This window comes from Winogradskyella pulchriflava (genome assembly GCF_042434315.1).
Lineage (GTDB): Bacteria > Bacteroidota > Bacteroidia > Flavobacteriales > Flavobacteriaceae > Winogradskyella > Winogradskyella pulchriflava.
In genome coordinates this window covers 460,613-518,283 of record NZ_JBHLTQ010000001.1, presented here as the reverse complement: position 1 = coordinate 518,283, position 57,671 = coordinate 460,613, and the positions used below count along the sequence as shown (strand labels likewise).

The 57,671-nt window shown below is 34.4% G+C and carries 46 protein-coding genes (2 of these 46 running past the window's edge); 21 read left to right on the top strand and 25 right to left on the bottom strand.

Annotated features, from left to right (window positions below; translation table 11 throughout):
- A protein-coding gene (locus tag ACFFGA_RS02285; RefSeq protein ID WP_386059058.1) for a lysophospholipid acyltransferase family protein crosses the window boundary here: on the top strand, positions 1–39 show its final stretch. Its footprint begins 714 nt before the window's first position; 39 of the gene's 753 nt are visible here — the last part of the coding sequence; its start codon lies beyond the left edge, outside the window; the stop codon is at positions 37–39.
- Between the two features lie 74 nt (positions 40–113).
- Here ACFFGA_RS02285 and ACFFGA_RS02280 read toward each other — a convergent pair whose 3' ends face one another.
- The 4 genes from ACFFGA_RS02280 to recA all read right to left on the bottom strand — a co-directional run bounded on the left by ACFFGA_RS02280 (position 114) and on the right by recA (position 3,796).
- Positions 114–1,670 (bottom strand): hypothetical protein, encoded by a 1,557-nt coding sequence (locus tag ACFFGA_RS02280; protein WP_386059056.1) that lies wholly within the window; start codon positions 1,668–1,670, stop codon positions 114–116.
- Positions 1,671–1,672: 2 nt separating this feature from the next.
- Complete coding sequence (locus ACFFGA_RS02275) at positions 1,673–2,218, bottom strand: RNA polymerase sigma factor (protein WP_386059054.1); 546 nt, start codon at positions 2,216–2,218, stop codon at positions 1,673–1,675.
- Between the two features lie 24 nt (positions 2,219–2,242).
- Positions 2,243–2,692: a hypothetical protein gene (locus ACFFGA_RS02270; RefSeq protein ID WP_386059051.1), complete on the bottom strand. Its 450-nt coding sequence runs from the start codon at positions 2,690–2,692 to the stop codon at positions 2,243–2,245.
- Between the two features lie 99 nt (positions 2,693–2,791).
- A complete protein-coding gene (recA, locus tag ACFFGA_RS02265) occupies positions 2,792–3,796 on the bottom strand; it encodes a recombinase RecA (RefSeq protein ID WP_386059048.1) in 1,005 nt (334 codons plus the stop codon).
- Between the two features lie 338 nt (positions 3,797–4,134).
- Here recA and trhO point away from each other — a divergent pair, with 338 nt between their 5' ends.
- Entirely contained in the window at positions 4,135–5,205 is a 1,071-nt protein-coding gene (trhO, locus tag ACFFGA_RS02260) for an oxygen-dependent tRNA uridine(34) hydroxylase TrhO (RefSeq protein WP_386059045.1), read from the top strand.
- A gap of 89 nt (positions 5,206–5,294) precedes the next feature.
- Here trhO and ACFFGA_RS02255 read toward each other — a convergent pair whose 3' ends face one another.
- Complete coding sequence (locus ACFFGA_RS02255; RefSeq protein ID WP_386059042.1) at positions 5,295–6,692, bottom strand: peptidoglycan DD-metalloendopeptidase family protein; 1,398 nt, start codon at positions 6,690–6,692, stop codon at positions 5,295–5,297.
- A 205-nt stretch (positions 6,693–6,897) separates the two neighbouring features.
- On the opposite strand from ACFFGA_RS02255, the gene ACFFGA_RS02250 reads away from it, so the two are divergent.
- From ACFFGA_RS02250 to ACFFGA_RS02230, 5 genes are all read left to right on the top strand, one after another.
- Positions 6,898–8,082, top strand: coding sequence for a PSP1 domain-containing protein (locus tag ACFFGA_RS02250; RefSeq protein ID WP_386059039.1), 1,185 nt, complete (start codon positions 6,898–6,900; stop codon positions 8,080–8,082).
- On the top strand, positions 8,066–8,569 hold the full coding sequence (locus ACFFGA_RS02245) for a gliding motility lipoprotein GldH (protein WP_386059036.1): 504 nt from the start codon (positions 8,066–8,068) through the stop codon (positions 8,567–8,569). The genes ACFFGA_RS02250 and ACFFGA_RS02245 overlap by 17 nt, the downstream gene beginning before the upstream one ends.
- Positions 8,570–8,574: 5 nt before the next feature.
- The gene (locus ACFFGA_RS02240) at positions 8,575–10,935 is read left to right on the top strand and encodes a penicillin-binding protein 1A (RefSeq protein ID WP_386059033.1); all 2,361 of its coding nucleotides are present in this window, start codon (positions 8,575–8,577) and stop codon (positions 10,933–10,935) included.
- Between the two features lie 94 nt (positions 10,936–11,029).
- The gene (locus tag ACFFGA_RS02235) at positions 11,030–11,731 is read left to right on the top strand and encodes a CoA transferase subunit A (protein ID WP_386059030.1); all 702 of its coding nucleotides are present in this window, start codon (positions 11,030–11,032) and stop codon (positions 11,729–11,731) included.
- Between the two features lie 62 nt (positions 11,732–11,793).
- Positions 11,794–12,447, top strand: a complete 654-nt coding sequence (locus tag ACFFGA_RS02230; protein ID WP_386059027.1) for a CoA transferase subunit B — start codon at positions 11,794–11,796, stop codon at positions 12,445–12,447.
- Between the two features lie 359 nt (positions 12,448–12,806).
- Here the strand turns inward: ACFFGA_RS02230 and ACFFGA_RS02225 are convergent, their stop codons facing one another.
- Complete coding sequence (locus ACFFGA_RS02225) at positions 12,807–14,498, bottom strand: ABC transporter ATP-binding protein (protein WP_386059024.1); 1,692 nt, start codon at positions 14,496–14,498, stop codon at positions 12,807–12,809.
- A gap of 227 nt (positions 14,499–14,725) precedes the next feature.
- Between ACFFGA_RS02225 and ACFFGA_RS02220 the strand changes: the two genes are divergently transcribed.
- From ACFFGA_RS02220 to ACFFGA_RS02210, 3 genes are all read left to right on the top strand, one after another.
- The gene (locus ACFFGA_RS02220; RefSeq protein ID WP_386059021.1) at positions 14,726–16,450 is read left to right on the top strand and encodes a M14 family zinc carboxypeptidase; all 1,725 of its coding nucleotides are present in this window, start codon (positions 14,726–14,728) and stop codon (positions 16,448–16,450) included.
- Positions 16,451–16,624: 174 nt separating this feature from the next.
- Positions 16,625–21,415 (top strand): immunoglobulin-like domain-containing protein, encoded by a 4,791-nt coding sequence (locus tag ACFFGA_RS02215; RefSeq protein ID WP_386059018.1) that lies wholly within the window; start codon positions 16,625–16,627, stop codon positions 21,413–21,415.
- 289 nt (positions 21,416–21,704) lie between these two features.
- Positions 21,705–25,739, top strand: a complete 4,035-nt coding sequence (locus tag ACFFGA_RS02210) for an immunoglobulin-like domain-containing protein (protein WP_386059015.1) — start codon at positions 21,705–21,707, stop codon at positions 25,737–25,739.
- Between the two features lie 49 nt (positions 25,740–25,788).
- Here the strand turns inward: ACFFGA_RS02210 and ACFFGA_RS02205 are convergent, their stop codons facing one another.
- The 10 genes from ACFFGA_RS02205 to hemA form a co-directional block, all read right to left on the bottom strand.
- Positions 25,789–26,502 (bottom strand): 3'-5' exonuclease, encoded by a 714-nt coding sequence (locus ACFFGA_RS02205; protein ID WP_386059012.1) that lies wholly within the window; start codon positions 26,500–26,502, stop codon positions 25,789–25,791.
- Between the two features lie 41 nt (positions 26,503–26,543).
- Entirely contained in the window at positions 26,544–27,017 is a 474-nt protein-coding gene (locus ACFFGA_RS02200) for a methylated-DNA--[protein]-cysteine S-methyltransferase (RefSeq protein ID WP_386059007.1), read from the bottom strand.
- On the bottom strand, positions 27,017–28,135 hold the full coding sequence (locus ACFFGA_RS02195) for a CNNM domain-containing protein (RefSeq protein WP_386059004.1): 1,119 nt from the start codon (positions 28,133–28,135) through the stop codon (positions 27,017–27,019). Before ACFFGA_RS02195 ends, ACFFGA_RS02200 begins: the two co-directional genes overlap by 1 nt.
- Positions 28,136–28,164: 29 nt before the next feature.
- Complete coding sequence (gene hemB, locus ACFFGA_RS02190) at positions 28,165–29,154, bottom strand: porphobilinogen synthase (protein WP_386059001.1); 990 nt, start codon at positions 29,152–29,154, stop codon at positions 28,165–28,167.
- Positions 29,155–29,215: 61 nt separating this feature from the next.
- The gene (hemF, locus tag ACFFGA_RS02185) at positions 29,216–30,118 is read right to left on the bottom strand and encodes an oxygen-dependent coproporphyrinogen oxidase (protein WP_386058998.1); all 903 of its coding nucleotides are present in this window, start codon (positions 30,116–30,118) and stop codon (positions 29,216–29,218) included.
- A 3-nt stretch (positions 30,119–30,121) separates the two neighbouring features.
- Positions 30,122–30,658 (bottom strand): GNAT family N-acetyltransferase, encoded by a 537-nt coding sequence (locus ACFFGA_RS02180; RefSeq protein WP_386058995.1) that lies wholly within the window; start codon positions 30,656–30,658, stop codon positions 30,122–30,124.
- Positions 30,659–30,660: 2 nt separating this feature from the next.
- Positions 30,661–31,452: an EI24 domain-containing protein gene (locus tag ACFFGA_RS02175; RefSeq protein ID WP_386058992.1), complete on the bottom strand. Its 792-nt coding sequence runs from the start codon at positions 31,450–31,452 to the stop codon at positions 30,661–30,663.
- A gap of 153 nt (positions 31,453–31,605) precedes the next feature.
- The gene (gene hemE / locus ACFFGA_RS02170; RefSeq protein WP_386058990.1) at positions 31,606–32,637 is read right to left on the bottom strand and encodes a uroporphyrinogen decarboxylase; all 1,032 of its coding nucleotides are present in this window, start codon (positions 32,635–32,637) and stop codon (positions 31,606–31,608) included.
- Positions 32,638–32,693: 56 nt separating this feature from the next.
- Complete coding sequence (gene hemC / locus ACFFGA_RS02165) at positions 32,694–34,274, bottom strand: hydroxymethylbilane synthase (protein WP_386058987.1); 1,581 nt, start codon at positions 34,272–34,274, stop codon at positions 32,694–32,696.
- Positions 34,267–35,517, bottom strand: a complete 1,251-nt coding sequence (gene hemA, locus ACFFGA_RS02160; RefSeq protein WP_386060601.1) for a glutamyl-tRNA reductase — start codon at positions 35,515–35,517, stop codon at positions 34,267–34,269. The genes hemC and hemA overlap by 8 nt, the downstream gene beginning before the upstream one ends.
- A gap of 230 nt (positions 35,518–35,747) precedes the next feature.
- Between hemA and ACFFGA_RS02155 the strand changes: the two genes are divergently transcribed.
- Positions 35,748–36,647: an AraC family transcriptional regulator gene (locus tag ACFFGA_RS02155; protein ID WP_386058984.1), complete on the top strand. Its 900-nt coding sequence runs from the start codon at positions 35,748–35,750 to the stop codon at positions 36,645–36,647.
- A 301-nt stretch (positions 36,648–36,948) separates the two neighbouring features.
- Here the strand turns inward: ACFFGA_RS02155 and ACFFGA_RS02150 are convergent, their stop codons facing one another.
- Complete coding sequence (locus ACFFGA_RS02150) at positions 36,949–40,470, bottom strand: TraB/GumN family protein (protein WP_386058981.1); 3,522 nt, start codon at positions 40,468–40,470, stop codon at positions 36,949–36,951.
- 220 nt (positions 40,471–40,690) lie between these two features.
- Here ACFFGA_RS02150 and hemH point away from each other — a divergent pair, with 220 nt between their 5' ends.
- From hemH to ACFFGA_RS02115, 7 genes are all read left to right on the top strand, one after another.
- Positions 40,691–41,728 carry a ferrochelatase gene (gene hemH / locus ACFFGA_RS02145; protein ID WP_386058978.1) on the top strand — a complete coding sequence of 346 codons (1,038 nt, stop codon included), beginning with the start codon at positions 40,691–40,693 and terminating at the stop codon, positions 41,726–41,728.
- Positions 41,728–43,083 (top strand): MATE family efflux transporter, encoded by a 1,356-nt coding sequence (locus ACFFGA_RS02140; RefSeq protein WP_386058975.1) that lies wholly within the window; start codon positions 41,728–41,730, stop codon positions 43,081–43,083. Before hemH ends, ACFFGA_RS02140 begins: the two co-directional genes overlap by 1 nt.
- A 53-nt stretch (positions 43,084–43,136) precedes the next feature.
- Positions 43,137–43,685 carry a CopD family protein gene (locus ACFFGA_RS02135; RefSeq protein ID WP_386058972.1) on the top strand — a complete coding sequence of 183 codons (549 nt, stop codon included), beginning with the start codon at positions 43,137–43,139 and terminating at the stop codon, positions 43,683–43,685.
- 29 nt (positions 43,686–43,714) lie between these two features.
- Positions 43,715–45,169, top strand: coding sequence for a sensor histidine kinase (locus ACFFGA_RS02130; protein ID WP_386058969.1), 1,455 nt, complete (start codon positions 43,715–43,717; stop codon positions 45,167–45,169).
- An 85-nt stretch (positions 45,170–45,254) separates the two neighbouring features.
- Complete coding sequence (locus ACFFGA_RS02125; protein ID WP_386058966.1) at positions 45,255–46,037, top strand: enoyl-CoA hydratase/isomerase family protein; 783 nt, start codon at positions 45,255–45,257, stop codon at positions 46,035–46,037.
- A gap of 22 nt (positions 46,038–46,059) precedes the next feature.
- On the top strand, positions 46,060–46,692 hold the full coding sequence (locus tag ACFFGA_RS02120; RefSeq protein ID WP_386058963.1) for a hypothetical protein: 633 nt from the start codon (positions 46,060–46,062) through the stop codon (positions 46,690–46,692).
- A gap of 118 nt (positions 46,693–46,810) precedes the next feature.
- Positions 46,811–47,884 (top strand): PA0069 family radical SAM protein, encoded by a 1,074-nt coding sequence (locus tag ACFFGA_RS02115; RefSeq protein ID WP_386058960.1) that lies wholly within the window; start codon positions 46,811–46,813, stop codon positions 47,882–47,884.
- A gap of 66 nt (positions 47,885–47,950) precedes the next feature.
- Here ACFFGA_RS02115 and ACFFGA_RS02110 read toward each other — a convergent pair whose 3' ends face one another.
- The gene (locus tag ACFFGA_RS02110; protein ID WP_386058957.1) at positions 47,951–48,511 is read right to left on the bottom strand and encodes a T9SS type A sorting domain-containing protein; all 561 of its coding nucleotides are present in this window, start codon (positions 48,509–48,511) and stop codon (positions 47,951–47,953) included.
- 211 nt (positions 48,512–48,722) lie between these two features.
- On the opposite strand from ACFFGA_RS02110, the gene ACFFGA_RS02105 reads away from it, so the two are divergent.
- Positions 48,723–49,595 carry an AraC family transcriptional regulator gene (locus ACFFGA_RS02105; protein WP_386058954.1) on the top strand — a complete coding sequence of 291 codons (873 nt, stop codon included), beginning with the start codon at positions 48,723–48,725 and terminating at the stop codon, positions 49,593–49,595.
- Between the two features lie 4 nt (positions 49,596–49,599).
- Here ACFFGA_RS02105 and ACFFGA_RS02100 read toward each other — a convergent pair whose 3' ends face one another.
- The 5 genes from ACFFGA_RS02100 to ACFFGA_RS02080 all read right to left on the bottom strand — a co-directional run bounded on the left by ACFFGA_RS02100 (position 49,600) and on the right by ACFFGA_RS02080 (position 53,008).
- Positions 49,600–50,259, bottom strand: a complete 660-nt coding sequence (locus ACFFGA_RS02100) for an HD domain-containing protein (RefSeq protein ID WP_386058951.1) — start codon at positions 50,257–50,259, stop codon at positions 49,600–49,602.
- A 9-nt stretch (positions 50,260–50,268) separates the two neighbouring features.
- Positions 50,269–51,249 carry an acyl-ACP desaturase gene (locus tag ACFFGA_RS02095; RefSeq protein WP_386058948.1) on the bottom strand — a complete coding sequence of 327 codons (981 nt, stop codon included), beginning with the start codon at positions 51,247–51,249 and terminating at the stop codon, positions 50,269–50,271.
- Positions 51,250–51,266: 17 nt separating this feature from the next.
- A complete protein-coding gene (locus ACFFGA_RS02090) occupies positions 51,267–52,004 on the bottom strand; it encodes a lysophospholipid acyltransferase family protein (protein ID WP_386058946.1) in 738 nt (245 codons plus the stop codon).
- Between the two features lie 62 nt (positions 52,005–52,066).
- On the bottom strand, positions 52,067–52,477 hold the full coding sequence (locus tag ACFFGA_RS02085) for a BrxA/BrxB family bacilliredoxin (protein WP_386058943.1): 411 nt from the start codon (positions 52,475–52,477) through the stop codon (positions 52,067–52,069).
- A 126-nt stretch (positions 52,478–52,603) separates the two neighbouring features.
- Positions 52,604–53,008: a hypothetical protein gene (locus tag ACFFGA_RS02080; protein ID WP_386058941.1), complete on the bottom strand. Its 405-nt coding sequence runs from the start codon at positions 53,006–53,008 to the stop codon at positions 52,604–52,606.
- A gap of 125 nt (positions 53,009–53,133) precedes the next feature.
- Here ACFFGA_RS02080 and ACFFGA_RS02075 point away from each other — a divergent pair, with 125 nt between their 5' ends.
- Positions 53,134–53,922, top strand: a complete 789-nt coding sequence (locus ACFFGA_RS02075; protein ID WP_386058938.1) for a TerB family tellurite resistance protein — start codon at positions 53,134–53,136, stop codon at positions 53,920–53,922.
- Positions 53,922–54,095, top strand: a complete 174-nt coding sequence (locus ACFFGA_RS02070; protein ID WP_386058935.1) for a hypothetical protein — start codon at positions 53,922–53,924, stop codon at positions 54,093–54,095. The genes ACFFGA_RS02075 and ACFFGA_RS02070 overlap by 1 nt, the downstream gene beginning before the upstream one ends.
- Before the next feature lie 27 nt (positions 54,096–54,122).
- Here the strand turns inward: ACFFGA_RS02070 and ACFFGA_RS02065 are convergent, their stop codons facing one another.
- Together ACFFGA_RS02065 and ACFFGA_RS02060 are read right to left on the bottom strand one after the other, a co-directional pair.
- The gene (locus ACFFGA_RS02065) at positions 54,123–56,639 is read right to left on the bottom strand and encodes a chondroitinase-B domain-containing protein (RefSeq protein ID WP_386058933.1); all 2,517 of its coding nucleotides are present in this window, start codon (positions 56,637–56,639) and stop codon (positions 54,123–54,125) included.
- Positions 56,640–56,763: 124 nt separating this feature from the next.
- Positions 56,764–57,671, bottom strand: the 3' portion of a protein-coding gene (locus ACFFGA_RS02060) for a metal ABC transporter permease (protein ID WP_386058930.1). 253 nt of this gene lie beyond the right edge of the window; only the last 908 of its 1,161 coding nucleotides appear in the window; its start codon lies off the right edge, out of view; the stop codon is at positions 56,764–56,766.

The window sequence follows — 57,671 nt, the reverse complement described above, 5'->3', positions numbered from 1 at the left end:
GAATTAAGCAATGCTATAGAATCAAAAAAGCTACCCTAACCAAGAGTAGCTTTTTTTATCATTGCATTCATCATTGCTTAATTTGAGCTGCAATAACCTGACTTAAATTTAACCTAAAACTTAAAACTTAATCCTGTATATACTCCAATAAAGAAAGGTCTATAATCACCTGATGTGTTATTGAAAGTATTTATTTGATACTTGAACTGTGGCTCAAGATTTATATTCCATTGTTTTGATAAACTGTAATCCAAGCCTAATCCAAAATTGGCGCTAAAGCTTGTTGAATTTATATTGCTAGCCTCACCTATTAAAGTTGAAGACCCATCAATATCTGCATATATTTCGTTTTTATTTAAGAAAAATGTACTAAATCCACCAATCACATTTACCCCAAACTTTTTGTCTAATAAGCGGTACTCTAATTCTAAAGGCACCTCAATAAAACCAAAACGTTGATCAATATCTCCGGCGATTTTAGTGTTGAATATTTCAGGAGCATTTCCATCAAAAATATTAGTACTCATTAGGGCTACATTGTTATAACCGCTTTTAACATTAATATTACTCATTTGGCTTACCGCACCTCTCGACGCTAGTTCATTACCAGTAAAAGTAAGCACATCATTAGTGGTTTGGCTGAGGTTTACACGGTTAACACCTGCACGTATTCTTATTTTTTTCGAAAGAGCGTAAGTGCCAGTAATACCGTAACTCATATTAATGTCGCCACTTTTAGAATTCTTATTAAACTGATTACCTATTGAAGACCCTTGACCCAATGAACTAAAATAAACAGGCGCAACATTAGGAGCAATGCTCCACCTGTTTTGTTCATCTTCTTTTTCTTTTTCATCAATATTTTCTTGAGCCGCAATAGCGTTTTCAATAGATTCTTTCTTAGGATCTTCAGTTATGGCATTTGCCTTTTCATTAGCTTCGTTAGTGGTAGCATCTGTGTTTTCTGTATTAGAGTTTTCTGATGCTTCACTTTGTGGGTTTTCTGTAACTGCAGTTTCCTGATTTTTTATAGTCTTTTTAATTACAGATTTAACTTCATTGTCATCAACAACAGTTGTTTTGTTATTGTTTTCAGAATTTTTAGTGTTTGTGGCAGCTACTTTAGTAGTTTTATCCTTGTCTATAACTGTAGTTAAATTATTAGAATTCTTAGAAGAAGGCTTGTTTTCTTTCTGGTTAGAATTATTTACAACTGCATTTGACTTAGAATCGCTAGAGGAAGTAGATGTTAACTTGTCTTTCTTTTGAAGTGTTTTGTGTTCTTTGTCCTTTAAAATAGTTTCATCATTATTATCAGAATCTACTAATTCAAGATTTTGAGATTTAACATCGTTCTTAAGCTCATTTTGCTTATTAATAGGCAATGACTTTTTCTCTTCACTATTATTTTCTTTCTCTTCAGTATTAACAATAGTTGGCTCATTAGGAGTGTCTCCGTTAGAATTAAAGATTGAAGTACCAACCGTTAAGAGTAATGCAATTACTGCCGCAACACCTCCCACTTGCCACCAAAGTGCAATAACTCTACGTTTTTTCTTTTTCTTAGGCAGATTTTCGCTTATACGATTCCAAACTGCATCATTTGGTGCAATTTCAAAATCCTTAAACTTTTCTTGAAAAAGTCTATCTATGTTCTTTTTATCATTCATTATTATAATGATTGCGAATTTAAATTCGCTTTGTAATCTTCAATTTTTTCTTTTAAAATCAATCTTGCTCGCGCTAGATTAGATTTTGAGGTCCCTGTTGAAATGTTTATTAATTCACTTATCTCAACATGCGAATAGCCATCTAACACATAGAGATTGAATACCAACCTGTAACGGTCTGGTAATTCCTGAATGATTTTTAGCAAAAAATCAATACTCAAGTCTTCATCATTGATATCTACCGAGACATCTTCTATATTACCTTCATTTACAATGTCGTAAACACCAACATTGTCTCTATAGCGTTGCAATGATGTATTAATTGCAATTCGTTTTAACCAACCTTCAAAAGAACCTTTATTGTTATACTGATCTATTTTACTAAATACAGTTATAAATGCATCGTGAAGGTTATCCTCCGCTTCTGCATAGTTTTTAGAATACTTAAGACAAAGCGAAAATAATTTACTTGCATATTGCTTGTATAATTGGCTTTGAGCTTCAGCATCTTTATTAATACAATTTTTTATGAGTCTATCTAAACTCACATTGGTTTTGGAATTAATTAATAATTAGTTTTTTGAGCCAGCAGGCGCACTTCTGCCATCCACAACAGGGATTTCTATAATATAATATTGATCTGTGCCTGTCTCATCTTCGCCTTGGAAAAACTTAAATATATAAGTATCGGTTCCGGTAACTGTAAAATCAAAGGACACTGTATTTAAGACAGGTTCTCCAACACAATTTGCACTTGAACCAGTATAAACAGTGTTGACAACAGCTATGGTTCTCTCGTGACCATCAATATCATAAGCAAAATTATTAAATTGATAACACGAGTTAGGCTTAATATAGCTAACACCAATAGAATATGTTTCTCCATGCACAAATTCTTCAGGCATTATTATATCCTCAACTGGCATAAACTCTAAATAGAAGTCATTATTAGGGTCATCTTCAAGAGAACAAGACACTAATAAGGTGAAGACCAGTAATACCAAATAGGCACACTTTTTCATATTAATATATAATTAATTCATTCTGTAGATGCAAAAAAGGTAAAAGGGTTGCGTCTAAAAACAAAAAAAATCCTGATTTTTCAGGATTTTTGTCATAACTTATTGATTATCATTTATTAACGCTCTTACTTTTTCTTCAAGTTCATCCATTAAATCTGGATTATCCTTTACTAAGGATTTAACAGCATCGCGTCCTTGACCAAGTTTTGTGTCTTCGTAACTAAACCAAGAGCCACTCTTTTTTACAATATCGTGTTCTACAGCAAGATCCAAGACTTCACCTACTTTTGAGATGCCCTCACCATACATAATGTCAAACTCAGCAGTTCTAAAAGGAGGTGCAACTTTGTTTTTAACGACCTTAACTCTAGTTTTATTACCCATTACGGCACTATTACTATCTTTAATTTGGGTTGAACGTCTAATGTCTAATCGTACAGAAGCATAAAATTTTAGGGCATTACCACCAGTTGTAGTTTCTGGGTTGCCAAACATTACACCAATTTTTTCACGTAATTGGTTGATGAAAATCATAGTACAATTGGTCTTGCTAATTGATGCCGTAAGTTTTCTTAAAGCCTGAGACATTAAACGTGCATGTAAGCCCATTTTTGAATCTCCCATTTCACCTTCAATTTCACTTTTAGGTGTTAATGCTGCTACAGAATCTATAACTACAATATCAATAGCGCCAGAGCGCACTAAGTTATCTGCTATTTCTAAAGCTTGTTCTCCATTATCGGGTTGAGAAATAATTAAGTTCTCTAAATCAACACCTAGTTTTTCGGCATAGAAACGATCAAATGCATGTTCTGCATCAATAAAAGCGGCGATACCTCCAGCCTTTTGAGCTTCAGCAATGGCATGAAGTGTTAAAGTCGTTTTACCAGAAGATTCTGGACCATATATTTCTATAACCCTTCCTCTTGGATAACCACCTACACCTAAAGCAATATCCAAACCTAACGAACCAGATGAGATGGCATCAACATCTACAATTGCCTGGTCGCTCATTTTCATTACAGTACCTTTACCATAGGCTTTGTCTAATTTATCTAATGTTAACTTTAAAGCCTTTAACTTTGCGTCTTTTTCACTACTCATCTCTTCTAAATATCTTAATTGTTATAGCTTCAAAAATACCACTTATTTTAATTATTTCAATTTTATGACGCAACCATTTTACACTTTTTGCATCTACTAAATGAAAAAGGAAAAAATTGCTATGATTACTTATTGCATTTAGCAAAAACATTTAAAATTACGGCTATTGGTTTTCAGTAGCCGTTTGATTAGGTGAAATTGTTTCTTACGTTTAAGTTTTAAGTTAGTTGGTTAGTAAAAAAAGCACCTTAAATATTTTTTAAGGTGCTTTTTTAATGGTAGTTAACCAAAAATAATACCTTTGCACTATATTCTTTAACCTTAAAAATTAGTATAGCATGCAACTGTACAACAACTTAAGTGCTAAAGAAAGAGCAGAACTTATTGAACAAGCGGGAAAAGAACGCTTAACAATCTCTTTCTACAAGTACGCCAAAATTGGCAATACCGAAATCTTTAGAAACCACATGTTTTTAGCTTGGGATGAACTAGAAGTCCTTGGTAGAATTTATGTAGCTAAGGAAGGCATAAATGCCCAACTTTCTGTCCCTGCAGAAAATTTTGAAGCTTTTAAAAAGCATCTGGACACCATTTCATTTTTAGAAAATGTAAGATTGAATATTGCTATTGAACACGACAATTTTGCCTTTTTAAAACTAAAAGTAAAAGTGAGAGATAAAATTGTAGCAGATGGATTGAATGATGACACCTTTGATGTCACCAATAAAGGTGTACATGTCAATGCAGAAAAATTCAATGAACTAATTGAAGATCCAAATACTGTTTTGGTAGATATGCGAAACCACTACGAAAGCGAAATAGGTCACTTTAAAAATGCCATTACACCAGATGTAGATACCTTTAGAGAATCTTTAGACTTAATTGAAGAAGATTTACGCGAGCACAAGGAAGACAAAAAGTTAGTAATGTATTGCACAGGAGGGATTAGATGTGAAAAAGCAAGTGCTTACTATAAACATAAAGGCTTTAAAAACGTTTTTCAATTAGAAGGAGGCATCATAAATTACGTTAGGCAAGTTGAAGCGGAAGGCTTAGAAAATAAATTTCTTGGCAAAAATTTTGTGTTTGATCAAAGACGTTCAGAGCGAATTTCTGATGATGTAATAGCTAACTGCCATCAATGTGGTAAGCCAGCCGATATGCACACCAATTGCGCAAACGAAGCCTGTCACTTATTATTTATACAGTGTGATGAATGCAAGGAGAAAATGGAGAATTGCTGTTCCACAAACTGTATGGAAATAAACAGACTACCATACGAAGAACAAAAAGCTTTAAGAAAAGGACAAGGTAATAGTAATGATATCTTCAAAAAAGGAAGAGCAGATCATTTACCTTATAAAAAAGATTTGAGAAATATTTTTGAAACATTAAATACTTCAAAATAAATCCATGTAAGATTAAGCACAGTCGAATACCATTCCATTTAAATGTAGTTAATAAATATTTCGACTGTGCTTAAATAAACATTTAAAATTTACTGTTTAACTAGTTTAACAGTTTTTTGCTGACCTAATTCCCCTTCTAGAATTATAAAATACATACCGTTAGAAAGTTCTGATAAGTTCAGCTTCTTTAAACCTTCGGTTGAATGTTCTTCAAATTTCACAATCATTTTGCCCGAAACATCAACAATGCTTGCGTTCTTTATTTTAGCACTAGATTTAATATTTACAATGTCATTAAAAGGGTTAGGGTATATAGTAGCAGATTTTAGAGTTTCTTCTTTTACGCTTAATTGGTCCGTAACATTAAAACCATGTGATTCTGTCTGACCTTGATAAGTTACTTCCCATGTCCAAGCACCAACAGCATCTACAGGGAAAAACCAGTAATAATACCATGAAGAAGCTGTAGTGGTAGTATTAAGAGACCATTCATATAAATAACTTCCATTTGGTCTTATAACTTTTAATGATAAAGGAGTATTAGCAATTTGGTCTCTTAAAAATACTGATAAGTAAATATCTTCAGAAATATCAAAATCATTGCTTTCATACGTGGTTTCTGTCGTTGGGCAAGTAGGAAAAACGTCTGGAGCCTGACTATGCGTCATTACTGCATTAATATTTGGGTTACTATATGGTATTTGATTTGCCCACCAAGAGTCTGTATTCATACCATTACAGGTTCCAGAGAAAGGATCTACTAATTGCGTAAAAGATGCATCGGTATAAACTTCAAAATGCAAATGTGGTCCTGTTGAATTTCCAGAACTTCCTACAATACCCAAATATTCACCTTGTGCTACTGTATCACCAACATTTTTAGAGGTCACAGATCCATTTTTCATGTGTCCATACCAAGCCACACTTCCATCTCCATGTTGCACATATACGGCATTCCAAATATTATTATTAAAGTTGCAACTTCGATCAAATTCGCCATCATGTTTTGCAATGATTTGACCGTCAGCAGCAGCAATAATTTCTACGCTGTCATCATCCATAAGTTTCCAGGTAAATGGCCAATTGTAGATATCAACACCTTGGTGATTGTAACCACCAGCAGTATCATAGGTTATGGTGCCACAATTGTAATCTGTAAGTTGATTGGGAAAATTTGCATTATGATCTACATATCCAGAAATAGCCCATACATCGTTAAAAGTAACATTGCTGGCTTTTTGTATTGGCCAAGCAAATAAAGGATGTCCACCTCTTTTAGCTTCAGAGAAAACAAGCTTATTTTTAGATTTCAATTCTGTTATTCCCTTAATAACAGTTTGTTTAACGGCTTTGCGTTGTTCTGGTGTTAGACAAGGTTGATCATTTTTGTTAAAAACAAATTCGCCACCTCTGGCTTCCATAGGCGCTTTCTGTGCATTCAAAATTGAAACAAAAAGAAAAAGAACAAATGTAATTTTTGGATTCATGATTATAAAGTATTGGTTTATACTATAATCGAAGTCATTCAAAAATGTGAGCACTTATAGAATGAAAAAAATGTAAATTTTTAAGTTAAACTATACACCACAGAGTTTTAGTTAACTAAAGAAATAATCTTATCTTTACTCATTAATAAATTATGAATCCTTTATCTAGGTTATTAAACATCTAGATTAAATATATATAACTTTTATGGCTTGTAACAGTTGCTCAACTGGTAAAGACGGCCAACCAAAAGGATGTAAAAACAATGGTACTTGCGGCACAGACAGCTGCAATAAACTTACTGTTTTTGACTGGTTGGCAAATATGTCACTTCCTAACGGACAAGAACCCTTTATAGGTGTTGAGGTTCGTTATAAGAACGGAAGAAAACAATATTACAAAAACACCGAAAATCTTACTTTAGGCATAGGCGATATTGTCGCTACGCAAGCAAAATCCGGGCACGACGTTGGTATGGTAACCTTAACGGGTGAATTAGTTCGTGTACAGATGAAACGCAAAAAAATTGACATTGACGATTCTGAAAATGTTCTAAAGATATATCGTAAAGCATCTCAAAGAGATATAGATATCTGGTCTCAATCACGAGATAAGGAAGAACCGATGAAGGTGAAAGCGCGCCAGTTTGCTATAGATCTTAATCTAAAAATGAAAATCTCGGATATTGAATTCCAAGGTGATGGTAGCAAAGCAACCTTTTACTACACTGCAGAAGAACGTGTTGATTTTAGAGAGCTAATAAAAGTCTTTGCCCGAGAGTTTAAAACACGTATTGAAATGCGTCAAGTTGGTTTTAGACAAGAAGCGGCTAGACTAGGAGGTATTGGTTCTTGTGGTAGAGAATTATGCTGTTCTACTTGGCTTACAGACTTTAGATCTGTAAGTACTTCTGCAGCAAGATATCAGCAACTGTCACTCAATCCTTTAAAATTAGCAGGTCAATGCGGAAAATTAAAGTGTTGCTTAAATTATGAGTTAGATGCTTACTTAGATGCATTAAAAGCTTTCCCAAAAAACGATACTAAATTATTTACAGAAAAGGGTACTGCTGTTTGTCAAAAGACGGATATTTTTAAAGGTTTAATGTGGTATGCTTATGAAGGTGAATGGATGAATTGGCACGTTATTACTACAGAACAAGCTAATGAAATTATTGCCAAAAACAAGAAAAAGGAAAAAGTTGCCAGCCTAGAGGAATATGCTGCAGAGCATATCCAAGACACTAAAACCGAATTTGAAAACGTTGTAGGACAAGATAGTTTAACACGTTTTGATAATCCAAAATCCAAAAAGAAACGTAAAAACAATAGGAACAGAAATAAAAACAATAACAGAAAACGTAATCAAAAGCAAAATGCCAAGAAAAACTAAATGTTTCCTATTAGCTATTGTCTGTGTGCTTTTAGTTGCGAGTTGTGATTCTAAAGCGGTTTATGATGTTTATAAATCAGTTCCTAATGCTTGGCACAAAGATTCTATAACAAGTTTTAATTTTAAAGCACCAGATACTATAAAGAATTATAATCTTTATGTTAACCTTAGAAATAACAACGAATACAAGTTCAGTAATTTATTTCTTATTGTAGAGTTGAATTACCCTAATGGTAAGGCTGTAAAGGATACTTTAGAATATAAAATGGCTGCGCCTAATGGTGAGCTTTTGGGTACTGGATTTTCTGATGTAAAGGAAAATAAGCTATGGTTTAGAGGTTATAAAAAACCATTTAAGTTTAATGAAGAAGGAGAGTATAAAGTAAGCATACAACATGCAATGCGAAATAATGGAGAGGTTAGAGGTGTAGAAAATTTAGAAGGTATAACAGATGTTGGTTTTAGGGTAGAACAGGCTCAAAAGTAATAATTATGGCAAAGAAGAAAACAACAAAAGCTAAATCAGAAATAGAGGATTTTTCAAAATATATACGTTGGTTTTGGAGGCTTTTTGCTAGTGGAGTCCTAGTTATTGTACTGTTGTTTCTATTTGCTTCTTGGGGATTTTTAGGCGAAATGCCAGATCATACAAGATTGGAAAATCCTGAAACTAATTTGGCTACTGAAATTATTTCTTCGGACGGAAAAACTTTAGGAAAGTTTTATTTTGATGACAATAGAACTCCTGTTGGTTATGAGGATTTGCCTAAACATTTGGTTGATGCTTTGGTTGCCACAGAAGACATTCGTTTTTATGACCATTCAGGGATTGATGGTAGAGGTACTCTTCGTGCAATTTTTAAACTCGGCAGCGGAGGAGGTGCAAGTACTATTTCTCAACAATTAGCAAAACAACTCTTTACAGACCAGGTTTCTAAGAACAGAATAGAACGCGCTCTTCAAAAAGTAAGAGAATGGATTATTGCTATTCGATTAGAGCGTCAATATACCAAGGAAGAAATCATCACACAGTATTTTAATATTTACGATTTTAATAACCATGCTGATGGAATTCGTTCTGCAGCAAGAATATATTTTGGCAAGGAGCCTAAAGATTTAGATATTAAAGAATCCGCAATGTTGGTTGGAATGTTTAAAAATTCCTCATTATATAATCCAAGACCTCATAAAAATCCGGTTGGCACTAAAAACAGAAGAAATGTTGTTCTGTCGCAAATGCATAAATATGATTATATATCTGAAGAGGTCAAAGATTCATTACAGCAAACAGAATTAGATTTAAATTACTCACCAGAATCGCATCGCGAAGGTATCGCTACTTATTTTAGAGAGTATCTTAGAGGTTTTATGAAAGAGTGGGCAAATGATAAGAACAACAGAAAACCAGATGGCAGTAAATACGATTTATATAGCGATGGACTTAAAGTGTTTACAACAATCGATTCTCGTATGCAACAATATGCAGAAGAGGCTATTGCGCAACACATGCCAAGATTACAAGCTGAGTTTGACCACCAAAATACTCCAGATAGAAACAAAACAGCACCCTTTTTAGAGCTAGACCAGTCAGAAATTAATAAATTAATGAAAGACGGAATGCGAAGAGGCGAACGATGGAGAATCTTAAAAAATCAAGGGAAATCAGATAAAGAGATTGAAGCTTCTTTTTATGAGCCGGTTGAAATGACAGTTTTTAAATGGGTAGATGGCAAAGCAAGTGAGGTTGATACCGTTTTGAAACCTATTGATTCTATGCGCTACTATAAATCCTTTTTACGTCCAGGTATGATGTCTATGGACCCATTGACAGGTCATGTAAAAGCTTGGGTAGGTGGTATGAATTATAAGCACTTTCAGTACGATATGGTAAAGCAAGGAAAGCGCCAAGTAGGTTCAACGTTTAAGCCTTTTGTTTATGCTACCGCTATAGATCAACTGCAAGTTTCACCTTGCGATTCTTTTCCAAGAACACCTATCACAATTGAAGCAAATAAATTTGGAAATCCAGAGCCTTGGACAACAAAAAATTCTGATGGTAATTATTCAGGCATTCAAACATTAAAGGACGCACTAGCAAGTTCAACCAATACGATTACTGCACGTTTAATGAACGAAATAGGGCCACAACCTGTTGTTGAAATGGCTAAGAAGTTGGGTGTAGAAGAGGATATTTTACCAGTGCCTGCAATTGCTCTAGGTACTGCAGATATTAGTGTTTATGAAATGGTTGCAGCCTATTCTACTTTTGTAAACAAAGGAGTTTATAACAAACCTGTAATGGTAACACGTATCGAAGACAAAAACGGAACTGTACTTTACCAAGTTGCACCAGAAAGCAAAGATGTGTTAAGTGAAGAAGTAGCCTATGTTACGGTTAATCTAATGGAAGGAGTGACTCAAGCTGGGTCAGGAAGAAGACTAAGGCATAAAGGTTTTGATAAATGGAATGCCGTTTACAGAGAAATTATAACTGGCTATCCTTATGAACTTAAAAATCCTATAGCTGGTAAAACAGGAACAACACAAAATCAAAGTGATGGATGGTTTATGGGTATGGTACCAAACTTAGTCACAGGTGTTTGGGTAGGAGCAGAGGACAGAGCTGCACATTTTAAAAGTATAGCTTACGGTCAAGGTGCCTCAATGGCTCTGCCAATTTGGGGATTATATATGAAAGCTTGTTATGCCGACGAGACGTTAGATGTTTCAAAAGGCAACTTCGAAAAGCCTTCAAACTTATCTATTAATGTAGATTGTACTGCTGTAGACGAAGGTGATTTAGGTGATATTTCCAATAAAGATGATGATGTTCAAATAGATGTAGATTTTTAGAACATTTCCAAATTATTCATTTTTATTTAAGGCTAATTTTAATATGAATTTTGCTGAGTGTTTTGTATTTTTCAGCTTATAAATTTCTTTATTTATGATTAATAAGAAAGTAGCAAATGTTACTGATGCTTTAGAGGGCGTAAAAGATAATATGACATTTATGTTTGGTGGATTTGGCCTGTCTGGAATCCCTGAAAATGCCATTGCAAAACTCGTAAAACTCAATATAAAAGGATTAACCTGTATTTCTAATAACGCTGGTGTTGATGATTTTGGCTTAGGCCTATTATTGCAACAAAAGCAAATTAAAAAGATGATTTCTTCTTATGTAGGCGAAAATGATGAGTTTGAACGCCAGATGCTCTCAGGAGAATTGGACGTTGAGTTAATTCCTCAAGGAACGTTAGCAGAACGTTGTAGAGCAGCCCAAGCAGGTTTTCCTGCAGTATATACACCAGCAGGTTTTGGAACCGAAGTAGCAGAAGGAAAAGAAACAAGAGAATTCGATGGTAAAATGTACGTTTTAGAACATGCATTTAAGGCAGATTTTGCTTTTGTAAAAGCTTGGAAAGGAGATGAAGCAGGGAATTTAATCTTTAAAGGTACAGCACGCAATTTTAATCCTAATATGTGTGGTGCTGCAAAAATTACAGTTGCTGAGGTTGAAGAATTAGTACCTGTGGGCGAATTGGACCCTAATCAAATTCATATACCAGGAATTTTTGTACAGCGAATTTTTCAAGGTGAAAAATATGAAAAGCGAATTGAACAAAGAACTGTAAGACAGAGAAGTTAAAAAGTTTTAAGTACCTAAAGTACCTAAAGTTTAAGCTTCTTTATAATTTTTAACTTAAAGAAATGTTAGACAAAAACGGAATAGCAAGACGAATAGCAAAGGAAGTACAAGATGGATATTATGTAAACCTTGGAATTGGTATACCTACTTTGGTAGCTAATTATGTTAGAGATGATATAGAAGTAGAATTTCAGAGTGAAAACGGTGTTTTGGGTATGGGACCATTTCCTTTTGAAGGAGAAGAAGATGCAGACATTATCAATGCAGGAAAACAAACCATAACCACATTGCCAGGTGCATCTTTTTTTGATTCGGCTATGAGTTTTTCAATGATTAGAGGTCAACACGTTGATTTAACGATACTTGGAGCTATGGAAGTATCAGAAAATGGCGACATTGCTAACTGGAAAATCCCAGGAAAAATGGTAAAAGGTATGGGTGGTGCAATGGATTTAGTAGCTAGTGCAGAAAATATAATTGTGGCTATGATGCATACCAACAGAGCCGGAGCTTCTAAGTTATTGAAAACATGTTCGTTACCACTTACGGGAGTTGCTTGCGTTAAGAAAATAGTAACTAATATGGCGGTTATCGAGGTTACTGATAAAGGCTTTAAGTTATTAGAGCGTGCTCCAGGTGTTTCTATAGAAGCGATTGAAAATGCAACTGAAGGTCATTTAATTATTGATGGAGATATTCCGGAAATGGAATTATAATTAACTTAAGTACTAATTTATTTCTGCTAAAATCCTATTCTAATCTTTTTGTAAGTAAAATCTTCACATTGATCTTGAAATGTTAAATAAAAATGCATTTCATCGAATTTTAGTGTATTTAAACTGATTAAATAAAAAATAATCACATATTAGCAGTCCCAAATTATAAACTAAATTAACCAAATTTACCATAAACTTAATTTATAGTTTTGCCCCAAATCTAACATAAATTTCTGCTTATGAAGACCAAATCAAATCTACCAGAACCTACTTTGAACGAAAACGTTTTGTTTTCAAACTTAAAAAATACAATGAGAGTAATCTCAGGTGTTTTAAAGTTAACCAAAAAAATATTCATGCTATAACCCCTTGGGAATAGCATGAATTAATTTTTTGGTATAATCTTTTTCGGGTGATTCATAAATTTTGTCTGCATCACCAATTTCTTCAATTTTTCCTTTATTCATCACTAATAACTGGTCGGCCATATATTTTACAACAGCCAAATCGTGCGAAATAAAAATATAGGTAAATCCAAATTTTGTTTTTAAATCATTTAATAGATTCAAAACTTGTGCCTGTACAGAAATATCGAGTGCAGATACAGATTCATCACAAACTATAAGTTGAGGTTCTACCGCAATAGTCCTAGCGATACCAATACGTTGTCGTTGTCCACCAGAAAACTCATGAGGATATCTATAAAATGCAGAAGCATCTAATCCAACATTTTCTAAAATATGTAATGTTTTGGCTTTCCTATCTGCATCCGAACTTCCAATATTATGAACTTTCATAGGTTCCATAATAGCATTACCAACAGTTAATCTTGGGTTAAGTGAAGCAAACGGATCCTGAAATATAATTTGAATGTCTTTACGTAAGCGACGTAATTCTTGCTTATCAACATGTGTTATATCTTTCCCTTTGTATTTAATAATGCCAGATGTGGCTTTGTCTAACTGTAGTATAGCATTACCTAATGTAGATTTTCCACAACCAGATTCACCAACCAATCCTACAGTTTCTCCAGGATATATTTTAAGGCTCACACCATCAACAGCTTTAAAAGGGATAGCTTTTGAAAATAAGCCAGTTTTTGAGAGGTAAGTTTTTTCAATATCAATAATTTCCAATAAAGGTTGCTGCGCATATAGCGCTTTGTGATGCCGTTTTCGGTCTTCTTTTGAGATTATTGTTTTATCAATTTCACCACTCAAAAAATCTGAAATTGTTGGTAATTGTTTTAATCGTATTTCTGTTGAAGGTCTTGCCGCTATCAATGCCTTTGTATAATTATGCTTAGGATGATTAAAAATGGCATCTGTATTACCTTGTTCTACAATTTCACCTTTGTACATTACCAAAACTCGGTCTGCTAATTCAGAAACTAAAGAAAGGTCATGGGAAATGAACAGCACACTCATTTTAGTTTCTTTTTGAATGGATTTTAGCAACTCTAAAATTTCTTTTTGCACGGTAACATCTAATGCAGTTGTGGGTTCGTCTGCAATTAGTAGTTTTGGCTTGCAAGCAATTGCCATAGCAATCATAACGCGTTGTTTCTGACCTCCAGAAATTTCATGAGGATAGGATTTAAAGATGCGTTCGGGATTAGGTAGTTTTACTTTGTTAAAAAGATTTATAACCTCCGCCTTAATTTCAGATTGAGGCAAAACAGCATGCTGTATTAAGATTTCTTCCACCTGTTTTCCGCATCGCATTGAAGGATTTAAAGAACTCATAGGTTCTTGAAAAATCATGGCGATTTTATTTCCTCTAATGTTTTGAAAATCTCTATTGGAATAATTAACAAAATCGTCGCCTTGAAAAAGTATTGAACCAGCTGTAATTTTTGAAATGCCTTTTGGGAGCAAACCCATTAATGCTAAAGAGGAAATAGATTTACCCGAACCAGACTCTCCAACAACCGCTACAATTTCGTTCGGCTTTATTTCAAATGAAATTGATTTAATAATTTGTTTCTCAATGTTTTCATTAAAAAATGAAATTGAGAGCTCATTAACTTTGAGAAGGCTTTTTTCAGGCATATGTAAAAATAGCTAAATTCCATAAAGAAAACGAGAGCACAATCATCATTCTTACTTTTAGTTAGTTTAAAACCAACATTTTATAAGGTACTGAAAACCAATACTATAATGTTTTGTAAATAAAACCAATAATGTAGTTCATCGATTTTATATGTATTTCGTCTGTATTTCGTAAAATTTTATGATATATTAGAACACTAAACAACATTCATTTTAAGCCCCAAGAAATGAAAAAAGTTATTTTAGCTTTAGCGGCTATCATTTTATTTATATGCAGTATAAATGCTCAGGATTTAGAAAAGCAAAAAGCTGAGAATTATTTGTCTCAGCAAGGAGAACTAATTTTTACTTTTAAAATTGAAGACCCAAGTCAGCTAGAAAGCTTCACACAAAACATATCTCTTGTAAATTTCGACCGAGACACCAAAACGGTAAAAGCTTGGGCTAATGAAACCCAGTTTAGACACTTTGAAACTTTTAATATTCCTTACAAAGTTCCTATAAGTGAAAATGAGGTTGATGAAAGGGCCTTGTATGATGTAAGGCCATTAGCAAATAGGACTGCCACTTCTACCTTAACTTTTCCATTGAGCAGTTATCCTACATACGCAGAATATGCACAGCAGATGCAGGATTTTGAAGATGATTATCCAGCTTTAGTTGAAAAAGTTAGTATAGGTACTACCACAGAAGGAGATAAAGAATTGTTATTTGTTAAAATATCTGATAACGTTTCAATTGATGAAGCGGAACCAAAATTAATGTTTACTTCATCAATGCATGGAGACGAGATTGCTGGCTATCCAATGATGCTAACATTAATTGATTATATATTAAAGGTATATAGTGATACAAATCATGCTGACCACGCCAGAGTTAAAAACTTGGTTGAAAATGCAGAAATTTGGATTAACCCAAGTGCCAATCCAGATGGGACATATTATAATAGTCCTTCAAACACATCGGTAGCAAAAGCAAGAAGAGGTAATGCCAATAATATTGACTTAAATAGAAATTACCCAGACAATGTAATGGGAGATCATCCTGATGGGGAATTTTACCAAAAAGAAACTATCGCATTTATGAATTTTGCTAACGCTCATAATTTTGTAATATCGGCTAATTTTCATGGTGGTTCTGAACTTGTAAATTATCCATTCGATAATGCCTATGCGTCATCGCAATATACACATGCCGATACAGATTGGTTTGAACTAATAGGTGTTGAATATGCTACGCATTGTCAAAAAGCTGCAAATGCTGGGACAACTTCTACACCAACATACAACAATAAAATAGCTTATATGACTGATGATAATGATTGGGATGAAAATGTTGGAGATAGTGTATGGCACAATAATTACCAACAAAGCCCAGGAGTTACTCATGGTGCTGAATGGTATAGAGTTTACGGAGGAAGACAAGACTATATGAACTTTTACCAACAATGCAGAGAAGTAACTATTGAATTGTCTGACACTAAACTTTTGCAAGAAAGCCTTTTGGTTGATTATTGGTATTACAATAAAGATGCTTTACTAGCTTATTTAACCCAAGGAACTTATGGATTTAGGGGTATTGTAAAAGATGCTATTACTAACAATCCTATTGAAGATGTAAAAGTAACGGTTATTAACCATGACGCGTATGGTTCTGAGGTTTACACAGATAATCATGGGGCATTTTATAGACCAATTAAAGATGGTACTTATAGTTTATTGTTTGAAGCTTCATATTACCAACCTGTAGTTGTCTCTAGTCAATCTATTAGTGATGGAAGTACTGTTGTATTACCTGATGTGTTACTAATGCCAATTTCGCCATCCGTGTCAAGTAATTTGAGTACATCTTCAATTACTACAACACCAGCAACGATAAACCAAACATCTACAGACGCTGCTTTTGATATAAATTATAGTGAAACTGGTGTCACTCCTTGGACTGATTTTTAATTTATTTGCATTTAAACGATTAAGTAAATGTATTCTTACTTTTTGTTACGGTTTTTCCGCACATTTTTAGTTTTGAGACCTATTACCCAAAGAGACTAAGTTTTTCCGCTAAAAAAATTATTACTTTCAGAGGAGAAAGCTGTTAATTAATCTATTTAAATAACCCTCAACATTATGAAAATTAAATTATTGTTGCTCATCGTAACGATGGCAAGTACTTTTGCATGGTCTCAAAGTAAGGTATTATGGCAAAAACAAACTGTAAATTCTAGTACTGTTTTAAAAAGCAATCATCAATCACTAAAAGAATTTCATTCTTTTAATTTAAATACAGAATCTTTAAGACAATCACTTAATGGAGTTGCACAACGAAACAACTTTACAACTCAATCAACTACAATCTTACTTTTTCCAAATTATGAAGGAAAATTAGAACGTTTTTCAATTAAGGAAGCTTCGGTTATGCATCCAGATTTGCAGGCTAGATATCCAGATATACGATCTTATGTTGGCCAAGGAATCGATAATCCTTCTTCTGTATTGAGGTTTAGTTTATCGCCAAACGGATTAAATGCAATGATTCTATCTAGTAGCGGAGCTAGTACATTTATTGAGCCAGTAAGTAATGGCTCAAACTTGCATATAGTTTTTAATAGAAAGAATAGGTTAAGTTACAATGACGACTTTGAATGTGAAGTAACTGAAAACATTAGAAGGTCTTTGAGCTCTGGAGTAGTGCAAAAAAACGCAGATGATGGAGTTTTAAGAACATACAGAATAGCAGTATCTGCTACAGGAGAATATACCCAATACCATGGAGGTACTAAAGCTTTGGCTCTTGATGCTATTAACACAACAATGACAAGAGTTAATGGTATATATGAGTCGGATTTTAATGTAACACTTCAGCTTATTGCTAATACGGATGATGTTATTTATACCAGCACATCTTCAGATCCATACGGAAATTCAACAAGTGGGTATAATTCGCAACTGCAAAGCACATTAACATCGCAAATAGGTGAGTCTAATTATGATGTTGGTCACTTATTTGCCAACCTTCAAAATAATGGAAATGCTGGTTGTATAGGATGTGTATGTGTTAACAATCAAAAAGGAAGTGGTTGGACCTCACACACAACACCAGAGGGTGATCCTTTTGATGTAGATTATGTTGCACACGAACTAGGGCATCAGTTTGGGGCAAACCATACATGGACTTTTGGAGGTAATGAAGGTACAAACGTACAATTTGAACCAGGAAGCGGATCTACTATAATGGGATATGCTGGAATTACTGGCTCAACAGATGTACAACAAAATAGCGATCCGTATTTTCACGCAGCTTCTATAGAGCAAGTTACAGATTACATTAAATCTACAAGTTGCCAAACAAATGTAAATACAGGTAATGCTACACCTTCAGTAAACGCTGGCTCAAATTATACGATTCCTAGAGGCACTCCTTTTATTTTAGAAGGTTCTGCAACAGATTCTGATGCGGGAGATGTATTAAGTTATTGTTGGGAACAAATGGATGAAAACAATGCGTCATCTACCAACCCAAGTACTACGGCTACATCAGGAGTTGCATTTAGATCTTTTAATCCTACAACAAATCCTGATCGTTATTTTCCTAGACTACAAACTGTTAAAACTGGAGCAACGTCTTGGCAGTGGGAAGCAGTTCCTAATGTTGGTAGAACCTTAAATTTTAGACTCACAGTAAGGGATAATGTTGCTGGCGGAGGAACAAATAATAGTGATGATATGGTGGTTACCGTAAATGGTTCAGCAGGTCCTTTTGTTCTAAACTCGCCAAATACCAATGTAACATGGAATGCTGGTACCACACAATCTGTAACATGGAATGTTGCTGGCACTACAGGTAATGGAATAAATGCTGCCAATGTTGATATTTTCTTGTCTGTAGACGGAGGTGATACATATCCTATTTCTTTAGCATCTGGAGTTCCTAATGATGGATCGCATGATATTGTTGTGCCTAATAACCAAGGCAACCAAAATAGAATAATGGTTAGAGGCTCTAATAATATTTTCTTCGATATTTCTAATACTAATTTTACAATTGCAGGACAAGTGGTGTGTAATGCCGATGTACCAACAGGCTTAGTGGCTTCTAATGTTGCTACAACGACTGCCACTTTAAGTTGGGATGCTGTACCTGGTGCAACCTACGACTTAAGATACCGAGAAGTCGGTACTTCTACATGGACAACTAATACCGTAACGGGAGTTTCTACTAATTTATCAGGCTTAACAGCTTTAACGCAATACGAAGCACAGGTGAGAAGCAAATGTGCAGGTGGTTCTAATTCAGCATATAGTGGTTTAGTAAATTTTACAACAACAGATGTTCAATTAGACTATTGTAATTCTGCAAGCACAAATGTTAACGATGAATATATAAGTAGAGTACAATTAAATACAATAGACAATGCTTCTGGAGCACAATTTTATTCTGACTTTACAAATATTTCTACGACACTAACTAAAGATTCTCAATATACTATAACAGTTACGCCAACATGGACAGGAACAGTTTATAATGAAGCCTATAGTGTTTGGATAGACTATAATAGAGATGGTGATTTTTCTGATGCAGGAGAACAAGTATGGACTCAAGGAAATACACAAGCAACTTCTGTTAGTGGTACTTTTACGATACCTTCTAGTGCTGTAGAAAACGCAACACGTATGCGTGTTTCAATGAAGTATAATGGAATTCCTTCAGAATGTGAAACTTTTACCTATGGAGAAGTAGAGGATTATACGGTTATTATTGAAGGTAATGGACCAGATACAGAAGCGCCTATTATTACATTAAACGGAGCTTCGATTATAGATTTAATTGTTGGAGATACCTACACGGAGTTAGGTGCAACTGCAACTGATAATGTTGATGGAGATTTAACCTCTAGTATCGTTATAGGAGGAGACTCAGTTAATACTTCTGTTGCAGGTGTTTATAATGTTACTTACAATGTTAGTGATGCTGCTGGAAATGCAGCTACAGAAGTTATAAGAACTGTCAATGTAACGGCAGATACAACTGCTCCAGTAATAACATTAATTGGAGCTTCTGTAATTAATTTAGAGCAAGGAGATGCTTACACAGATCAAGGTGCAACTGCAACTGACGATATTGATGGTGATTTAACATCGAGTATAGTTGTAGGTGGAGATTCAGTAGATACAAATGTTGTTGGGTCTTATGTAATAACTTATAACGTTAGTGATGCAGCTGGAAATGCAGCAGTTGAGGTTACTAGAACAGTCAACGTTAATCAAGACACTACAAAACCTGTAATTACGCTAATAGGTTCGGCAACTATTAACTTAAATATCGGTGACAATTACGTAGAACAAGGAGCCACTGCAACTGATAATTTTGATGGAGATATTACAGCAAACATTATTATCTCAGGAACGGTTAATACTTCTGTTGCGGGAACTTATTTTGTAAATTATGATGTAAGTGATGCTGCAGGAAATGCTGCTGATACAGTTACTAGGACTGTTGTTGTTGCTGAAGATACAACTCCTCCGGTAATTAACCTTATTGGATCATCGACCGTAAATTTATTTGTAGGAGATGCTTATACGGAACAAGGAGCAACAGCTACAGATAATATAGATGGAGATATATCGTCAAGTATTGTAATTACAGGAAATGTCGATACCTCTATAGCTGGAACCTATACAGTTGAATACAATGTAAGCGATAGTGCTGGAAATGCGGCGGCCGAAGTCGTAAGAACCGTAATCGTATCTGAGCAACCAACAGGTTGTACTGATAACGAAGTGACTATTACAATCACTTTTGATAATTATCCAGAAGAAACATCATGGAGTTTGGTTACGGATTCTGGTCAGACTGTAGCTTCAGGTGGTACCTATGGAAATCAGCCTGATGGTTCTACATATACAGAAACTTTATGTCTGCCAGACGATTGCTATACATTCACAATTAATGATACTTATGGTGATGGTATTTGCTGTTCTTATGGTAATGGTTCATATTCGGTAACGGGTCTTTCAGGCACATTAGCTTCAGGTGGTTCTTTTACAAATTCTCAAGCAACCAATTTCTGTTTAGGAAGTCAACCAGAACCAACTTGTGATGACGGTATTCAAAATGGAGATGAAACAGGTATTGACTGTGGAGGAACGTTTTGTGAGCCATGTTCTGCAACTGATGTTGTATTACACGAAGGTTACTTTGAATCTGGATGGGATAATTGGATTGATGGTGGAAGTGATTGTGCAAGAGTGTCATCATCTAATTCTTATGAAGGGAATTATTCTATAAGAATTAGAGACAATTCCGGAACAGCATCAGCAATGACTTTAAATAATATAGATGTTTCTCCATTTGCTCAGGTTGAAGTAGATTTCTATTTCTATGTGTTGAGCATGGAAAATGGAGAAGATTTCTGGTTGCGTTATTTTGATGGTTCTAGCTGGAATACCGTACAGACATGGACTAGAGGTGTAAACATTAACAATAATACGTTCTATAACGCTACTGTGACGTTAACATCTGCTCAGTATAATTTAGTTGGAAACTCTGGATTTAGATTCCAAAATGACGCCTCAGGAAACAATGATCAGATTTTCATTGACCAAGTTACAATAACAGGTATCTCTGGTGGGTCTAAAGGGAAAGCAGATCGCTTAGAGATTGTAGGTTATGGTGATTCGCCTGAGCTTTCAGAGTTTGACATAAGATTATACCCTAACCCAGTAAATGGTAATATCTTAAATGTTGAAATACCTAGCCTTGAAACTTTTAATTATAAAATAGTTAATATTCTTGGGAAAACTGTTTTAAGTGGTACTTCCGAAGGAAAAATCAATGTTTCAAAGTTAGAAGGAGGTATGTACTTTATCGAAGTTAATGATGGTGATGAAATAATAACTAAAAAATTCATTAAGAACTAGTTAGTAATAGTCCCTTAATTTTTTAAAAGGAGGTTTTATGAAACCTCCTTTTTTTATAAAGTAATTTTATGTGTGTTTTGTTTTTATATGGTAGCTCATCACAATAAGATGGTAAGAGATTTTGATTAAATGTAGCCGTTTTCTTCAAAAGTGTTATTGAAAAACCACAATAATAATTCTGTTAAATGTATTTCAACGAAAACGTTTTCGTAAAATTTTTGTTTTAACAAAATTTTAATACTTTCAATCGATTTTTGAAAATAACTAACTTAAAATTTTATCAATTCGTATGAAAAAAAACTATTTTAAAACTATTATCGTAATTGTGTTAATGTCGTCGGTTCTAACGGCGTTTTCGCAAACCAAATCTGAAAAAGAACAAATCACAAGTCGTTATGATAAACAAGCGATACAAGAATTCAGTTTAAAGCTTAACCAACAAGCAAAGGCAGAAAAAGAAAAAGCTATACAATTAGCACGTATTAATGGTTGGCCAATAATTATTCAAAAAAACGGCGTGTATTCTGAAATACAAAAGGTAACAGAAGAGGGCACACCAGTTTACTATACAACGTTTAATGTTGATGCCGCTAAATCTACACGTACAGACCATTTAAATTCTGGTGGTTCTTTAGGTCTAAATTTAATGGGTCAGAATATGACAGCACACGTATGGGATGGTGGAATTGCTACAATAGCACATCAGGAGTTTGATGGCGTTGGTGGTACTAATAGGTTTTCTGTAGGTGATGGTACTTCATCTCAAAATTTCCACGCAGTACATGTTACAGGAACCATAATCGCTTCAGGTTTACAGCCTAATGCACAAGGTATGGCACCTCATGCAGATGCAGTAGGTTACGATTGGAATAATGATACTTCAGAAGCCTCTACAGCTTCAGGAAACGGTATGCTACTATCTAACCATTCTTATGGCTATGCTGCAAGAAATGCTCAAGGACAACCTCAATTACCAGCATATTATTTTGGAGGGTATATAACTGATTCTAGAGATTGGGATCAGATTATGTTTAATGCTCCTAATTACTTAATGGTAGTAGCAGCAGGTAACGATGGTGATGACAATTCAGCTAATTCTTCTCCGCTAGGAGGTAACTCGTCTTATGATAAGCTATCTGGACACGCTACAGCTAAAAACAGCTTGGTAGTTGCCAATGCTGATGATGCCAATATAGATGCAAATGGAAATTTAATATCTGTAACAATTAATAGTTCTAGTAGTGAAGGTCCTACTGACGATTATCGAATAAAACCAGATATTACAGGTAATGGGACGAACCTATATTCTTCATTTAATTTTGCTAGTTACGACCAAACTTATGGGACTAATTATGCAGATGGAAATATAAATGATGACTATGCAAGTATAACAGGTACATCAATGGCATCTCCAAATGTTATGGGTAGCTTAATGCTATTGCAGCAACATCATAACAACCTTAATGGTAGTTATATGAAAGCCGCAACCTTAAAAGGATTGGCATTGCATACTGCGGATGATGCTGGCCCAAATGGTCCCGATGCTGTATATGGCTGGGGACTTTTAAATAGTAAAAGAGCAGCTGAAGCAATTACCAATAACGGTAACGAAACTAAAATTGAAGAGTTAACATTGATGAATGGTCAATCGTACCAAATAACTGTTGACTCTGATGGAATTAACGATTTATATGCGTCTATTTCTTGGACAGATAGAGCAGGAACAGCTACAACATCTACCAATTCTACTAGTGCAGTATTAGTTAATGATTTAGATATAAGAGTAACCAAAGGCGGAACAACATATACTCCATGGAGATTGACAGGTGTTACAACGAATGGTCAGGGTGATAATATTAAAGATCCTTATGAGAGAGTTGATGTTGCCAATGCATTAGGTACATATACTATTACAATTACACATAAAGGTTCTTTAACTGGAGGAAGTCAAAATTACTCATTAATTGTAACAGGTCTATCGGGAACTCCTGTAGTTTGTAACGCAACTACACCAACTAACTTATCTGTAGATGGTTACGGTTCTTCAACGGCAACCTTATCATGGGACGCTGTTTCAGGTGCTTCTTATGATGTAAGATACCGCGAAACAGGAACTTCAACTTGGACAACAACTTCAGTTTCTAGTAATTCTGTTTCTTTAAGTGGATTATCTCCTGAAACATCATATCAAGTACAAGTAAGAAGTGAGTGTCCAGATAATTCTACATCGTCTTATTCTGGTACAGTTAGTTTTACAACTACTGAAGTTCAACTTAACTATTGTGCTTCAACAAGTTCAAATGTTAATGATGAATATATAAGTCGTGTGCAATTAGGATCAATTGACAATTCATCTGGAGCACAGTTTTATTCAGATTTCACAAATGTTTCAACAACCTTAACCCAAGGGGACAACTACACGATTACTATAACTCCAACATGGACAGGTACTGTGTATTCAGAAGGTTATGCTGTTTGGATAGATTATAACCATGATGGTGATTTTTCAGATTCAGGAGAGCAAGTATTTTCTCAAGCCGCAACACAAAATGCGTCTGTAAATGGAAGCTTTACAATTCCTTCAGGAACTTATGTAGGGAATACTAGAATGCGAGTTTCCATGAAGTATAATGCGACTCCAACAGCTTGCGAAAGCTTTACTTATGGTGAAGTAGAGGACTATACAGTTAATTTAAGTGCCGGAACACCAGATACGGTAGCACCAGTTATAACTCTAAACGGATCTTCTACAATGAATTTAGAAGTTGGTGATACTTATAACGAACCTGGAGCAACGGCAACGGATAACGTGGATGGAGATTTAACCTCTAGCATCGTAATCACCGGAACTGTAAACACGAATTCAGCAGGTACTTATACTAGATTTTATAATGTAAGTGATGCTGCAGGTAATGCTGCAACGCAGGTTACTAGAACGGTAATTGTTACGGAACCAGCTGATACTGTAGCGCCAGTAATTACATTAAACGGAGCTTCTACAATGAATTTGGAAGTTGGTGACACCTACAACGAACCTGGAGCAACAGCAACAGATAATGTGGATGGGAATTTAACTTCTAGTATCGTAATTACTGGAACAGTAAATACCAATTCAGCAGGTACTTACACTAGATATTACAATGTAAGTGATGCAGCAGGTAATGCGGCTACGGAGCGTACCAGAACAATTATTGTTACTGAGCCATCAACAGGAAGTTGTACAGGAGGCATCACAAGTTTCCCATATACTGAAAGTTTTGAAAATACATTTGGAGCATGGTCTCAAAGTACAAGTGATGATTTTAATTGGGCGACTAGAAGTGGTACAACACCATCAAGTAATACTGGTCCATCAAGTGCAGATTCTGGTTCTTATTATATTTATATGGAATCTTCTTCTCCTAATTACTCTACTAAAAGAGCAATTTTAAATTCACCTTGTTATGATTTAGGTTCAGCTACAAATGCAACTTTTGAATTTAAATATCATATGTATGGTGCGACTTCTATGGGAAGTTTAGCATTAGAAATTAGTGATAATAATGGCTCTTCTTGGACAAGTATCTGGAGCAGATCTGGTAACCAAGGAAATTCTTGGCAAACAGCTAGTGTTGATTTAGCTAGTTATGTTGGAAGTTCAGTTCAGTTACGTTTTAATGGTGTTACTGGTACAACTTGGCAAGGTGATATGGCAGTTGATGCTGTTAATTTAGTTGCAGGTTCTGGAAGCTCATGCACTAACGTATCTTTATCAATTACATTTGATAACTACCCAGAAGAAACAGCTTGGAGTGTAAGAGATGCATCAGGTACAACGGTTGCTTCGGGTGGAACTTATGGTTCTCAAGCAGATGGTTCTACATTAAACATTAATGTTGGTTGCTTGGATGTTGGATGTTATGATTTCATAATTACAGATACTTATGGTGATGGTATTTGCTGTTCTTACGGAAATGGGTCATATACTCTAACAAATACAGATACTGGTGCTACATTAGCTTCAGGAGGTCAGTTTACAAGCTCCCAAACGACTAATTTCTGTGTAGGTACTGGAAGTACTAACTATGCTAGTAATCCTGGTATAATTACGGACAATCCTAATCAGTATTTTAGAGTTCATCCAAACCCAGTTAAGCAAACACTTAAGGTTGATTTAGTGGGTTATGAAGCTAATACTTTTGAAATTAAGAACATGTTAGGACAAACAGTTTCTATAGGACTGTACACGTCTAATATCGATGTTTCAAAATTAGATGATGGAGTTTATATCCTTCAATTAAATATTGGAGAGAAAACTAAAACACAACGATTTATTAAACAATAAGCATCTAGTGCTTTAATTAAAAACCCAGAAGTTTTGCTTCTGGTTTTTTTTATATATGCTTTATTTCATTGTCGTGAAGCAGTTCGTCTCCACGCAATCGTAGGAAGATTTGAGCTACGGCAATAGTATCTTTTTCGCAATAGGTAATGATTCTGTCAATATCATTCTCTTCGTAATAGACACGATAGACTTCGCTGCCATCAATATCATCTTTTGGTGAAGGAATACCAAGAACGTTCGTTAAGAGCTTTAAAGACGTATAAGTCTTATAGTCACCAAATTTCCATAATTCTAAAGTGTCAAGATGAGGTACTTCCCAAGGCTTTTTTCCAAAGAGATTGAGTTTGTATGGTAATTCTATATTATTGATAATCATTCGTCTTGCTATGTAAGGAAAGTCGAACTCCTTGCCGTTATGTGCACAAAGCAAGTGTTTGTTTTGACTGAAATGTGAAATGACAAGGTTTTTAAAATCTTTCAGAATTTTAGCTTCTTCACCATAAAAGGAAGTGACCCTAAAATTTCGGATATCACCTTCCATTTTAAAATAGCCAACCGAAATACAGATAATCTTACCAAACTCTGCCCAAATGCCAGCTCTGTCGTAGAATTCTTCAGCTGAAAATTCTTCTTTGCGTTGGTATTTGGATTTTGCATCCCAAAGATCTTGTTTGGTTTGGTCTAAATCCGAAAAATTTTCAGTTTCAGGAACCGTTTCTATATCTAGAAAAAGTATGTTTTCAAGATTTAATTTGGAAATCATTCTTCTATTTTAATTGTAATATAAGAAATCAACTTTAAATTTTAAAAAAGAGACTGTTGTTTGTATTCACTTTCATGGTTAAGTAACCATTGTTTTCTGTGCAGTCCACCAGCATAACCTGTAAGGCTTCCATCGCTTCCAATAACACGATGGCATGGTACTATAATCCAAAGTGGATTTTTGCCATTAGCACTAGCTGCAGCTCTAATTGTATTAGCATCTCCGAGTTGTTTTGCGAGTTCTAGGTACGATATGGTTTTGCCATAAGGAATAGTTTGGAGTTGTTTCCAAACTTTTTTCTGAAATTCAGTGCCTTGTGGATTGAGCTTTAAATCAAATTTTTTTAAATCGTTTTTAAAGTACGCCTTAAGTTGCGTAATACAATCTAATAACGACTCTGGAATAACTTCTGATAGTTGTTCCTGTGCATCTAATATTGAAACTGAAGTTATACCGTTATTGTCTCCAATAATTTTGGCTATACCAAGTGGTGTTTCAATATAACAGGTTTCCATTAGTTTTCAGGATTTTCTTTATCAATCAATCCTAGGCGTTTAGCTCTTGTTTCCCAACTTTTTCTAGCTAGGAGTTGTAAATCTGAAACGTTATCACTTTCGTCCATAATTTCTAAGCCGAGAAGCGTTTCAATAACATCTTCCATAGTAACGATACCACTTACAGAACCGTATTCGTCAACCACCAATGCCATATGGTTACGACTTTCTACCAATTGCTCAAAAAGCGTCGGAATTGGTAAACTTCGGTTGACGATAATAATGCTTCGTTTAATTTCGGAAAGTAATTTGTCGCCATTACCTAAGCCCATCTCTTTGAACACTTCATCTTTTAGTACCAAACCTGTGATGTTGTCTGGGTTTTCAGTATAAACAGGAATTCTTGAAAATCTAATGTTAGAATTGGCTTCAAAGAAATCTCTGACGTTCATTTTTTCGTTTTCAGTTTTCATAACTGTACGAGGAGTCATAATATCTTTGGCTTGTACTTCTTTAAAGTTGAGCAGGTTTTTAATGACCTTGCTTTCACTTTCTTCAAAAACACCTTCTTCGTGGGCAATTTCTGTCATAGCTACAAAACCCTCACGACTTAAAACACTACCATGTCCTTTACCACCAATTAACTTTGTGGTGAGTTGTAATAACCAAAGCATACCTGTCCATTTTAATGGAAAGATTAAAACGTTTAAAGCTTTTGCTGTGAAATTTGCGAGTTGTTTCCAGAAAGTTGCACCTATTGTTTTAGGGATAATTTCTGAAGCTACTAAAATTAAGATTGTCATGATTGTAGACACCACACCAACCATTAAATCTTCGGTAAATTCTATACCTAGAATACTACGTTTGGTATTTCCGTAAAGCTCTGCATAAGCGACTTTTGCTTGTACACCAACTAAAATAGCACCAACGGTATGTGCAATGGTGTTTAGGGTTAAAATGGCAATTAAAGGACGATCAACGTCTTTTTTTAGTTCTTCTAAGTCGTTAGCGTAAGTTTTACCTTCTTTCTTTTTTACATTGATAAATGTAGGAGTAATACTGAGTAAGACAGCCTCTAAAATGGAACATAAAAATGAAAAGAAAATAGATATGACAGCGTAAAAAATGAGTAAGCCCATTAATATATTGAAGTTTGATTATTGCGAAGTTACGAAATCAATTTCACAACATCCTTAGCAAAATAGGAAGTAATTATATCAGCACCAGCACGCTTAATAGAAGTGACTTGTTCCATCATCACAGCATCATGATCTAACCAACCTTTCTCTGCTGCAGCTTTAAGCATGGCATATTCACCAGATACTTGATAAACTGCAAGAGGTACATCAAAAGTGTTCTTAATATCTCTAACGATATCAAGATAGCAAAGTCCTGGTTTCACCATGACAATATCTGCTCCTTCATTAATATCCATTTCGGTTTCGCGTATGGCTTCATCTCTATTGGCAAAATCCATCTGATAGGTTTTTTTGTCTTTTGGTACATCTACCATATCTACGGGAGCAGAATCTAAAGCATCTCTAAAAGGACCATAAAATGCTGAGGCATATTTTGCAGAATAGCTCATAATGCCTGTATCAATGAAGTTAGATTGATCTAGTGCTTCTCTAATGCCTAGAATGCGACCATCCATCATATCACTAGGCGCTACAAAATTAGCTCCAGCTTCTGCGTGAGACAAACTCATTTCTGCTAAAGCCTCTACTGTAGCATCGTTAATAATTTTACCACCTTCAACAATTCCATCATGTCCATAAGAAGAATATGGATCTAGAGCCACATCAGTCATTACTAGCATCTCTGGACAAACATCTTTAACCGTTTTTATAGCACGTTGCATTAGTCCATTTGGGTTCCAGGCTTCGGTACCTTTATTATCTTTTAAAGCATCTTCAACCTTTACAAACAATAAAACCGATTTTAAACCTAAGTTCCAAAGTGTTTTTACTTCGTCTTTTAGTAGATCTAAACTGTAACGATAGTAATTGGGCATTGAACCAATTTCCTCTTTAACACCTTTACCTTCCACAACAAAAAGCGGTACCAAAAAATCATTTGGAGTGATGTAAGTTTCTCTAACTAAACTTCTAATAGCTTCGTTGGTTCTTAGTCTTCTATTTCTTCTTATTGGAAACATAAAATTTTATTTTTAGTAATTCAAGGGTTTCGACTGCGCTCAACCTGACATTCAATTTCATTTAAACCCAATCTTTTGGATTCTGTAATACCTTAATTAATTTTTCTTCATCACTGCCAACTTCTGGTTGATGGTCGTAAACCCATTGTACATGTGGCGGTAAACTCATAAGAATACTCTCTATACGTCCATTGGTTTTTAATCCGAATAAAGTGCCTTTATCATGGACTAAATTGAATTCTACATAACGTCCACGTCGAATTTCTTGCCAGTCACGCTGTGGTTTGGTGTATTCTAAAGCTTTTCGTTGTTCAACAATTGGCACGTAAGCTTCTAAAAAACTATCACCTACTTCGGTAACAAAGTCGTACCAATTTTGCATGCTCATGTCTTCCGTAGCTTTGCAATAATCAAAGAATAAGCCTCCAATGCCACGTCCTTCATTTCGGTGTGCATTGTAAAAGTACTCATCGCATCGCGTTTTGTATTTTGGGTAGAAGTCAGGATTATGTTTATCGCAAGCCGTTTTACAAGTTTGATGGAAGTGTTTGGCGTCCTCTTTAAATAAATAATACGGAGTTAAATCTTGTCCTCCTCCAAACCACTGATCTACAATGTTGCCATCTTGGTCGTACATTTCAAAATAGCGCCAATTAGCATGTACTGTTGGTACCATTGGATTTTTAGGATGTAACACCAAACTTAATCCGCAAGCAAAAAAATCAGCATCTTCTACACCAAAATATTTTTGCATAGAATCGGGTAATTTTCCATGGACTCCAGAGATATTTACGCCTCCTTTTTCAAAAACGTTTCCGTTTTCTATTACTCGCGTTCTTCCACCTCCACCTTCTGGACGTTTCCAAATATCTTCTTGGAATTTGGCTTTGCCATCAATGGCTTCAAGCTTTGAAGTGATAGTGTCTTGTAATTCGTGTATGTATTTAAAGAATTTGTCTTTCAAAATCTAGTTTTTATATAATTCATACAACTCCATATCCAAAGGTTCCTCTCCAATTGGTGTATAGTCATTTTTCAATGTTTTAATCCATTCAAAATTACTATTAAAAGCCACCTTCACGCTTGGTAAATTGTCTTTATGTACAATAATTTGAAGTGTTTCTAACTTTAATTCATTGAAAGCATATTTTGACAAAGCATTAATAGCTCTTGAGGTTAATCCTTTCCCTTCAAAGGTATAACCAATGCAGTAGGCAAACTCACCTTGTTTTTTATCCCAGTCTAGTTCTTTAATGTAAATAAGTCCGACTAATTCTCTAGTTTCTGAATGTTTTAGGGTAAACAGAAATTCTTCTTTATTTTCAAACTGTTTTACCTTTTGATCTACAAAAAATTGTGATAAGGTTGGATTTAAATTTTGCTCTAAAGTCTTAGGAAAATAGCGTTTTAGACGGTCTGCATTTGCCACCACGAGGTTGCATGTTTTCCATGCATCACCATTATGTATTGGGTTAATTTCAAACGTATCAAACTGTGCTATCATAATTAGGAGTTTAGACCTGTAAGGTTTTCAAAACCTGACAGGTCTTTATTTAATCGATTTTCATCTTTTAAAAGTTGTACAGTGTTCAATGACGAAGCGGTTACACTCATGGGTAATACCAATATAACGCCTACAACAGGAATCAATAAAAACAGCATAAACACTATGCCGTTTCCTATTGCGACACCTCTATATCTCCTTACAAATTGAATACTTTCTCGATACTTAAAATGACGTTCTAAAGTGTAATCCATATTACCAAAACCTGCATAATAGGCTTGAACTAAAAAGAGTAAAGCGGTAGAAAAAATATTAATAACCGGAATAAACTTTAGTAATAAAATCGGAAGCGTAATTAGGAGTTCCTTACCTAAGTTTCTAATGTTGATTCTTATACCTCTCCACAGTTGTTCTTGAAACGTTGTATTACGATGGTGATGCTTATCTATACCTGTTAGATGTGCTTCTATTTTCTCTGAAACCGGACTCATAAATGGCGCAGAAAATGCCATGATAATATGTTTATATAAGATTAGACCTATAGCAATAACTATGATGGCTCCGATAAACGTAGAGATGGTAGTAAAGGTTTCACTTCCCCAATCCCAAGGCCAAATATTAGCTATAAAACGTCCAATCTTATCTGATAATCCGTAAGCTGATATAAATATTATTGCAGCAGTTATAACACTAATTGCAATAGGAATAGCAAAGTATTTCCAAAGTTTTAATTTTGAAATTAATGCAAATGCTCCTGTGTAGGCTTGTAACCCTTTTAATATGTTTTTTATCATCCTATCCCTTGCCCTTTCCGAAGGAAAGGGAACTTATTTTGAGTGTTTATTTAACTAAAGTAGTTCAATTCAAAGTTAAGATTTTTGGCAATCATTTCTACCTATGTTTTGAGCAACAGTTCCTTCCCTTTGGGAAGGCTAGGATGGGCTTATTTAATTTGGACTTTTATACTCCTTTACCGCATCAATAAACGCCTTGGCATTATCTAATGGAATATTAGGCAAAATACCATGTCCTAAATTTACAATGTATTTATCTTTTCCAAACTCGTTAATCATTTGGTGTACCATTCGCTTAATTTCCGCAGGTGGTGAAAATAATCGTGTAGGATCAAAATTACCTTGTAATGTAATATTTCCACCTGTTAAATAACGTGCGTTTCTGGCAGAGCAGGTCCAATCAATACCTAAAGCTGAAGCGCCAGATTTAGACATTTCATTAAGCGCAAACCAACAGCCTTTTCCAAAAGCAATGACTGGAGCATCATCTTTTAAAGCATTGATAATTTGTTGAATATATTGCCATGAAAACTCTTGATAATCTACAGGAGAAAGCATTCCTCCCCAAGAATCAAAAACTTGTACAGCATTACAACCAGCTTTTACTTTCTCTTTTAAATAAGCAATCGTTGTGTCAGTAATTTTCTGTAATAATTGATGTGCTGCAATAGGGTTTGTAAAGCAAAACTCTTTGGCTTTGTCAAAGTTTTTAGACCCTTGACCTTGCACACAATAACAAAGAATTGTCCAAGGCGAACCGGCAAAACCGATTAAAGGAATCTCGTCATTCAGTTTTTCTTTAGTTGCTTTTATGGCTTCGTAAACATAATTTAAAGCTTCTTTTACATCTGGAACAATAACATTATCCACGTCTTTTTGAGAACGCACAGGATTTGGTAAATAAGGTCCAAAGTTAGGTTTCATCTGTACTTCAATATTCATAGCTTGTGGAATGACCAAAATATCTGAAAATAAAATTGCAGCATCCATTCCGTAACGTCTAATAGGTTGTACGGTAATTTCGCTCGCTAGTTCTGGTGTTTGGCAGCGTGTAAAGAAATCGTACTTTGCTTTAATTTCCATAAACTCTGGCAAATAACGTCCTGCTTGACGCATCATCCACACTGGTGGACGCTCAACAGTTTCACCTTTTAATGCTCTTAAGAATAAATCGTTTTTAATCATAGTTGTTAGTTGTTAGTTACTAGTTGCTGGACGGATTACCAACAACTATCAACCAATTACAAATAGTTTTCATTCACCAACTCAATAACACTCTCAACAGTTGGTACTTTAGCAATTCTCACATCTTCAAAATATTTCTTTGCTTCCTTTGCTGTGGTTTCTCCAATACAAAAAGCAATTCCGTTGGCTTTATTTTGTTTCAAATAAGCTTCAACTGTAGATGGACTATAAAACATTACACCATCTAAATTACCTTCAACTTTATCCGCATCAAACTTAGTTTGGTAGGCTTCAACTTCGTTTACTGTAATGTTATTTTCGGTTAAGATATTTGGTAAATCATCTAATCTTAAGTCACTACAGAAATACGTAACTTCGGTTCCGTCAATATATTCAACCAAGTATTCTGCAAGTTTCTTTGCGTTTGGTTCTGTATGCGCAACTTTACCAATACGTTTTTCTACCATTCGCTTGGTGCGTCTGCCAACACAATAGATGTTTTTAAATTGTAATTCTACAGCAGAAAAGTTAGTTAGTAGCGCTTCAACAGCATTTTTACTTGTTATAATGACATTCTGAATTTCATTTCTAACAAGTGTCTTCGGAATACGATTCAAGCTTATTTTTATAGCGTCGTTACTTTCTGAAACGACATCATTATGAAATAACATCACCTGATCGTCAGTTAATTTTTTGGTAGAATAAATATTAGTGACTTTATCTCCACGCTGTAGTTGGTCTATCAAAGTTTTCCCACCCTTACCAATAATGTAATTGGCACAGAATTCTGCTAATTCCTCATGTTTTCCTAATGGCACAACTTTAGAAACTTCAATCTTTTTTGTACCGTCTTTACTTAGAAGAATACCTTTAAAATTGACTTCTTCCTCTTTGTTTATATAACAAATAGCTCCGATTGGTGCTGTACAACCGCCTTCAAGTCGATTTAAAAATTCGCGTTCAATAGATGTGCAAATTTCTGTGACTTCATCATTAATTTCTGCGCAGATAGCTCTAGTTTCTTCGTCAGATTCTAATGCTGTAATCATTATAGCTCCTTGTGCAGGAGCAGGAATCATCCAATGCAGATTTATTGAATTTTCGGGTGTAATATTTAAACGTCCTAAACCAGCACCAGCAAAAATGGCGGCATTCCAATCATCATTATCTTCAAGTTTCTGAAGTCTAGAAATTACATTCCCTCGTAAACCTACAACTTTATGAGTAGGATAGCGATTTAACCACTGTGCACGACGTCTTAAACTCCCAGTTGCAATCACTGCATCTCGTGCAGATAGGAACTCTTCATTTTTTTTAAAAACCAAAGTATCATTAATGTTACCTCGTTTTATAACCGCAGCTTGTACGATGCCCTTTGGTAAAACTGTAGGTACATCTTTCATAGAGTGTACAGCAATGTCAATATCTTCGTTGAGCATTGCAATATCGAGTGTTTTGGTAAAAATTCCTGTGATACCAAGCTCGTACAGTGGTTTATCTAAAACGATATCTCCTGTAGATTTTATTGGGACTAAAACGGTTTTATGACCCAAATGTTCAAGTTGAGATTGAACAGTTTTTGCTTGCCACATAGCGAGCTGGCTGTCGCGTGTGCCAATGCGAATAATTTTAGACATTATTGGTAGTTTCTAACTGAAATATTTTTTTGATGAGTTCTATACTTTCATCAGAAGTGTTGCCATCTTCTCTAAGATGATGCGCAAACTGATTTGTAATTTTCTGAATAAGATTATTGGTAATTATTTCGGCTTGATCTTCGTTAAAATCAGCTAATTTTTTACGTTGTGTATTGAATTCAGAATTTTTAAAATCCGTTAATTTATGTTTTATGGCTTGTATTGTTGGTACAAACTTAAGTGTATCTAACCATGCATTAAATTCTGCCATAATCTCTGTAATAATAGACTCAGCTGCTGGAATATATGCTTTTCTCTTTTCTAAAGTATCATCCGTAATTTTTGCCAAATCATCTAAATGTACTAAAGTAATATTAGATAGCTCTCTAATATCTTCGTTTACGTTTTTTGGAATAGATAAATCCAAAACCAATAATGGCTTATTTGTTGAAATTAAAGATTTATAAACTGTTGGATTTTGCGCTCCTGTGGCTACTATGACAATATCCGAAGCGTTAATTTCTTGTTGCAAATCTTCATAATCTTTTACAATAAGATTGAATTTACCTGCAACTTCTTCGGCTTTATCTTTAGTTCTATTAATTAGGGTTATATGCGAATTCTTGGTGTGTTTTACTAAATTTTCACAAGTATTTCTTCCAATTTTACCTGTTCCGAAGAGTAGAATGTTTTTGTCTGAAACTTGCTCAACATTATTCATGATATACTGAACTGAAGCGAAAGAAACAGAAGTTGCGCCAGATGATAATTCGGTTTCAGTTTTTATGCGCTTACTTGCTTGGATAACTGCGTTCACTAAACGTTCTGTAAAGGAATTAAGCAACCCTTCTTTTTTTGAAGCTCTTGCGCCAAACTTAAGCTGGCTAATGATTTCAAAATCACCAAGAATTTGGCTATCTAATCCAGATCCAACTCGGAACATGTGATTAATAGCTTCTTTATTTTTGTGTACGTAAGCTACTTTTTGAAATTCTTCAACTGTACCTTTTGTATTATTACATAACAATTGGATAAGCTGATAAGGATGTTCTGCAAAACCGTAAAGTTCTGTTCGGTTACAGGTAGAAATTAATAAGATACTCTCAATACCGTTTTGTTTGGCTTGGCCTAAAATATCTTGCTTTGCAGTATCGCTCAAACTAAAATGACCACGTACTTCGGCATCAGCTTTTTTATAGCTAAGTCCAATAGCGTAGAAGTATTTGTTTTTGTTTTGTTGCATTTCCTTTTTTACATAACAACCAACGGTTGCATTTTCCTGAAAACTAGTTCTAAACTTTCGAGACAAAAATAATTTTGTTGAGTGCAAAAAAATAACGCTATAAGAACTTAAAGTGTCGTTTCTGGTTTTTTAAGATTGATTTTTACAAAAACATGATTTTTGTCATACTTTTGCAGTAATACCAAGGGTCTTTTGTGCTTTTGTTTAGAACGAATCTAAATAACGACGAAATGAATTTAGAAAAAAAACCTTTAAAAAGTGTCGCTAAAGGTACTTTTGAAGAAACCTTAATCGAAGATGGCTTTTTTGTGTTAACACATAAGAATGAAAATGATTCCATTGAAATTCTTGAACGTGAGATTGATAGCAGTTATATTCAATTTCATTTTTGCAATAAAGGCTCATTGAATTTTGTTTTTAATCAAGGTAATTATACGTTGAACATTAATGAAGATACCTCTTTGTTGTTGTACAATCCACAACGCGATTTGCCAATTCATTTAGAAATGCAACCACATTCTTGGTTGGTGTCGCTAGTAATTTCCATTAAGAAGTTTCATGGGTTATTTTCTGATGATGCTAATTACATCACTTTTTTAACTGACGATAATAGAGATAAGAAGTATTATAAGGATGGTAAGATTTCTCCATCAATGGCTGTGGTTTTAAATCAGGTTATCAATTTTAGTTTAAACACCTCTATCAAGCCTTTGTACTTTAAAGGCAAAGCTTATGAGCTGTTGAGTTTGTTTTTTAACCGAAGTGAAGATGCAGATATTGAGCAATGTCCATTTTTGGTCGATGAGGTTAATGTTGCTAAATTGAAAAAGGCAAAAGACATTATTATTGCCAATATGGCTGAGCCGCCAAGTTTACAAGAATTAGCAGATAGCATTGGCTTAAGCTTAAAAAAATTAAAGGAAGGGTTTAAGCAAATTTATGGAGACACTGTTTATAGTTTCCTTTTTGACTATAAAATGGAAGTGGCTCGTAAGCTTTTGGAATCTGGTGATTATAACGTTAACGAAGTAGGTTTAAAAGTGGGTTACAGCACCTCTAGTCATTTTATTTCTGCATTTAAAAAGAAGTTTGGAACTACGCCTAAGAAGTATATTACGGCTTCTAGTTAGTGGTTTTTAGTCTTTTTTATCTGTTTTTCAACAAACCAAATTATTGCTGTAAAAATAGATAAGGGTAGTATTAAATAGCCTATGCTATTTTCTATGTCTTCAGGGCTCATTCCTTTAATTCGAGAATTAAAAAGGTACTTGTTTAGAATAAAATATGATGTCAGAATTGTAAATAAAAAAAGAATTACTAAAAGAAATAAACGAAGTTTTCTTAGAAATTCGCTCATCCTTTATTGATTTTAAAAGTCAGCTCTTTCGTTTTTTTTTATTTCTGTTAGCCTATCTAATTCGGGTTAAGCTTCTAAAAATCATAATATCCACCTCCACGACCACTAGCCGTAACACGTTGCCTATCTTTGTAAATAGCTAGGTTTATAATCTCTTCGTATTGCTCTTCTAATTCCTTAGTTTCATCTACAATTGTGCCGTAACTTTCAGATTTAAAATAATGATCTACAACAAGTTGCTTAGGTTTTTTAGGCTTAATGAAAGAGATGTAGTGTAACACTTCGGATTTACCTGAGTATTCATCATCCTTATCAATTTTAAAGAAATACATTACAGCATCTTTTCCCTTATCGGTTTTAAAATCACGTTTTAGAAGAAACTTAACCGAGTCTTTTTCTTTTTCGTAATTGGCTTGAGATAACAACTTGGATTTAGCAAATTGCTGTTGGTCAATGTTTATAGATTTCATTTTGCTCAACAGCTTTGCTTTGCTTAATTCCTCTAAAAGTAAATATTGCTTCTCTTCGTCATCAAGTATTTTTTCCTTCAGTTTATCAGGAATTGGTTCTTTATGTTTAGTTAATAGCACATAGTATCTTACTAATGCAGATTCGTCTTCTACATTAAGCATTTTTTCGAAAAAGTCTTTAGCTGTACGCTCTTTTCTGTAAGGAAAAATTAAGTTGACATAAGTGGATAAATCATCAGAATAAGAATTGTAACCATAACTGGTATTACTCAAGTTACGCTTCACTTCAATTTTACCATCATTAATCAGTTGGTTTTTGTACTTGCTGTATGTTTTGGTTTTAATATAGCCACTATCTTTTATGCGAGCCAATAAATCATATAGCGGCTGTTTGTACTCGCTTATAGTACTATATTGAAGTATTTTTGGATACATCGTAGCTTTTAGCTGTAGGGAATCCTTTCCGTAATAGTTGTAAAAAATGCCTCCAATACCACCTAATGGCAAATCGCGCTCCATTAAATCTAAAGCTAAATCGTAATTTTCTTTTTTATTGGAATCAAACAAGCCTTCTAAAATAGAAGTTTGTGTTTGTGTGTCTGAGTAGCTATCGTAATACAGCTGCTTTATAAACTCTAAATTGTTTTTTAGGTCTATTTCTATAAGCTGTTCTACCAAATGCGATTTTATATTTAAGCGTTCTTTTTCAAACTCAAAGTCTTTAAGAACAGCCACAATATCTTTGCTATTATGTTTTTTGAACTTAATAAGATTGTAAGACTCTAAAACAATACTGTCATTTTCTCTTAGTGCTTCAAAGAACTGTTTAGTTTTATCTTCAAGCACGCTTTTACCCATTAAAGTATCAATTGGTGTAAAGGACTCATAAAATTTAGTAACAAAGTCCGAAGGACCACTTATAGAATCGATTAAGGTTTTTAACTCAAAAAGAACTCCTTCTTTTAAGATGTTTTTCACCATCACTTGCTTTGCGCTGGCCGAATCCGTATAGCTAAAACTGTAATAATAGGTGTCATCTACTTTGGATTTAGAGCGGTTAGAAATTTTAAATTTCTTTTCTGGTGTATAAAAACGACTGCTAAAATTTACGTTGCGCTCAAGATCTTTCCACAAACTATCTACATTATGAAACATTTGTAAATCATGAAACTTTTGTCTCGAGATCTCTATTTGCTCATTGGCTTTTGTGGCATAGGTAGTTGACTTTGTCTTTTCTTCGTAATCTTTATCGTCTTTTCCGTTAGAGTTGTAACTGCCATATCCGTAAGGGTTTGGAATAGGTGCTTTTGCGTTTGTTAGCACAGAAAAATGCAACGACGTATCAATGACTTTCTTAAAGTTCGTGTATTTTGTTTTGTTGAATTTAAACGAATTAAAGAAACTTGTTTTTTCTGTTTCATTTTTGCCCACATAACCTAAGAGGTAATAACTACCATCTTTTACTATGGTCTTTAAGTAGATATTTTTGCCAGAAGTAGAATCTATAACTGCTTGCGATTCATAAGTTTTGTAAGTGCCTCCTTTAAATTCCCCTTTTGTTTGTTCTAGTTTGTAGGTTTTATACAGTGCTTGGTGAAAATATTTTGCCTCAAAACCATCTTCTTCAAAGTAAGTTAAGTCGTGCAATGCAGCTTCTTCTACAAAATAAAAGGCATCATTTTTATAACCTTCTAATAGTTTTTTGCCACTATTTTCCATATTACTGGTAACGTAATACTCTGGAAAATCAACTTCAAATTTGTTGTTTGGAGCCACAAATTTTTTGTTGATGTTTGAAGGCTCTTTTAATGTTATGGAATTGAAGATTTTTTCTTCATGTTGCAATACAAAATCACTGCGACCAGCAAATTTTATGATGATAATTTCTAAAGGTGTTTGATAGATATGATATTTTTGAAACTCTCCTTTTTTGGTTTTATTGACGATACTAAGTCCTGGATAAGGATTGGTTAACTCTTCTTTTCTTACAATATCTCCAGGTATATCCTCGTATAGTAAATCGTCTATTTCCTTTAAAGTTATGTTTTCCTTTTCGTTTGGCAAGTACGTAAAACGACTGATTCTGTTAACTGTTAGGTAGGCACCATTGGTCATATCTGGATCTAAATAGTACTTCTGCCCTTCATAAGAAAACTCTCTAAGCTTATCGTAAGTATTTAACCCTAAAAAACCATCAGGAGTTTTGTGCTTTTTAAGAGTAGGTGCAATAAAAAGACTATCGAGTTTTGTTTTTTCTGTTTTACTGAAATCGGTTTGCTCGGAAGTTAATGCCTTTACAGTATAACCTCTTTGTCTAAGCATGTTAATCATACCTTTATCACCAGGTAGATGAGCAGCTCCAACACCTGCAAATACAGATTTTTTAGGTAACAATTTCACCAATGAATTCACCATATTTTCATTACGAATAAACAGCATATTCTCTCTGTAGAATTTAGTATTAACTCCAGCGCCAATAGAATCTAATAAATCAAGGTTTCTGTCGCGATATAAATTCTCCTGAATAAGGTATGGGTTCTCTTTGGCGTAAAGCTTTTGTATCCAAGGGTCTAAATCTTTTTTATTAGCGTTGTATGCCGCTTTTGTAGTTAAATAACGAGACTCTGCAAGATCTTCTAATCCGTAAATTTCTTTGTTGTTTTTCTTTCCGGCTTGGTAAATAAACATGTCCAAGTAGGTTTCCTCTTCAAAATTATCGGAAGCGCTATTTTTTCTATATAAGTAAGCGTTAACTGCTCCATTATCCATTCTTACAGATGCTCTTACAGCCATTTCTTCAGGATGTGTTAACTTAAAAAGGTTGGTATAAAACTCATGTCTGTAGTTGGTATAATATGCCATTTCACTTAGCATCATATCATAATTAAAACCTGGCCATGTTACAGGGTCAGATTCTAATGCAATGCATTCACTTTCATTTAAAGCTTTGTAAAACACATCATCTAATCGAAATGCAACTTTTTTGCTTACGTGCATTGTGCCGTATAAATACGAAGGTTTTTCAAGTCCGTTACCAGTGATTTCCCAAAGTAGGCTTTGGTATTTTTGTTGTGCAAAGCAAGTTATTGAAGCGAATAATATAAAGGCTGTAAGAATTTTTCTCATTGTCAATTTTATAATCAGAACTCGTAAAGATATTTAAATACTTTAAACAGCCATAAGCAATTCAAAAAACTCGTTTAAAAACGGATATTATAGATGTTTATAGTTAATAATAATAACACTGAATTAAAGAAAATATTTGATGATAGTATTAAAAAAACCAATAGGTAGAATTGTATGCTATTGAATATAGAGTTGTATTTTTGTTTTTGATAAATTGATTATGAAAAAAGGAATACTACTTGTTAATCTTGGTTCACCAGATAGTCCAAACCCTAAGGATGTAAAAAAGTATTTAGGTGAATTTTTAATGGACGAACGTGTAATTGACGTTCCACTTTGGGCACGAACATTATTAGTAAAAGGCATAATCTTGAATACAAGACCTAAAGCATCCGCTGCCGCTTACAAAAAGATTTGGTGGAAGGAAGGTTCTCCATTAATTGTGTTATCAGAAAGACTACAAGAGAAAGTTCAAAAAAAAGTAGATTATCCTGTTGCTTTGGCTATGCGTTATGGGAGTATGACACTTAAAAAAGGACTGCAAGAGTTAGTTGATAAAGGTTGTACAGAGATAAAGACTATTCCATTATATCCACAATTTGCCATGGCAACTACCGAAACGATTGATGTAAAAGTAGATGAGTTGGTTGCTAATTATTTTCCTGAAGTAAAAATTACACGAACACCAGCATTTTATAATCGCGAAGACTACATCAATGTGCTATCAAAAAGCATAGGTGAAGTTTTAAACGGATTAGATTACGAACATATTTTATTCAGTTATCATGGTGTTCCAGAGCGTCATATTCGCAAAAGTGATATTACAAATGGAAATTGTAAGATGAACGGCAAATGCTGTTTTAAAATGGGTAGTAAACAACACGAGTTTTGTTACCGTCATCAATGCGAAATTACCACAGTTAACGTCGCTAAAAAACTTGGTTTAAAGAACGGTACATATTCAACTACTTTTCAATCTAGACTTGGTTTCGATCCGTGGTTAAAACCCTATACAGACAGAACCATAGAACGCATGGGAAAGGCTGGTATTAAAAAGATGGCAATTGTAACTCCTGCTTTTGTAAGTGATTGTCTGGAAACATTAGAAGAAATTGCCATGGAAGGCGAAGAAATTTTCCATGAAATGGGAGGTGAGGAATTTACAGTTATTCCTTGTTTAAATGAACGTGATGATTTCGCTCAGGTCTTAACCAACATTATTGAGGAGTGGGCCACTACTAAAACCACAGCCGTTTAATGGCAAAAGTATCTTCACAAGATTTAGGCAATCAACCCATTGGTAAGTTACTGATAAAACAAGCCGTACCAGCATCTATTGGCATTTTGGTGATGTCGTTAAATATACTTGTAGATACTATTTTTGTTGGAAATTGGATAGGGTCGACAGCTATAGCTGCTATTAATGTAGTGCTGCCTGTTTCATTTTTTATAGCTGCGCTTGGTATGTCAATTGGTGTTGGTGGCTCATCTATGATATCGAGAGCTTTAGGAGCATCCAACACCACAAAAGCCTTAAAAACCTTTGGAAATCAAATAACCTTAACAGCCGTAATAACCATACTTTTTGTGGTTTTTGGGTTGCTTTATATTGACGATATTATTCCTGCATTTGGAGGTAAGGGAGCCATTTTTCAACCTGCAAAAACCTATTACAGAATTGTATTATACGGAGTGCCAATTTTAGCACTTTGTATGATGGGAAATACCGTAATTAGAGCTGAAGGAAAACCAAAATTTGCAATGTATGCCATGATGTTTCCATCCGTTGGAAACTTAGTTTTAGACATTCTATTTATTAAAGTATTCGATTTTGGAATGGCTGGTGCAGCATGGGCAACCACAGGATCTTATGTGCTCTGTTTTGTGTTTATTTTATGGTTCTTTTTATCTAAAAACTCTGAATTAAAAATCAATTTCAAGCATTTTGGTTTAGACCTGCCAATAGTAAAAGAAATAAGTTCTTTAGGGTTTGTAACTTTGTCAAGGCAAGCCATAGTTAGTGTTACTTATTTGCTAATGAATAACATCTTATTTGATTTGGGAGGAGAAACATCGGTAACCGCCTACGCAATTGCTGGACGTATGCTTATGTTTGCCTTATTCCCAGTCTATGGTATCACCCAAGGCTTTTTACCTATTGCTGGCTTTAATTATGGTGCGGAAAAATATAGTCGTGTTAAGGCAACGATTATTACTGCCATAAAATACGGGATGCTATTAGCTGCCATCATTTTTGTCTTTTTAATGATATTTCCTGAGGACATCACCAAGTTCTTTACCAAGGATGCAGAAGTTCTCAAAGAGGCACCTTCTGCTATGCGATGGGTTTTTGCCGCAACTCCAATTATCGCAGTTCAATTAATTGGAGCAGCATATTTTCAGGCAATTGGCAAAGCTATTCCAGCGTTATTATTAACATTGCTGCGTCAAGGCATATTTTTTATTCCGTTGATTTTTATCCTACCAAAGTTTTATGGTGAGCTTGGTGTGTGGATGGCTTTTCCGATTTCAGATATTTTGGCAACGATTGTAACTGCTTATTTTTTATATCGGGAAGTGAAGCTAAATTTATTGACAAAAGCGGCAGAATAATTTTTAATCGTAATTTTGATCTGATTCATCCGCTTTAATATGCAGATTTCAATATGGAATACTACAACTACATAAAATCCCTACACCTAATCTTTGTAGTCACATGGTTTGCTGGTTTATTCTACATTCCAAGGTTGTTTGTATATCAAATTGAAGCCTTTCATAAACCGTCTCCTGAAAAGGAAATTTTGGGCAAACAGTTAAAGCTAATGGCAAAACGGTTATGGTATATTATAACTTGGCCTTCAGCAATATTAGCAACTATTTTCGCTATTTGGTTATTGATTTTAATACCAAGCTGGCTAGAACAAGGTTGGATGCATGTAAAACTCACTTTTGTTTTACTTCTATTTATATACCAATACAAAACACACATCTATTTCAAGCAGCTTCAAAAAGATGAGGTTAAAGTCACATCAAACTTTATGCGTATTTGGAATGAAGGAGCAACATTTATTCTATTTGCAGTAGTGTTTCTAGTGATTTTAAAGAATTCTATCAATTGGATATTTGGCATTCTGGGAATTGTAGTTTTAGGAATATTACTTATGTTAGGTTTTAAACTCTATAAAAATATTCGCTCTAAAAACCCAGATGCGTAGTTGGCTTGATTATTGCTATATTTAGCTCAATGAAAATAAAAAGACTGTCCTTAAGAGCAAGAATATTTGTAGCCATGATACTTTTAGTGTTATTGGCTTCTATTTTGATTGCTGCAGTTACTATTTATCAGTATAATGAAGAAGCAAAAGATTACCATAGAGAACGTTTAGAACGAAAGGAAAAAGCCATAAAACGGAGTATAGATTTCGTAATTAGAGAAACAACATACGAAGTTAAAACGGAAAAAATCCCTTTAATTTTTAAAGACGAAATTTTTGATATAGATGCCATACATAATCTTCAGGTTAATCTATACGATTTAGAAGGGCAACTGCTCGTAAGCTCAAAACGTACTATTGAAAGAGACTCAACAGAAACTTGCCTAAGTGCCGAAGTTTTAAACACACTATCTAACACCATAGAGCATAGGCACATTGTTAAAAATGAAGTAAATGGACAAACGTTTCAGTCGTCATATACTTATATAACAGATGAAAAATTTAAAAACTTAGCCATACTAAACCTGCCGTATCTTGAAAATGATGATTTTTTAAATAGAGAGCTAAAAGAGTTTTTATTCAGGTTAGGTTTAGCATATATGGTAATGATATTTGTGGCCATTTTCTTTGCTTATTTAATTTCAAAATATATTACCAGATCACTAAAAACCATTAGTGATAAAATGAATGAAATCCGCCTAGAAAAACAAAACAAAAAGATAGTAATAGAATCCTCTAGCGAAGAAATTGAAGCCCTCGTTAAATCGTATAACAGTATGATTGACGAGTTAGAAGATTCTGCTGTTAAGCTCGCAACAAGCGAAAGAGAACAAGCATGGAGAGAAATGGCAAAACAAGTAGCACATGAGATTAAAAACCCATTGACACCAATGCGTTTGAGTGTGCAAAGTTTTCAGCGTAAGTTTAATCCAGAGGACGAAAATATACACCAAAAGGTTGAAGAGTATAGCAATACTTTAATTCAACAAATAGACACTATGAGTTCTATAGCTTCAGCATTTTCAAACTTTGCAAAAATGCCAGCGCAAAAAAGTGAAAAACTCAATGTTGTTAATATTGTAAAGTTAGCCTTAGATATTTTCAACGAAGACTACATCACTTTTGATGCTAAAGAGGATGAGGTTATTGCTAAATTTGATCGTACACAGCTCATACGAGTGGTTACTAATTTGGTTAAAAACAGCATACAAGCTATGCCAGACGATGCTGAAAATCCAATGATTTTAGTTCGTGTTTATAGCGAGGCAGAAAATGTAAAAATCACTGTAGAAGACAATGGATCTGGTATATCTGAGGACAATGAGGATAAAGTATTTGAGCCCAAATTTACAACCAAGACTAGTGGTATGGGATTAGGGTTGGCGATGGTAAAAAATATAGTTGAAACTTATAACGGAAGTATTACCTTTACATCAGAAATTGGAAAAGGAACGACTTTTACAGTGTCTTTTCCTAAAGAATAATTAAGCAATAATATCACACTGAGCGCACCTGTGGACCGAAGCCGTCGCGAAGGTGTAGTCGAAGTGTCTTTTAAATAACCTCTCAATGTCATATAACAATATTATTTCAGAGTATTCAAACGGAATTACAACAATCACAATCAACAGACCTAGTAAGCTCAACGCTTTAAATAAGGAAACCATACAAGAGTTGCATGATGCTTTTGACGAAGCCAATGCTGACAGTGATACTAAAGTCATTATTATTACTGGTAGTGGAGAAAAGGCTTTTGTCGCTGGTGCAGATATTAGTGAGTTTGCCGATTTTAGTGTAGAAGAAGGAGGAAAATTAGCCGCTCAAGGGCAAGACTTATTATTCAATTTTGTTGAAAATCTAAGTACGCCAGTCATTGCTGCAGTCAACGGTTTTGCGCTTGGAGGAGGATTGGAATTGGCGATGGCTTGCCACTTTAGAGTCGCAAGTACCAATGCTAAAATGGGCTTACCGGAAACTTCTCTTGGAGTGATTCCAGGTTATGGAGGCACACAACGTTTACCCCAATTAGTTGGAAAAGGTAGAGCTATGGAAATGGTAATGACAGCTGGTATGATAGATACTACCCAAGCGCTACATTACGGTTTAGTAAACCACGTAGTAGAACTAGATGAGCTTATTCCGTTTTGCGAAAAAATTGCAAGTAAAATTATGCGAAACTCTTCCGTTGCTATTGCAGAAGCGATTAGGGCAATTAATGCCAATTACGAAGATGGTGTTAACGGTTACGATGTAGAGATTGAAGCTTTTGGTAATTGCTTTGGAACTGAAGATTTTACAGAAGGAACAACAGCGTTTTTAGAAAAACGTAAGGCTGATTTTCCTGGGAGGTGAATTGTTAAGGATAAATGATAAAATGATTTACCGATTAAAAAAAAGATTTGAAAAGATAAAAACTAAAAAACTAAAAAATAAGTTTAAAAGATCCTTAGAAGAATCTGAAAAATTACGAGAGTTAGATATTAATTCAATTCATAATACATGGGTAGCACTTCAAAAAGCAAAAATTAATGATTATGATGAATTTTATAATGTATCACTATATTCTTCAATTGTAAATCGAGACATAGCTATTTTGTGGAATAATTATATTTTGACAGAAAGTAAGAGTGAAAAAAATCTATATGGACGATTATTGAGTATGACTATAATTGAATACTTGGATGACATTAATGGATTACTCGGAAAGAAATTAAGATTAGAACTCGAGGAAAATAGTATGAACGAGTATATTCATGTTTTTAATAAAGTCAATAAATCCTTTGCTAAAATTAAAACTCAGTTTAATTCTGAATTAAGAAAAATTAGAAATAATTCAGCTGCGCATAAGACAAAAAAATCTAAAGATTTGTTAGATTTTACTCGTGATGAGCATTTAGAAAGCTTAAATGAGATAGCTAGAATAGTTTCAGAGATTAATTTGATTTTAATTAAATTATCTTCACAGATAGTAATTAAAATAACAGAACAAATTAAATCAAAAAAATAACACAACTTCCCTTACAAAATTTGTGAATAACCAAAACTGTTATTAACAGCTATTAGAACAATTTATAGGTAATTTTAAAGTCCTACTTTTTAAGTATTCACACTTTAAACTTCTTTTAATGAGCTCTAAATCTGTAATAAAAGGGCGTGGTGCCCAACAAAATGTCCACAATCGTTTTTTTGAGCTGTCTTACGAAATGCGAGACGACTTCTTAGAGTTCTGCCATAAAGAAGGCGAAGTAGCAGACAAAAACAAAACACAATACCTCAATGTGTTTCCTAAAACCATAGTTAATAAAGTAACGAGTCCAGATGTTGGTATGGCATATTCTATGAATATGTATCAAGGTTGTGAGCATGGCTGTATTTATTGTTATGCACGCAATAGCCACGAATTTTGGGGCTATAGTGCTGGTTTGGATTTTGAGCGACGAATTTTGGTTAAAAAAGATGCTCCAAAACTGTTGGAAGCTTTATTAAAAAAGAAAAGCTGGAAAGCGCATCCTATAGTTATGTCTGGTAATACGGATTGTTACCAACCAGCCGAAAAGAAATTTGAAATTACAAGACAATGCCTAGAGGTATTTTTAAAGTACAAGCATCCTGTGGCCATCATTACAAAAAATGCTTTAATCTTAAGAGATTTAGATATTTTAAAGGAACTCTCAAAGGATAATTTAATATCAGTAAATGTTTCAATTACTTCATTGTCAGAAGCCACCAGGCGTATTTTAGAACCTAGAACTGCCACTATAAAGCGCCGTTTGCAAGTGGTAAAGGAATTAAGCGACAATGGCATTCCTGTTAATGTTATGTTGGCTCCAATAATTCCTTCAATAAATAGCCATGAGATTTTACCAATGGCAAAAGCAGTTTCAGAGGTTGGTGCTTTAAGTATTGCCCATACCATCGTAAGACTAAACGGAGCTATTGGTGAGATTTTTACCGATTGGATAAAGAAAACAATGCCAGATAGAGCAGACAAAGTACTGCATCAAATAGAAAGTTGCCATGGAGGCACACTAAACGAAAGTAGATATGGAGTTAGAATGCGAGGTGAAGGACAAATTGCTAAACAAATCAATGATTTGGTGAAATTAGCGCGACAAAAATATTTTAAGGACAAAGCAATGCCTAGGCTAAACACGGAAATTCATGAGCCTTATAAAGTAGGGCAAATGAAACTTTTTTAAACAAAAAAAGTGGGCTACTAAGCAAAGCCCACTTTCTTACTAATAAACTAATATATAAACAACAATCTATATTCGGAAATTTTGGATGAATACTCTATCGTTAGATCTTACAATAGCAGTATAGTTACCATTAGTGTTTTTGTCTAACTTATAAATTCTATTTAAAATGTCTTCAGTACCCTCAACAGTTTCAGTGTAAATCAATTGATCTTCAAAATAAATCTCAACGTTTATTTTTTTAGTATCCAAAGCTAATTTTGATACAATTAATTTATCCTTTTCGGTTCTAAAAACTGGTTTAAATATTTTTTTCTGAGAACTAGCTAAAAGCGTTACTATTTTGTTCTCTACCTTTAAGTTTATAACATCAATCTCAAAAGCTTTATTAATCTCAACAGTATAAGTACCGTTGTTTAATTCGCTAAAGTCAAAAAGTCTTAAAAGGTTTCCGTTATAGTTAATGCGGCCGTTGTAAATTACTTTACCCGAAGCATCGGTTACAGAAATACTATCTCCTTCATTTATATATTTAAATGTAGGTAAAACTTCTACTGTCTCGTTGGCGTAACCTGTGTATGTTCCAAACATCACTGCTACTACTAAAATACTTTTAATAAGTGTTTTCATTGTTTTCATTTTTTGGGGTTAAACTAAATTAACACTACAAAGGTATGTTAGAACTAGAGTGTAGAAAACAAGGATTTTGGCACATATGTATTCTAAATTAACCTTTATAAGGGGTAATATCGACATAATGGTTAAAATAACATATATTAGTGGTAATTCACTATAGGTTTTAATTTTCTTTTGACTTAACTTTGCATTAGCAAGTTGTAATATGAAAACGAGAAAACCTACATTAGAGAAAATAAGTCCTGAATTTGGAAGCTCATTAAAGATTAAAAAAAATGAAGCTTATAAAGGAGAGAACAAACCATTTTGGCATTTTCATCCAGAATTTGAATTGGTATATGTTAATAAAGGCCAAGGGAAGCGTCATATAGGTAATCACTTATCTTACTTTAATAATAGCCAGTTGTTACTTTTAGGGTCTAACTTACCACATAATGGATTCACTGACCGATTAACTATAAACGGTAGTGAAACTATTGTACAGTTTAAACCCGATTTTTTAGGAGATACTTTTTTTAATGTTCCAGAAATGGAATCTATTAATAAATTATTTGAACGTTCTAAAAAAGGCATTCTTTTTGGAGTTAAAACCAAAAAGAAATTGGGTAAGAAGATTGAAAAGCTAAATGAAAAAGAAGGGTTTAAAAAAATATTAATATTACTCGAAGTTTTGCACGGCTTGGCAAAGGCTGAAGATTATACTTTATTAAATGCAGATGGATTTGCTTTTGAAACAGAGCCTCAAGACAGTGCTAAGATTGATATTGTTTTTAAACATGTCAATCAAAACTTCCAAGAGCATATTAGTTTAGAGGAAATAGCAGATAAGGTGAGTATGACGGTTCCTGCGTTTTGTCGTTACTTTAAAAAAGTTACAGGAAAAACATTTACTAAACTGGTCAATGAATATCGTGTAGTACATGCCACTAAATTACTCTCAGAAAGCCAAATGAGTATTACGGATGTTTGTTTTGAATGTGGTTTTAACAACTTCTCCCACTTTAATAAACTATTTAAAGAGTTTACTGGTAAAAGCGCATCAAAATACAGAGGCGAGTTAAAGATGATGGTTCAATAATAATCTATAATTCACTTTGCCACTCTGCATAAAACTGTTTAAGATATTGCTCCATAAAGGCATGACGCTTTTCAGCAATTCGTTTGCCTGTTTTTGTGTTCATTTGATCTTTTAGTAACAACAATTTTTCGTAAAAATGGTTAATTGTAGGTGCTTTAGCGTTTTTATACTCAGCTTTAGTCATGTTAAGATTTGGTTTTATTTCAGGATCATAGAGTGGTCTGTTTTTAAAACCTCCATAATTAAAGCATCGCGCAATACCAATAGCTCCAATAGCATCTAATCGATCAGCATCTTGTACAACTTCCATTTCTCTTGATGAAAACGACGTGTTTAAATCAAATGAGTTTTTAAAGGACATGTTTTCAATAATCTTAGTAACATGCTCAATAATTTCACTATCTACATTTTGATCGAGTAAAAATTTACTTGCTGTTTTAGGGCCAATGGTTTCATCTCCATTATGAAATTTAGGATCTGCAATGTCATGAAGTAAAGCAGCTAAAGAAACCACTGTTATATCTACAGTTTCATGTTTTGCTATTGCTAATGTATTTTTGTAAACACGTTCTATATGAAACCAATCGTGCCCACCTTCCATGTCTTTTAGCTCTTGTTTTACAAATGCAATAGTTGATGCAATGAGTTGATTTTTAGAATGCATTGTATGGTTTTAAGCAGGCTCTACCCATTTAAATTGATAAGAATTTTCCGGAATGGTCATGCGTTCTGCCAAGCGACGCATTCGCATAGGTAATTTCATTAGATAATCTCTTGCTTTTTCGGCTTCATCAGTGAGGTTTTTGATGTTGGCAATATCCCAACGCGCAATCAGTTTTTCTAAAATATCTACATAATCCGTAGAAGTATAGACACCTATACGTTGTGCAGTATTAGAAAACTCCTGAAATGCTGTACTCACTTGCCCACCAGATTCGCGTAGAAAATGCGCTGGCATTGTTATTTTCTGCTTTATCATATAATGAAAAGCCATCATCATTTGACTTGGATCTACGGTAAAAATACGTTCAACGAATTCGGCATACGCATTGTGGTGACGCATTTCGTCTCCAGAGATAATGCGGCACATCTTGGCCAATTGCTTATTGCCTTTTTCCTTTGCTAATTTTGCAACACGATTATGTGAAACATAAGTAGCCAATTCCTGAAATGTAGTATAGACAAAGTTTTTATAAGGATCTCTGTCTGTACCAATATCAAAACCATCAGAAATAAGATGTTGTGTGGTTTTTTCTATTTCACGCATATTTACACGTCCAGATAAATAAAGGTATTTATTGAGTACATCTCCGTGGCGATTTTCTTCAGCTGTCCAATGTCTTACCCATTTAGACCAACTATTGCGCTCAACTTGCCCAACACCTTCAACATCCATTAACCAGGATTCGTAGGTTGGCAAAGCCTCTTCAGTAATCATATCACCAACGAGCACTACCCAAAAATCATAAGGCAATTCCTTAGAAAGTTCTCGTATTTCGGTTAACTCATCATAGAATTTTTCACTTTCAGAATTTGGTAAAAAATCGGTAGGTTGCCATATTTTTTCTACAGGAATGAGGTATTTTTCTATTAACGATTCAACATCTTTTTCGAGATGCTGCATCACTTCCAATCTTACATTTTTCAACGACATAACTAAGTTTTTATAGATTAATTTTGAATGGATTCTACAATTGTTTTTTCAACTTGCTGAATCAACTCGTGCTTATCTGTAAAGTTAGTCATTTCTAAAGGTTTGTGTACAGTAAATTTAATATGATTTCCAATTCCCATAGGAAATTTTCCATAGCGTAGCATTTTCCATGAGTTATTAACGGTTATTGGCACTATTAAGGCTGATGGTGTCTTTTTCATTAAGATTTCGAGTCCACGTGTTCTAAAAGGTTTTGGTGTACCGTCCTTACTTCGTGTTCCTTCTGGAAAAATAACAGCGGCTCGCTTGGTCTTTTCGATGTATTCTCCAAATGCCATCATGGCTGGTAATGCTTGACGAGGATTTTTTCTATCGATTAAAACCGAACCTCCATGACGTAGATTATAAGATACACTTGGGATGCCTTTGCCCAATTCTTTTTTGGCAACAAATTTTACGTGGTGTTTTCGCATGTACCACATAATGGGTGAAATATCGTACATACTTTGGTGGTTAGATACAATAATCAAAGGGCGATCTGTGGTAATGTTATGCGGATTTGTAAACGTAAATCTTGTACCCAAAATATTGAGACAACGTATAAGAAAAAACTGTAACCAATCTACACTGATTTTATGCGCTTTGTAACCCAAAGCATTTTTGCAAAACCACTGGATAGGATGAAAAATGACCAAGGTTAAGCCAAAGCAGATAAAATAGAGTACTGTAAGTGGGTAGGCGATTAGTTTTTGCATAGTATAAAAATAAAAAAACCACGATGATAATCGTGGTCTAATTTTTAAAACTTTTTACAATTTTAGCAATGCTCATTATAAGCATCCATAAGGTTTTCTGCAATTAATTCTGCAGGACGTCCTTCAATATGGTGACGCTCTAACATGTGTACCAATTCTCCATCTTTAAATAAAGCCATACTTGGCGAGCTTGGAGGAAAAGGAATCATATATTCTCTTGCTTTGTCTGTAGCGTCTTTATCTACACCTGCAAAAACGGTTACTAAATTATTTGGACGTTTAGCATTTTGTAAACTCATACGAGCTCCTGGTCTTGCATTTGCTGCAGCACAACCACATACAGAATTTACAACCACTAAGGTTGTACCTTCTTTTGCTAATGCATTATCTACAGCTTCTGTTGTATGTAATTCTTCAAAACCTACCTTAGTTAGGTCTTCGCGCATTGGTTTTACTAATTCTGCTGGATACATATCTTTATTTTTTTATTAATCTTTAATGAATTGCAAAGATACGGAAAAAATAGCGTGTTTTTGTGTCTATTTGGTTAGCAGTTTGAATGGTAGTATTTCGATTTTCAATTATAAATACAAAGAGCGCTATCTACTAAAGGTAAGTAAGAAACCATCGAGTGCTATACCTTCATCGATTACTAGTTGGGATGAAGTTAATGATGTAATTCTATAAGTAAACGTATTGATTATAATGGAAGTATCTCCATCAGTTGTAAGTAATTCATAATCATAAGTTCCTGAAGGAAAGCCATCATAAACAACATTTGCAGTATTAGTATTGGTAACGGTTAGCTCTGAATTGTCTTCATCAAAATCCCAGATTATTGTGCCAACATCAAAATCATCATCAACTCCTGCTAATCCACCAAAAACATTGACTAAAGACCATTCACCATCTAGTGTTGGTATATTAGTTTGATGGTTGTCATCGTCACTATTACAGCTTAGTGTTAGTAACATTAAGGCTAAAATGTAAAAACAGGTTTTCATAGTATTAAAGTATGGTTATATATATAAGATGTGATTATATATAAAAGGTTGCATATAAAACGTAACAAAATATATATTCATACAACTAACAAATAGTATATTTGGTTTTCAATAAAAATAAAAACATGAGTTTTGCAAAATGGATTGGAGGTGCCTTAGGCTGGTCTTTTGGCGGTCCAATAGGTGCTATTATTGGTTTAGCAATTGGTAGTTTTGTTGATAATCTTGCCGAAAGCGGAACACCTCTTTTAGGCGAGCGACAAACAGGAAGACCACAACGGGATCCTTATCGTCAAAGATCTACCCAAACAAGAAGACAAAGACCACAAACACAATCTGGTGATTTTGAAGTGAGTTTGTTAATTCTTGCTTCAATAATTATTAAGGCAGATGGAAAACAAGACCAACGCGAGTTGGATTTTGTGCGTCAGCAGTTTACCAATATGTATGGTAAAGATAGAGCTAACAAAGCTTTTGAATTGTTTAAACGTATTAGTAAGCAGAACATTTCTATGAGGCAAGTCTGTTTACAAATTAAGCAGATGATGGATCATCCATCACGCTTGCAATTACTTCATTTTTTATTTGGGATAGCAAAAGCTGATGGCCATGTTGCTGAAGTAGAAATGCGTCAAATTTATACCATGTCTGGTTATTTAGGCATTAGTAATAAAGATTACGAAAGTATTAAAGCAATGTTTTACAGCGCTTCAAATAATGCCTATAAAATTCTTGAGATTGATAAATCGGTTTCAGATGATGAGGTTAAAAAAGCGTATCGTACCATGGCTAAGAAATACCATCCAGACCGCGTTGGACACTTAGGTAAAGAACACCAAGAAGGAGCAGAAGAGAAGTTTAGACAGGTGCAGGAAGCTTATGAGTATATTCAGAAAGAGCGTGGGTTTAAATAATGTATTGGTTAATAGGTGTCATAGCAATTATAGTGTTAGCTATTGTTATTATCAAGCTAACAATTAATACTAAAGAGAATCCAGACTCTAATTTAGGTATTTTAGAACATCCTAGTACTTTTAAAAAGCAAGGTATTGAGATGGTGGATAAAAGTCTAGAAGAAAAACAGTAACTATAGTATATTTACTAAAATTAAGACTTAGTTTTTCATCACTTTTTTAGTAAGCATCACTTTACTGTTATTATCTAATACTTGTAAAAAATATAAACCATTGGATAAAGGGTTTCTTAGTTTTAAAGATGTTCCTTCGGTCTCCATTAGTGTTTTCCCCATGCTGTCTAATAGCCTAAATCCAGAAATATTAGAAGTTAATCCTGTTGGTACATCTAAGTTTAATTCGTTCTTAAAAGGGTTTGGGAATATTCTAATTTGTGCTTCTAGCGAATGTTCTGGTATGGACAGATTAGCTCCTGCACAAACAACTTCCATATCAGCGATAGAACACCAAGGTCCTGTATAAGTTGCAGCTCCTGTAACGGTAAGTCTAATATATCTCACTGTTTGATAACTAAACGAATCACTGATTACTGTTGCACTAGAAGTGTTGGCTTGTCTGTCCACCAACGTTATATAACCACCTGTAGGTGAGGATTGCGATCCTTCAACCAAGTACTGGTAATCTCGACTTTGATATGGGTATAAGTTTATACCACCAACATAGTAACTATCTCCTAAATCTATAACCATGTTTTGAGGAAATGTTTCTGCAGACCAGCGATTGTCAGTATCTCCATCAATAACATTAGCCGCTGGATTCGTTGATTGCTGATCAGAATAGCTCACTACGGTTGCATTGAGAGATAGATTAGTATCCATAACACAATCTGGTGCAGAAAGTGGTGGTAAAACTTCAATACTTGCAGTATCTGTAAACGACCCATCATCTGTTGTAACGGTTATTGTTGCTGTTCCTTCTCCAGTTGCAGTTACCAACCCGTTTGTGTCAACAGTAGCGATACCATCATCATCCGATAGCCATGTTACTTGTATGTTAGTGGCATTACTTGGCAAAATAGTTGCTGTTAATTGTTGTGTGTCGTTTACGCCTAATATTGCATTTTCTGGACTTACACTAACACCTGTTACTGGAATAGGTGCGCAGCTAGTGCCATAATCTGTAGGTGAGCAAGTAGTAGCAGAAGCCATTCCTGTTGCATCTATATAACAAGCACCAATGCCATTACCAACATTTGAGTCTGTTATTGGTTGCGAATTAGTAGCAGTACCTGTTCCACCATCCACTTCGTGTGCACCAACATCTTTGCCTGTTGCTGGTCTTGTGTAGCCTTCAATGTCTATACTCACTTGGTTGTATGTACCTATTGATACATTTGCAACTGGTCCAGTAGAGTTAGGTTTAAAAACCTCTCCAAATGCACCAAAATTAGCATCAGCTTCTGTAATACCAGGATCGGAAATACCTACACTGGAACCGCCAAAAATATTACCCGAATAGCTCATAGCATCACCAATATTAGAAACTGCACCAGAAATTAAAGTGCCGTTAGTACTGTATATACAATTATTAGCCATTGTAACTTGAGGGTCTGTGCTACCTTGTAGGTCATTAAAGTATATAGGGTCATCAGAATTGTAAATCGTATTAAAGGCAACTAGTACATTGCTTACATTTTGATAACCACTACTCGTACCACCAGATGAAGCATTGCCTCCCATTAATGTAATACCGTTATTATAAGCATCAGAGCTATTATCCAAATCTTGCATGTAATTATTGATGATGACATGATCTTGGTCGGATACTCTGATACCACCAGATTTAGCTTTGTTTTCTCCAATAAAATAGTTGCCTTCAACTAAAGCCTGCGCACCATGTCTAAGCACTAACGAGCCTCTACATTTTCTAAAAGTGTTGTTACGATAAGTATTACCTAAACTTTTATTGGAAATAATTTCATTTTCTCCATCTACCTCTTTAAAATAATTACCCTCAACTGTTACAGAAGCATCAATGGATTGATAGGTGCTTACTCCTATTCGAATTGCTTCAGAATCATTATCGTTTTGTCTACCATCTTTTGGTGTAATATTATAAAAGTAGTTATCCTTTATAGTATGGTTTACCGGTGCACCTGCAGCATAAAGTAGCTCTACAAGAACACATGCTCCAGTAGTATCTTTATTCATAAAGGTGCAATTTTCAATTGTATTGTTGGAGCCATAAAGTACTATCCATCTACTTTTAGCATCTGGTTCGGTTACATCTTCTACTTGTAAATCATTGATTGTACAATTTCGTAAAATACAATTGGATGCAAAATCTCCTGCAGCGGCATCATTACCACCACTTCTCCTAAACTCTATATGGTTGTTAAACCCTATTCCACCATTCCAATAAAAGCCATCTACTATAAGGTAACTTCCCCAAATATTCAGTTTAGATTCACCCGTAAATATTACACCACCAGGTGTTTCAGCTTTTAAAACTATTGGACTTCCAGATTCACCTATGGCATTGAAGGTGATTTCCTGATCGGAATACGTGCCATTCGTCCAAGTGACTACATCACATGGTTGTAAGCTAAGTGCATTGAATTCACTGGCTGAGCTAACTGTGTAATCAGTAGCATATATGCTGTTAATAAAAAACAAGAAAAAAAATGAAAAGCGGAAGAAACGTGATTTAAAAACCATGGGATTAACTATTTATATTGGATAACCAAAGTGGTTAACCAATTATAAATATAGATAATATTTTCTAATTTCCAACTTAAATAAATAAAATAGGTCGTTTGGTCGTAAAGTTTTAAGTAAGGTATTACCCTCTAAACAAAAAGAAATCATCTTTCATATCTTCAATCTGCGCATCTTCGTAGGTCATAATATAGTCGATGGCTTTAGAGGTAAATTCATCACCTTTTTTGGTTAGTGAAACCACTTTATTCTCAATATGAATCATATTATTTTTCTGTGCTAAATCGAGAACTGTTTTTGCACGTACTTTTTGCCAATTAATGTGCTCTCTAAGGTGATTGACGTGGCGTTCCTCAATTTCATCATGATTTTTTAGATGTAATAAAAACGTCAATAACGATACTTCTGTACGTTGTTGTTTTTCTCGGTACATTACAGCAATAATACCTTTGCTTGGTGCAAATAAATAAACGAGTAAAAATACTAAACCAAGTACAGTTGTAATAGAACCAGCAATTGAAGCATCAAGCCAATGTGCAACCCAATAGCCAAAAATGGCGCTAAAAACACCAAAACTAATGGCTAGTGCGAGCATCTTTTTTAAGTCAGTTGTCAATAAATATGCAGCAGCAGCTGGCGCAATCATAAGGGCAACAACTAATATGGCTCCAACTGCATCAAAAGCTCCAACCGTAGTTATGGAAGAGACAGACATTAACCCATAATGGATAATGGCTGGCGAAAAACCTAAAGAAGCCGCCAAACCTTTATCGAATGTACTTACCTTTAATTCTTTAAAAAATAGAATTAAAAGTGTAATTGTAATCAATAGAATTGAACCAATTACCCATAAAGATTTTGGGCCAATATCAGTTCCACTAACCACCAATCTGTCAAAAGGAGCAAAGGCTAATTCTCCCAATAAAACAGCATCAACATCTAAGTGTACGTCGTTAGCATTTTTGGCAATCATAATCACGCCAATACTAAACAATGCAGGAAATACCAAACCTATGGCTGTGTCTTCCTTTA

Bases quoted from the DNA above. Each gene is read 5' to 3' on its own strand.
- ACFFGA_RS02280 (WP_386059056.1), bottom strand. From the start codon at position 1,670: ATGAATGATAAAAAGAACATAGATAGACTTTTTCAAGAAAAGTTTAAG.
- ACFFGA_RS02270 (WP_386059051.1), bottom strand. From the start codon at position 2,692: ATGAAAAAGTGTGCCTATTTGGTATTACTGGTCTTCACCTTATTAGTG.
- recA (WP_386059048.1), bottom strand. From the start codon at position 3,796: ATGAGTAGTGAAAAAGACGCAAAGTTAAAGGCTTTAAAGTTAACATTA.
- trhO (WP_386059045.1), top strand. From the start codon at position 4,135: ATGCAACTGTACAACAACTTAAGTGCTAAAGAAAGAGCAGAACTTATT.
- ACFFGA_RS02255 (WP_386059042.1), bottom strand. From the start codon at position 6,692: ATGAATCCAAAAATTACATTTGTTCTTTTTCTTTTTGTTTCAATTTTG.
- ACFFGA_RS02250 (WP_386059039.1), top strand. From the start codon at position 6,898: ATGGCTTGTAACAGTTGCTCAACTGGTAAAGACGGCCAACCAAAAGGA.
- ACFFGA_RS02245 (WP_386059036.1), top strand. From the start codon at position 8,066: ATGCCAAGAAAAACTAAATGTTTCCTATTAGCTATTGTCTGTGTGCTT.
- ACFFGA_RS02240 (WP_386059033.1), top strand. From the start codon at position 8,575: ATGGCAAAGAAGAAAACAACAAAAGCTAAATCAGAAATAGAGGATTTT.
- ACFFGA_RS02235 (WP_386059030.1), top strand. From the start codon at position 11,030: ATGATTAATAAGAAAGTAGCAAATGTTACTGATGCTTTAGAGGGCGTA.
- ACFFGA_RS02230 (WP_386059027.1), top strand. From the start codon at position 11,794: ATGTTAGACAAAAACGGAATAGCAAGACGAATAGCAAAGGAAGTACAA.
- ACFFGA_RS02225 (WP_386059024.1), bottom strand. From the start codon at position 14,498: ATGCCTGAAAAAAGCCTTCTCAAAGTTAATGAGCTCTCAATTTCATTT.
- ACFFGA_RS02220 (WP_386059021.1), top strand. From the start codon at position 14,726: ATGAAAAAAGTTATTTTAGCTTTAGCGGCTATCATTTTATTTATATGC.
- ACFFGA_RS02215 (WP_386059018.1), top strand. From the start codon at position 16,625: ATGAAAATTAAATTATTGTTGCTCATCGTAACGATGGCAAGTACTTTT.
- ACFFGA_RS02210 (WP_386059015.1), top strand. From the start codon at position 21,705: ATGAAAAAAAACTATTTTAAAACTATTATCGTAATTGTGTTAATGTCG.
- ACFFGA_RS02205 (WP_386059012.1), bottom strand. From the start codon at position 26,502: ATGATTTCCAAATTAAATCTTGAAAACATACTTTTTCTAGATATAGAA.
- ACFFGA_RS02200 (WP_386059007.1), bottom strand. From the start codon at position 27,017: ATGGAAACCTGTTATATTGAAACACCACTTGGTATAGCCAAAATTATT.
- ACFFGA_RS02195 (WP_386059004.1), bottom strand. From the start codon at position 28,135: ATGGGCTTACTCATTTTTTACGCTGTCATATCTATTTTCTTTTCATTT.
- hemB (WP_386059001.1), bottom strand. From the start codon at position 29,154: ATGTTTCCAATAAGAAGAAATAGAAGACTAAGAACCAACGAAGCTATT.
- ACFFGA_RS02180 (WP_386058995.1), bottom strand. From the start codon at position 30,658: ATGATAGCACAGTTTGATACGTTTGAAATTAACCCAATACATAATGGT.
- ACFFGA_RS02175 (WP_386058992.1), bottom strand. From the start codon at position 31,452: ATGATAAAAAACATATTAAAAGGGTTACAAGCCTACACAGGAGCATTT.
- hemE (WP_386058990.1), bottom strand. From the start codon at position 32,637: ATGATTAAAAACGATTTATTCTTAAGAGCATTAAAAGGTGAAACTGTT.
- hemC (WP_386058987.1), bottom strand. From the start codon at position 34,274: ATGTCTAAAATTATTCGCATTGGCACACGCGACAGCCAGCTCGCTATG.
- hemA (WP_386060601.1), bottom strand. From the start codon at position 35,517: ATGCAACAAAACAAAAACAAATACTTCTACGCTATTGGACTTAGCTAT.
- ACFFGA_RS02155 (WP_386058984.1), top strand. From the start codon at position 35,748: ATGAATTTAGAAAAAAAACCTTTAAAAAGTGTCGCTAAAGGTACTTTT.
- ACFFGA_RS02150 (WP_386058981.1), bottom strand. From the start codon at position 40,470: ATGAGAAAAATTCTTACAGCCTTTATATTATTCGCTTCAATAACTTGC.
- hemH (WP_386058978.1), top strand. From the start codon at position 40,691: ATGAAAAAAGGAATACTACTTGTTAATCTTGGTTCACCAGATAGTCCA.
- ACFFGA_RS02140 (WP_386058975.1), top strand. From the start codon at position 41,728: ATGGCAAAAGTATCTTCACAAGATTTAGGCAATCAACCCATTGGTAAG.
- ACFFGA_RS02135 (WP_386058972.1), top strand. From the start codon at position 43,137: ATGGAATACTACAACTACATAAAATCCCTACACCTAATCTTTGTAGTC.
- ACFFGA_RS02130 (WP_386058969.1), top strand. From the start codon at position 43,715: ATGAAAATAAAAAGACTGTCCTTAAGAGCAAGAATATTTGTAGCCATG.
- ACFFGA_RS02125 (WP_386058966.1), top strand. From the start codon at position 45,255: ATGTCATATAACAATATTATTTCAGAGTATTCAAACGGAATTACAACA.
- ACFFGA_RS02120 (WP_386058963.1), top strand. From the start codon at position 46,060: ATGATTTACCGATTAAAAAAAAGATTTGAAAAGATAAAAACTAAAAAA.
- ACFFGA_RS02115 (WP_386058960.1), top strand. From the start codon at position 46,811: ATGAGCTCTAAATCTGTAATAAAAGGGCGTGGTGCCCAACAAAATGTC.
- ACFFGA_RS02110 (WP_386058957.1), bottom strand. From the start codon at position 48,511: ATGAAAACACTTATTAAAAGTATTTTAGTAGTAGCAGTGATGTTTGGA.
- ACFFGA_RS02105 (WP_386058954.1), top strand. From the start codon at position 48,723: ATGAAAACGAGAAAACCTACATTAGAGAAAATAAGTCCTGAATTTGGA.
- ACFFGA_RS02100 (WP_386058951.1), bottom strand. From the start codon at position 50,259: ATGCATTCTAAAAATCAACTCATTGCATCAACTATTGCATTTGTAAAA.
- ACFFGA_RS02095 (WP_386058948.1), bottom strand. From the start codon at position 51,249: ATGTCGTTGAAAAATGTAAGATTGGAAGTGATGCAGCATCTCGAAAAA.
- ACFFGA_RS02090 (WP_386058946.1), bottom strand. From the start codon at position 52,004: ATGCAAAAACTAATCGCCTACCCACTTACAGTACTCTATTTTATCTGC.
- ACFFGA_RS02085 (WP_386058943.1), bottom strand. From the start codon at position 52,477: ATGTATCCAGCAGAATTAGTAAAACCAATGCGCGAAGACCTAACTAAG.
- ACFFGA_RS02080 (WP_386058941.1), bottom strand. From the start codon at position 53,008: ATGAAAACCTGTTTTTACATTTTAGCCTTAATGTTACTAACACTAAGC.
- ACFFGA_RS02075 (WP_386058938.1), top strand. From the start codon at position 53,134: ATGAGTTTTGCAAAATGGATTGGAGGTGCCTTAGGCTGGTCTTTTGGC.
- ACFFGA_RS02070 (WP_386058935.1), top strand. From the start codon at position 53,922: ATGTATTGGTTAATAGGTGTCATAGCAATTATAGTGTTAGCTATTGTT.
- ACFFGA_RS02065 (WP_386058933.1), bottom strand. From the start codon at position 56,639: ATGGTTTTTAAATCACGTTTCTTCCGCTTTTCATTTTTTTTCTTGTTT.